Origin of the sequence: Rhodococcus sp. NBC_00297 (assembly GCF_036173065.1) — a bacterium.
Taxonomy (GTDB): Bacteria; Actinomycetota; Actinomycetes; order Mycobacteriales; family Mycobacteriaceae; genus Rhodococcoides.
Window position 1 is genome coordinate 2,915,097 of sequence record NZ_CP108041.1, and the last position, 57,671, is coordinate 2,972,767.

Genomic DNA, 57,671 nt, shown 5'->3' on the forward strand with positions numbered 1-57,671 from the left:
GGCCGTCGAGACGTCGCTGGTACGCGACCAGGTCACCGAGCGCTACCAGGAGTTGTCGGTCGCGCTGACCACCTTCCAGCGGGTCTGGATCGACGCCGTTCGTCGCCGGACCGCCCCCGACGCGACCGCACTGCCGCCGGGTGCCGACGACCTGCAGGCCGACGTCGACGCCGCCTATCAGGAACTGCTGCGCGTCTCGACGATCACCGTCGTCGTGGCCCGCCAGCGCGTCGCGCCGCTGCTCGAGATGCTCATGTCGCTCGATCTCCGGGTGCTGGTGCCCTACTCCACGACGGGCGCGATGCCGGGTCCGGCCGTCGAGCGGCTGAACCGTGAGCACGGGTTCCTGATCGAGATCCAGCGTCTGCTGCGCGACGCCATGCGCGCCGACCTCGGTCTGCTCGACGCCAACGACCTGGGCCTGTTGATCATGGACACCAAGCGCGTCGTCGACACCCTCTCGCCGGACCGCCGGTCGATCGGCTTCGGCGCCACCGAGCGCCGCATGGTGGAGTACCTGGCCGAGTTCGGGGTGCGGGTACTGGCGGGCGGCAACGAGCGCGACTACACGATGGAAGCGGACCGTTTCGCGTTCTACCAGGCCAAGGACCCGGCGCTCGCCGGCGCGGTCGAGGCCATCCTGGCGCTGTACGGAGCCGAACTGTCCCTCGCCGTCCACGCCGAACTCGACGAGCAGGCACGGCTCCCCGTGCTGCAACGCGTCGTGGCGTCTCTCGAGTGCGGCTTCCGCGATCGCGACGGGATACTTCTGCCGGACGGCACCACCGTGTACGCCTTCCGACCGGGACGCTGACCGGCTCCTGAGGCAGCCGGGCACTCTCAGGAGAACGGTGGCCGGTCGTCCACCTTCAGCGACGTCGATCCCGCGGCCCGCCAGGCGCGCGCGACCACGTCGCGATCCTCGTCGGTGATGAGATTGCCCATCACCCGCACGGCGACGGTCATGATCGCGCGCGACCGCATGCCGATCGGCCCCGTGGCGGGCAGGAACCGCGGCACCGTCAGCAGTCCCGCGAGGCGACGAGCGACCGAGAAGCTCTGCCCGTAGTGCTCGCGGAGCACCGCCGGCCACACCTGCGTCAGATCTGCGCCGTCCAGGTGTTCGGCGATCAGTCGACCACCCTCGAGTCCGTAGTCGATGCCCTCACCGTTGAGCGGATTCACGCAGGCCGCCGCATCGCCGACGAGCGCCCAGTTGGGGCCCGCCACGTCCGAGACCGCGCCGCCCATCGGCAGCAGGGCGGACTGCACGCGGCGCACGCCGCCGCTCAGGCCCCACTCGGACTCCCGTTGTGACGCATAGAGATTCAGGAGAGGTCGCAGCGCGCCGGCAGCCGGGCGCTTCGAGGTGGCGAGCGTCCCCACCCCCACGTTCACCTCGCCGGTGCCCTCGTCGTTCACGCCCAGCGGGAACACCCACCCGTAGCCGGCCTGCAGGGTGCCCTCCTCGTCGCGGAGCTCGAGGTGCGAGGTGATCCACTCGTCCTCACTGCGGTCACTCGTGACGTATGCCCGTGCCGCGACCCCGAAAGCGGTGTCGCGGTGCCACGTACGGCCGAGGATCTTGCCGAGCGGCGAGCGCACCCCGTCCGCCACGATCAGCGTGCGACAGGCCACGGCGACAGGGCCGTCGGCGGTGTCGAACATCACCTCGGTGACCCGCCCGCTCACCAGCACCGCATCGACGGCCTTGGCGTTCTCCATCATCACCGCGCCGTCGTCGACGGCCACCCGGCGGATCCGGTCGTCCAACTCGGTACGCGGTACCGCGGAACCGATGTCGGGGAGGGAGCCACCCGGCCACGGCAGCGTGAGTTCCTGACCGAATCCGGTGAGGCGTAGGCCACGATTGATCGCCCGCGAGCGCACCCAGTCACCGAGTCCCAGCTCGTCGAGCTCGGCCACGGCACGCGGCGTGAGTCCGTCACCGCAGGTCTTGTCGCGCGGGAACGTGGCGGCGTCCGCGAGAATCGTGTCGTGACCAGCTCGTACGGACCAGGCCGCGGCGGCGCTGCCCGCGGGTCCCGCTCCGACGACGAGAACGTCGGTCACGCGTCGAGTTCCCGGTGTCACACCCTGTGCGCGTCCATCCGTCATCGTTCCATCTTGCAGGCACGATAGGTTGGAGGCAGACGCGGCGCCGAGGCCCGGAGCCGCGCGAGGTGTTCGACGACGAGAAATGGGTGCGAGCGCGGTGACCGAGACGAGTGCGAGTGGGGCCACCGTGGTGGCGGGCGTGGATCTCGGGAACGCGGAGTTCGCGGAGATCGTGCGCGCGGCGATGGCCGAGGTCGAGAGCCTGCTCGTGACCGAGCTGTCCGACGGTGAGGACTTCCTCACCGAGGCGGCGCTGCACCTCGCCAAGGCCGGCGGCAAGCGGTTCCGCCCGCTGTTCACCATTCTCACCGGTCAGCTCGGCCCCAAGGCGTCCAGTCCGGACATCGTCACCGCGGCCACCGTGCTCGAGATGGTGCACCTCGCGACGCTGTATCACGACGACGTCATGGACGAGGCCGCCATGCGCCGCGGCGTGGAGTCCGCCAACGCGCGCTGGGGCAACAGCGTCGCCATCCTCGCGGGCGACTACCTCTTCGCACACGCGTCGCGCCTGGTCTCGACGCTGGGCCCCTCCGCCGTCCGTACGATCGCCGAGACGTTCGCCGCGCTGGTCACGGGCCAGATGCGCGAGACGATCGGCAGCAAGCCCGATCAGGATCCGGTCGATCACTACCTCACCACGGTGTGGGAGAAGACGGGTTCGCTGATCGCGACGAGCGGTCGCTTCGGCGGCACGTTCTCCGGGGGCGACGACGAGCACATCGAGCGGCTCGAGCGTCTCGGCGACGCGGTGGGCACCGCGTTCCAGATCTCCGACGACATCATCGACATCTCGTCCGCCGCGTCGGACTCCGGCAAGACGCCGGGCACCGACCTGCGCGAGGGCGTCCACACGCTGCCCGTACTGTTCGCGCTGCGCGACGAGGGTGCGGACGGCGACCGGCTCCGCCACCTGCTGCGCGGTCCCATCACCGACGACGCGGACGTGGCCGAGGCGTTGACTCTGCTGGGTCGTTCGCCGGGCATGGCCAAGGCACGCGAGACGCTCGACACCTACGCCCAGCGGGCGCGCACCGAGCTGGACGCTCTGCCACAGGGCCCGGCCAACGACGCGCTGCGCAAGCTGGTCGAGTACACGGTCGCCCGCATCAGCTGACGGGAACTACCCGCGTCACCTCGGTCGTTGTTCGTGCAGGAAGCACTGCGGCGAGAGGATCGGCGACACACGATGAAGTTCGCGAACGGCATGAAGACGTTCGGCCTGATGGTCGGGATGTCGGCTCTGATCGTCTTCATCGGCGCTCTGTTCCAGAACTCGACCATCCTGGTGGTCGCGGTCGTCCTGGCCGTCGGCATGAACGGGTACGCCTACTTCAACAGCGACAAGCTGGCGCTGAAGTCGATGCACGCCCAGCCGATCACCGAGGTCGAGTACCCGCGCATCTTCGCGATCGTCCGCGAGCTGGCCACCGCGGCGCATCAGCCCATGCCGCGGCTCTACATCAGCCCCACCAACGCCCCCAACGCGTTCGCCACGGGACGCAACCCGCGCAACGCGGCGGTGTGTTGCACCAGCGGCATCCTTGCGCTGCTGAACGAGCGTGAGCTGCGCGCGGTCCTCGGCCACGAGCTCTCGCACGTCTACAACCGCGACATCCTCATCTCGTCCGTGGCGGGCGCCATGGCGGCCGTGGTGTCCGGACTCGCGAACTTCGCGTTCTTCGCGAACGTCTTCGGCGGGCGCGGGAACGGGCAGGGCGCCAACCCGCTGGCCCTGCTGCTGGTGTCGATGCTCGGACCGATCGCGGCGTCCCTGGTGAAGCTGGCCGTGTCGCGCTCGCGGGAGTACCAGGCGGACCAGTCGGGTGCCGAGCTCACCGGCGACCCCCTGGCGCTGGCCTCCGCGCTCCGCAAGCTGCAGAGCGGCACCCAGGCCGCCCCGCTGCCCCCCGAGCCGCGCCTCACGGCCCAGTCGCACCTGATGATCGCCAACCCGTTCCGGGCGGGTGACCGCGCGAGCAAGCTGTTCTCCACGCACCCGCCGATGGAGGAGCGCATCGCCCGCCTCGAGCGCATGGCGGGGCCCTACCGCTGAGTCAGCGGTAGTTGACGAACTGCAGGGCGATGCCGAAGTCCTCGCCCTTGAGCAGCTGCTGAACGGCCTGGAGGTCGTCACGCTTCTTGCTGCTCACCCGCAGTTCCTCGCCCTGGATCTGCGCCTTGACGCCCTTGGGGCCCTCGTCGCGGATCTTCTTCGAGATCTTCTTGGCGTTCTCGGTGGTGATGCCCTGCACCAGCGTGCCGGTGATCTTGTAGGTCTTGCCCGACTGCACGGGATCGCCGGCGTCGAAGGCCTTGAGCGAGATGTCGCGTCGGATGAGCTTCTCCTTGAAGACGTCCAGGGCGGCCTTCGCGCGTTCCTCGGCCTCGGCGGTGATGACGATGGCCTCGTCTCCGGACCACTCGATGCTCGCGCCGGTGCCGCGGAAGTCGAAGCGGGTCGACAGCTCCTTGCCGGCCTGGTTCAGAGCGTTGTCGACCTCCTGGCGGTCCACCTTGCTCACGACGTCGAACGACGAATCAGCCACTGACAACACTCCTTCGTGCGTGATCGGTACGGTGCCGACGGTAGCGTGTCCAGCCGGTTTGCCATCGAGGGGTGCGGTCGTTGTATTCTGCGTATCGCACCTGGAGCGGTCACTCGACGAGTGTCCGGCGCCATGGAGCATCCCGGCAGATTGCCCGAGCGGCCAATGGGAGCGGACTGTAAATCCGTCGGCTTATGCCTACGTAGGTTCGAATCCTACATCTGCCACACCCGACGAGACCCCGGCGAGAATCCTCGCCGGGGTCTCGTCGTCGGGGTGGGGGCAGGCGGCACGCGAAACGCCGCGTGCAACTCGTTCACCAGGCAATTTGGCGAGCGGTCTGACCCCTGTGTAATGTCTTCGAAGGCTTCGACGTGCACCTCGTGTGCGCCGATCCTGCCCCCTTAGCTCAGTCGGTAGAGCGTTTCCATGGTAAGGAAAAGGTCAACGGTTCGATTCCGTTAGGGGGCTCGCGGGACCGAGCGCCGGCCGGCGTCCGGCACCGAGGCGGTGTAGCTCAGTCGGTAGAGCAAACGACTCATAATCGTTGTGTCGCCGGTTCAAGTCCGGCCATCGCTACTCGACAGAGGACTCCGCCGCTGCTGCGCGCAGTGGGGTCCGGTATTCATGACCGACGCAGCACCCGTATCGCGCTCTACCCGAAAGCAGGCATCGACGTGGCCTCCTCCACTGACGTTCGGCCCAAGATCACCTTGGCGTGCGAGGTGTGCAAGCACCGTAACTACATCACCAAGAAGAATCGCCGCAACGATCCCGATCGCCTCGAGATCAAGAAGTTCTGCCCGAACTGCGGAACTCATCGCGCGCACCGCGAATCTCGCTGATCATTCGCACAGCAGCGCTGCCCCGGCACAGTCGCCGTGGCAGCGCTGACGTGTGTCCAGGTGCCGGTGACCCAGTCGGCTCGGCGCCGTCCGTCTCGAACTCGCCCGACAGAGCCGTCCGGACTGTCTCTCGTCCCACGCTCGGGTGTCCCGTGGTGAGTTCCACATCATTCTCGGGGGAGTCGACGACGTGACAGTCACCGCAACCGCAACCGACCGGGGCGACACGCCTGCCGTGGACCCGGCGGTGCACACCGCCAGCATGGTCGGGCATCACTACCGCATGCCCGACTTCTACGAGATCGGGCGCGAGAAGGTGCGCGAGTACTCGCGGGCCGTGCAGAACGATCATCCCGCGCACTCCTCGGAGGACGCCGCGGCCGAGCTCGGGTACGAGCATCTCGTCGCACCGGCCACCTTCATCTCGGTCGTCGGCATCATCGCGCAGAAGGCCATGTTCGACGAGGTCATCACCGGGTACGACCTGTCGCAGATCATGCAGGCGGATCAGCGTCTCGAGTTCCACCGTCCGATCGTGGCGGGGGACCGCCTGACCGTCGACGTGAGCCTGGAGTCCTTCCGCCAGATGGGTGGAAGCGACATCATCATCACGAAGAACATGGTCACGGACGAGGCCGGCGAGGACGTCATGACGTCCTGGACGACACTCGTGGCGAAGACCGGCGGCGGTTCCGATCAGGACGCGCTGGAGATGGCGAAAGGTGTCATGAAACATGACTCGTAAGCAGTTCGACCAGGTCACCGTCGGCGACGACCTTCCCGAGCGCACCTACGAGCTCACCCGCGGTGACCTCGTGAACTACTCGGGCGTCTCCGGCGACCCGAACCCGATCCACTGGAGTGATCCGGTCGCGCGCACGCTCGCCGGACTCTCGGACGTCGTCGCCCACGGCATGCTCACCATGGGACTCGGCGCCGGTTTCGTCACCGACTGGTCGGGTGATCCGGGCGCCATCACCGAGTACAACGTGCGCTTCACCAGCCCCGTGCTGGTCAAGGAGACCGAGCCGGCCAAGGTCGACTTCACGGGTCGCATCAAGTCGGTCGACGCGGACACCCGCAAGGCCGTCGTCGCCATCACCGCGAAATACGAGGGCAAGAAGATCTTCGGTCGCGCCGTCGCGACCGTCCAGCTCGCGTGATCCGGCTCTCCGATCGCCGACTCGAGTCAGCGATTTCGGGGGCGTCCGTGAGTGCAGTACACTGAGATCTCCGGGGTCGTACAGCGCTGTGCGCTGTCCGTCGCCGGTACGACCGGATCTCGATCCGGCCGAAGGGGCGTAGCTCAATTGGTAGAGCAACGGTCTCCAAAACCGTAGGTTGCAGGTTCAAGTCCTGTCGCCCCTGCCACGTTCGAAAGCGGTGCTTCGGACAGTGGTCATGCAGAGCATTCGAGTGCAGACACCCTGCCGACGACCGAGAGGAACGACGTGAGCGATCAGCGCGGCGCGCGCGACAGCAGCTCCGACGGTTCCGAGGATCTCGGTGCGGACGATGCTGTCGTCGCCGACGATGCTGCTGCCGCCCACGATGCCGCCGGGTCGAGCCGGCCCTCCGGCAAGCGCGCAGCCCGCCGGACCCGGTCCGCTGACGATGCTCCGTCGCTGATCAAGGATGGTGCCAAGACCACCGCCGGCAAGTCTGTCGCCACCGCCTCTCGTGTCGAGGGCCGCACCCGCGCCGAAGCGACGCCGAAGATGAACATCTTCAAGCGGCTCCGCAAGTTTCTGCGCGAGGTCGTCGCCGAGCTGCGCAAGGTCATCTGGCCCAACCGCAAGCAGATGGTCACCTACACCGCTGTGGTGTTGGTGTTCGTGACGTTCATGGTGGCCTACATCAGTGGGCTGGACCTGGCGTTCATCAGGGGAGTGCAGTGGCTGTTCGGCTGACGCCGGACACACAGGTCCGCACGACCACCCCGAGTACGACCGGAACGATTACAGGAAGCGAGTGCCTTTCGTGAGCACGCCCCATAACGACGCCACCGAAGTGGCCGCCTACGACGCTCAGGTCGAGGCGACCAAGCAGGGCCTCGAAGCGGAGCAGGCCGCACAGGACCGCGAGACCGACGAGGCCATCGCGGCCGACGTCGCTGCCGCCACCGGTGACACCGACGAGTCGGAGACCGTCGACGCCGATGCGGACGCCGTCGTCGCCGACGACGCTCCCATCGACGCGGAGCCGGTCGACCCCGTCGCCGAGATGAAGGCTGCGCTGCGGCGCGCCCCCGGCGACTGGTACGTCATCCACTCGTACGCCGGATACGAGAACAAGGTGAAGACCAACCTCGAGACCCGCGTCCAGAACCTCGACGTCGGTGACTACATCTTCCAGGTGGAAGTTCCCACCGAGGAGGTCACCGAGATCAAGAACGGCCAGCGCAAGCAGGTCAACCGCAAGGTGCTGCCGGGCTACATCCTGGTGCGCATGGAACTGAACGACGAGTCCTGGGGTGCTGTCCGCAACACTCCCGGTGTCACCGGCTTCGTCGGCGCCACGTCGCGCCCGTCCCCGTTGACCATCAACGAGGTCGTCAAGTTCCTCATGCCGCAGGAGGACAAGAAGAAGGCCACCGCGGGCGCCACCACCGGTGCCGAGGGTGCGGGCGAGACGTCGTCGAAGCCGACCATCGAGGTCGACTTCGAGGTCGGCGAGTCCGTCACCGTCATGGACGGCCCCTTCGCCACGCTTCCCGCCAGCATCAGCGAGGTCAACGCCGAGCAGCAGAAGCTCAAGGTGCTGGTGTCCATCTTCGGCCGCGAGACTCCGGTCGAGCTGGGCTTCACTCAGGTCGCGAAGATCTAGGGCGCTCAGAACCCCCCACAACTTGCAGGCAGTACCGCAAGACATCCGAGAACCACGCAACAACCTAGGAATCACAGATGCCCCCCAAGAAGAAGAAGCTAGCCGGGATCATCAAGCTTCAGATCCAGGCCGGTCAGGCCAACCCGGCACCGCCCGTGGGCCCCGCCCTCGGTCAGCACGGCGTCAACATCATGGAGTTCTGCAAGGCGTACAACGCCGCGACCGAGTCGCAGCGTGGCAACGTCGTGCCGGTGGAGATCTCGGTCTACGAGGACCGGACCTTCGACTTCAAGCTGAAGACCCCGCCTGCCGCCAAGCTGCTGCTCAAGGCAGCCGGCGTCGCCAAGGGTTCGGGCGAGCCGCACAAGACCAAGGTCGCCACGGTGACCATGGACCAGGTGCGCGAGATCGCCAAGACCAAGGCCGAGGATCTGAACGCCAACGACATCGACCAGGCCGCGAAGATCATCGCCGGCACTGCTCGCTCGATGGGTATCACGGTCGAAGGCTGAGCCACCGGCTCACCAGCTCCACAGCATCACGTGGGAGAGCCGGCCAGGCTCGTCAACCACGCTCCGAACAACGAACGGACATCATCATGGCAAAGCGCAGCAAGGCCTACGAGGCCGCAGCAGCGAAGATCGATCAGGACCAGCTCTACTCGCCGCTCTCGGCGGCGAAGCTGGCCAAGGACACCGCGTCGAGCAAGTTCGATCCGACCGTCGAGGTCGCGATGCGCCTCGGCGTCGATCCCCGCAAGGCGGACCAGATGGTGCGCGGCACCGTCAACCTGCCCCACGGCACCGGTAAGACCGCCCGCGTCATCGTCTTCGCCGCAGGCGCGAAGGCCGACGAGGCCGTCGCCGCCGGTGCGGACGAGGTCGGCGCAGAGGACCTGATCGAGCGGATCCAGGGCGGATGGCTGGAGTTCGACGCAGCGATCGCCACCCCTGACCAGATGGCCAAGGTCGGCCGCATCGCCCGCGTTCTCGGACCGCGTGGCCTGATGCCGAACCCGAAGACGGGCACGGTCACCAACGACGTGACCAAGGCCGTCGGCGACATCAAGGGCGGCAAGATCAACTTCCGCGTCGACAAGCAGGCCAACCTGCACTTCGTCATCGGCAAGGCGTCGTTCGACGACGCCAAGCTGGTGGAGAACTACGGCGCAGCCCTGGACGAGATCCTGCGTGCGAAGCCGTCGTCGGCCAAGGGCCGTTACGTCAAGAAGATCACGGTCTCGACCACCACCGGACCGGGCATCCCGGTGGACCCGAACCGTACTCGGAACCTCCTCGAGGACGACGCGACCGCCTGAGTCACTCGCAGCACCGAAGAAGGCCGGCACCCCGTGAGGGTGCCGGCCTTCGTCGCGTTCTCAGGCCTTGGCGACGTTCGTGAGAATCGTGTCGACCACGCGGTCCACCAGGGCGTTCGGGATGTCGTGCGCCATGCCGTCGACGAGCACCAGCTCGGATCCGACCACGTGGCGCGCGATGGCCTTCCCGCCGGCGGGACGCACGAGGGGATCCGCCGTGCCGTGGATGACGACCGTCGGCGCCGTGATCCGCTTCGTGTACTTCGCGAGGCTCCCGGTTCCGGTGATCGCCGCGAGCTGGCGGACGATGCCGGCCGGGTAGTAGCCGCGGTCGTACGCCTCGGTCGCGTCGGCGACACGTTCGTCCCGCGTGGTGGGGAACTGCTTGCTGCCGATCGTCTGGAACGTCGTCGCCTGGTGTTCGATGATCTGCTCGCGCGTCGCGTTCTTGGGCGGCGGCTTGAGCAGCGGCGCGAGCGCGCGGACGTCCGGCGGCGGCAGGAACGCCTCGTTGGTGCTGGAGAAGAGGATGGAGACCGAGCGGATGCGCTCCGGGTGCGACCCCGCGACCACCTGCGTGATCATGCCGCCCATCGAGGCGCCGACGATGTGGGCCGACTCGATGCCCAGGTGGTCGAGCAGACCGACGGTGTCCTCGGCCATGTCCACCACCGTGTACGGAACCGAGCTCGACTGCCCGAGTTCGTGGCGGACCAGTCGCAGCAGGATGTTCCCCGTGACGCGCTGCCCGTCGAGCTTGCCCGAGAGTCCGATGTCTCGGTTGTCGAAGCGGATCACGCGATAGCCGGCGTTGATCAGCTTGCGGCAGAACGGCATCGACCACGTGAGCAGCTGGCAGCCCAGTCCCATGACGAGCAGGATCGGCGGGTTCTCGATGTCGCCCATGTCCTCGTAGGCGATGTCGACCGCGCCGACCGAGGCGGTGCCGGTACGGACCTCGACCTCGACCTCGACCTCGGTCTCGGAACGGCCGGTCTCGGGTGTGCCTGTCATACGTGGATCTCCTTACCAGCCGGGCTCACCGAGCAGCGGCAACGTGATGAAACTGGGGTCCGTCGGGTCGAGGTCGACGTCCTGCGCTCGCCATCGGGTGCGGAGGCGATCGGGCAGGATCGGCACGAATCGAGGCGCGTCGGCCGCGAAGATGTCGAGTCGCAGGCGGTGTCCGGGGTGCAGGACCGCCTCGGTCGAGAGTAGTTCGATGTCGAGGACGATCGGTTCGCCGGGGACCACGGGGAGCAGTGACTCGCGCGTGAGCGGGTGGTGGGCCACCAGGTAGTCACCCGACTCGGTGCGGATGCTCTCCTCGTCGTCGATCGCGCGGCGCGACGCCAGCAGCGCACCGTTGGTGAGCACGGTGGGAGTGCCGTCTGGAGCGACGTCGCACAGCATCACGGCCCACATCGACTCGCGGGCGCGCGCGACGGTGCGGACGTGGACGTTGGCGGGGCCCGAGTAGACGACGGTGGTCATGACGGGAGGCGTCGTGAACGTGAGCGCGTCACCCTCCGCGAAGCGGTTGTCGTAGGTGAAGCCGCCGCCGAGAACGGCCGGAACACCGGCCAGCACCTGCGTGGTGTCGCGGGAGACGACGGTGCGGAACCCGGGCTTCACCGTCAGACGGGCCGTGTCGGTCGGCGCCTCGAAGTGCAGGGACCCGTCGTGCCGACTGTGCGACGCGGTACCGGACGAGTCGGCGCTCAGGTAGAGGCGCCGAGCCACGGCGGCGGGCGCGGGGAACCGGCCGTGCGCTTCCCACCCGCCGCCCTGCTGACGCAGCGTGACCGGTCCGTAGCGGTCGATACCGTTGTCGATGCCGCGCAGCCACTTGTCGAACCAGGCGCGTTCGAGCACGTCGAGTCGCGGCGGGAACCCGGGTTCACCGAAGCCGATCCCGGGGTTGCCGTGGTACCCGTCGCCCACCAGAAGTTGCTTGCGCCCGCGTTCGACGGTGAGTCGGTTGTACATGTCGGGTGCCGCGCCGCCGAAGATGTCGTGCCAGCAGCCGTAGAGGAACGTGGGGACCGCGATGTCCTCGATGGTGGGATCGATGGTGTCGAAGGACGGGTCGTCGTAGATGCGTGGGTCCGAACCGGTGAGGAACCCGTTCACCAGATTGCTGATGTTCGTGGCGGGGGACCGTATGCGATCCGCGAGCCAGCCGACTCCGCCGCGTCGCAGGATCTGTACTGCCGGAACCCATTTGAGGGTGTTCACGGCGGTGAGCCACAGGGGGATGAAGAGCGACGGTGCGCCGCCGGTGGCGAAGATCTCGCGGACGATGTCCTCGGATCCCTCGACGGCGAACACGGCGTCCGGTCCCGCGCTGCCCGCGGCGGCGGCCTGCAGGGAGTTGATGGCGGAGTAGGAGATGCCGGCCATGCCGACGCGCCCGTCGCACCACGGCGACGCCCGGATCCACTCGAGGATCTCCAGGGTGTCGAGTTGTTCACGCGGGCCGAGGGTGTCCCACACGCCGGACGAGGAACCGGTGCCGCGCGCGTCGATGATGACCTGCACGTAGCCGCTACGGACGAGATGGCGGTTCACGGTGAGCAGATCCGCCGCACCGCCCGCGACGACGCGGGTGATCTCGGAGATGCCGTCGAACGGGGTTCCCGAGAGGTCGACGGAGCGGGACACGCGCCGCAGCGCCGGCCCCAGCACGGGTGCGGCGAGGAGTGCGTCGATCGAGTCGAGCAGGACCGAGTTGTACGGGGTGATGTTGAGGACGACGGGGAAGCGGGAGGAGACGGATCGTCCACTCGCGTCGGCGGGGGACACGACGATGGCGCGGAGGACGGCTCCGTCCGTCATCGTGACGGCGGCGCCGCGGTCGATGTGCACACGGGGGAACTCGGGAGTGGACTCCACGAGTTCTGCCCATGCTCGGCCGTCGGCGCCGCCGGTGGGATCACGGTGGAAGGGCGAGACGACATGCTCGGGTTGCACCAGTGCATGGGCCGATGTCGTCGTCATGAACGTCGAGTCAACCTCATTGCTGTGACACGCGGTACACAACACGCCATTCCCGGCCCTTCGACAACGACGAGGGCACGTCGTCGTTCGATGTCACCAGGTGAGTGCGCTGCTACTTGCCGCCCTCGGGGGTTCCCTCGCTGTCGCTGAAGAAGGCCCACTCGCCGTCGTGCTCCACTTCGAGACGCCAGCCGAGCTCGGCGTCGTCGGACTTGCTCTCCTTGAACCAGGTGTGGGCGTCGGTGGAGTTGGGGATCTCCTTGGTGGCGACGACGGATCCGGTGGGGTCGAGTACGCGATAATTGGCCATGAGCACCGTGTTCCCTCGGGAGAGCACCTCTCAAACCGAGGGGGCTCCGCCCCCGTGCGCCCTTTGCGTACGCGGGGATGCGCTTAAGGCGCACAGGGGCGTAGCCCTTTTGGTGTCTCCGGCGGCCCCGGGGTACTCTTCTCTTCGGACACCGTGCGGTCGCGTCTGCGATCGTGCGACGTTCACCTGATCTGTTCCACCCAAGACCGTTGGTCATCGTGATCTCCGAAGAGGTTCGCCTCGTCGGAGATGGCGATTGAAGGTCCGGCCGAGCCGGCGACCCACGCAGGAGGACGAGGACCAGGGATACGTGTTGCTGACTCTCTCCGAGTCGCGCCGCCCGCATTCCGACGCCCCGTGTGCCCTGCACCGGGGCGTTTCTGCTTGTTCGGGCCGGGCCGACTCGACGCAACGAGAGGAGGCGAAGTATGGCAAAGGCTGAGAAGGTATCCGCGGTCGCGGAGATCTCCGAGCAGTTCAAGGGCGCCACGGCGGCCGTCGTCACGGAATACCGTGGCTTGTCGGTCACCCGTCTGACGGAGCTCCGTCGGGCCCTCGGTACCGGAGCTACGTACTCCGTCGCCAAGAACACCCTGGTCAAGCGTGCCGCAGCTGATGCGGGCATCGAAGGCCTCGACGACTTGTTCGTCGGTCCGACCGCCATCGCATTCATCGATGGTGAGCCGGTCGACGCTGCCAAGGCGATCAAGCAGTTCGCCAAGGACAACAAGGCGCTCGTCATCAAGGGCGGCTACATGGACGGCCGCGCGCTGTCCGTGGACGAGGTCAACAGGATCGCGGATCTCGAATCCCGCGAGGTCCTGCTGGCCAAGCTCGCCGGCGCGATGAAGGGCAACCTGGCAAAGGCCGCAGGCCTGTTCAACGCTCCCGCCTCGCAGGTCGCGCGTCTCGCGGCTGCGCTGCAGGAGAAGAAGGCTGCAGAAGAGGGCGCTTCGGCGCCGGAAGCCGCAGCTGCCGACTAGCTGATCCGCAAGGACTGCACATCACCCCGCGCGGCCGGCCTCCGGCCTGCACGCAATCTCCTGTCCCCGGATCGGCGACAAGGACTTACAGAGAGGACCGCCACCATGGCGAAGCTCAGCACCGAAGAATTGCTCGACCAGTTCAAGGAGCTCACCCTCCTCGAGCTCTCCGAGTTCGTGAAGGCATTCGAGGAGACCTTCGAGGTCACCGCAGCTGCCCCCGTCGCCGTTGCTGCCGCAGGCGGAGCAGCTGCTCCCGCCGAGGCCGCTGAGGAGCAGGACGAGTTCGACGTCGTCCTCGAGGGCGCCGGCGACAAGAAGATCCAGGTCATCAAGGTCGTCCGTGAGGTCGTCTCCGGCCTGGGCCTGAAGGAAGCCAAGGACCTCGTCGAGAGCGCTCCGAAGGCCATCCTGGAGAAGGTGGACAAGGCTTCGGCCGACGCCGCCAAGGAGAAGCTCGAAGCTGCCGGCGCGAAGATCTCCATCAAGTGATCTAGCCCCACAGCGCAGAAGCGGCCGTACCCCTCGGGGTGCGGCCGCTTTTCTCGTGTCTGGCGACGGTGCGCGGAGTCAGCCCACGGTGGGCAGTGCGGCGCGGGCGAGAAGGTCTCCACCCACAGCCCGGATCTCGATCTCCGCGACGTCGGGACGAAGCACCGCGGCGTTCATGCGGCAGTCGATGGTCACGGAGCTACCGAGGAAACTGCCCGAGGAACGATCCGTGCCGGTGCGGTCCACCAGAACCACCTCGAACGCTTCGTCGACCGGGACTCCCTCCATGTCCAGGACCGTCTCGGTGCCCCACGTGTGAGCAACCAGGCCGCCGTCGACAGTGACGCCGGGACTCGACGCGGTGAAGTCGATCGCCTCGAACGCGCCCAGCTCGCCCGGTGGTCCCTCGACCTCGGGGGCCGCGATCGTGCTGTCGGCGGGCGTCTCGCCACCCTCGGTGCCGACCGTCTGCACACCGAGCACCGCGGCGACGCCCACGGCGATCCCGGCGACAGCTGCAGCGGCCGGGACGAGGCGACCGCGTGCGGACGGTCTGACGATGCGTCGTCGAAGCAGGTCACCGGGTTCCGCATCGACCCAGGTCAGTCCCGCTGCCGACCCCAGCGACGCGACCGTCTCGCGCATCTCACGGATCTCGTCGGCGACCGAGGTGTCCTCGGCCTCCAGAATGCGAAGCTCGCGCCGCTCGGCGTCGGTCAGGTCGCCGGCCACCGCAGCCGCGATCAACTCCTCTCGTCGCGGATGTCCCGGAGTCATCAGGTCTCCTGACCGTCGAAGTGAACGCGCAGGGCGCGCAGTGCGTAGTACGCGCGGGTGCGCAGGGTGCCGATCGCGACGCCGGTGCCGGCCGACAGCTCCGCGTAGGACAGGCCGGTCAGGTGGATGGCCACCACCACCTGTCGATGTTCGGGGGACAGGGTGGCCAGACCCTCCACCACCCGCATCCGGGTCAGGACGTGATCGCTTCGATCGGGTTCCACGGCGTCGCCTTCCGCGACGGGGGAGGACGCGACCAGCGGAGTACGGCCTCGCGACCGCAGAGCATCCGCGACGACGTTGCGTGCGATGGCGAAGAGCCAGGTCCGAGTTCCACCCCGGGACTCGTCGAACCTGTCCTGCGCTCGCCACGCACGTACGAAGGTCTCCTGCACGCAGTCCTCGGCGGCGACACGATCGTGCAACACGTTCACGGCGAAACCCAGCAGCGACGACGCGTAGGCGTCGTAGGCGGCCGTGAGATCGAACGTCCCGCTCTCGCGCGACCGGAAGATCGCCAGCGTCTGCCCCCTCGATGTCGGGGGAGGGGTGTACCCCGCCGGTGCCCGTGCAGGACGAACCCTACTCACCGTCGACGCCGCTCCGACCTCCATGGTGGGTGTACGTCGAGAAGTGCGACGACGTTCGACCGTGGTGAACGTTTCGGTCATTCCGGACGTATCCCCTCTCGAAGGACGTCCGCGCATCCCGATCGGAAGGTACGACCACCATGACGACACGCACTGCACGAGGAACGATCATCGTTGCGGGAGGCGCCGCGGCGTTCCTCGCGCTCACCGCTGCTCCCGCGGCAGCAGAGACGCCGGTCGGCGAACCGTCGTCGTTCACCAGTGCCTTCACGGCCATGGCGACTCCGGACCAGGTCCTGAACGCGGACGGCGTCGCGACGCCGGGTGAGCCCGGCGCGACCGGAACGTTCACGTTCCGCATCAACTCGGACGAGAACATCATCTGCTACGACATCACCCTCGAGGGCGTCACCGGCGACTACATGTCGCCGGCGAAGACGGCGACGCACATTCATCAGGCAGCAGTGGGTGCCGCGGGCCCGCCGCGCATCGCGTTCCCGAACCCGTCCCCGGTCGGCGACGGACCTCGCACCAGCAGCGGCTGCCTGCAGGGGCCGTTCACGACCGGCGTGATGGCGAACGGTGCCGACACCGGAACGAACTTCGACCTCGCGGCCATCGAGGCGAACGCCGCCGGGTTCGCCGCGGACAGTCACACCACCGCCTTCGCCGCCGGCGCGGTGCGCGGACAGCTGACCCCGATTCCCGTCGGCGGTGTGGAGACGGGCGCCGGTGGATCCGTCACCGACAGTTCGACCGCGACCGTCGCGGGTGCCGGTGCCGCCGTTCTGGGCGTGGCGGCCCTCGTCGGGCTGGGCGTCGCCCGTCGGCGGAACTCCTGATCGACCGACGCGGATGAGATGGTCGACGCGCGCGAGTGCGTTCCTCCTGGTGGGGCTGGTGGTCGCCTGCGCGCGACCACCGGCCGTACCGCCCACCGAGACAGCGGTGTCCGTCACGTCTCCTGCTGCCGCGACCGTGTCCGAGACGGGACCTCTCGTCCCGGCGCGGGTGTCGGCACCCGAGATGGGTCTGGACGAACCGTTGATCGAGCTGGGTCTGAACCCGGACAACACCATGGCGGTTCCCGAGGACCACGACGACGTCGGCTGGTTCACCGGCGGCGGGCGGCCCGGGCGTCCCGGTGCGGCCGATCAGGTCGGACCCACGGTGCTGGCCGGTCACGTCGACTCGACCACGGGTCCCTCCGTGTTCTTCCGACTCCGCGAGCTCGTGGTGGGAGACGACGTCACGGTCACCACGACAGAGGGCATCGAGGCCAGGTACCGGGTGACGGACATCGGCGACTACGCGAAATCCGAGTTCCCGACGGCGCGCGTGTTCGGCGCCGTCCCGCGCGACGAGATCCGACTGATCACGTGTGCCGGAGTCTTCGACGACGACGCGGGGTCCTACGAGAACAACCTCGTCGTCTTCGGCACCCGCGTGGGGTGATGCGACACTCAGGCCAGAGAGAAGTTCTCGCCGCGGTGGTAGGCCGCGAGGGACGACTCGGTCTCGCGGATCGACGGCGGGTGGAACGCGAACGCCGACACGACGGACTGCAGGTACGCGATGTCCGGGTCGGTGATGAACGCGATTCCGCCCAGTGCTGTCACGGCGGCATCGACCGCGCGCCGCAGTGCGCCTCGAAGCGCGATGCGGCAGAACAACAGTCGAGCCGAGATGTCGGCGCCGCGCTCACCCGAGTCCATCGCTGCGGCGACGGCCTCGAGGCCCGCGATCGCCGCTTCGAGTTCGGCGGCCGCCGAGGTGTAGACGCTGTCGCTGACCTTCGGGTGTCCCACGAGACGCTCCACGAGCGCGGTGGCCGCGCCGATGTACCCGGCGGAGGCGAGGATGCCGAACCACAGGAACCCGGTGAGCTCGTGCATGCCCTCCGGATCGTCCAGCGCGCCGACCATGGTCAGCGACACCGGCACGCGCACGTCCTCGAGGACGACCTCCTCGCTCTCCGCACCCGCGAGAACGGGCGTCGTCCAGAACGGACGCACCGAGACACCGGGCATCGACGCGGGGATGAGGGCGACCGCCTTGCGCGTCTTGCCGCCCTTCTTCTCGCGTGTCGCGACGCTGGCGGCGAGGAAGTCCATCGAGGCCGACAGACTGCACGGCTTCTTGCTGCCGTTGACGACGTAGTCGCCGTCGTCGTAGTAGGCGTCCACGGACGGCACCAGCGTGCTGCCCACGCCCTCCGCGAAGCCGGACGCGATGATCGACTTCTGTTCGATGAGGCCGGCGACCAGCGGCAGCTCCTCCTCGGGTCCCGCCATGGCGATCTCGATGATCGTGGCGATCGACAGGTGGTGCATCGTGACGGCGGCGGCGAGCGACGGGGATGCCGCGCCGATGGCCCGGTGGACACGCAGTGCCTCGACGGCGGTCGCGCCGAGTCCGCCGAGCGAGGTGGGTGCGATGAGTCCGCATCCGCCCGCGTCGCGGAACGTCGCGATGGCGTCGCTGCCGGGCGCCTCGAGCACGGACAGCGGCGTGGCCTCGAGGTAGGTGGCGAGGGCGGGCAGCAGGCGACGGAGCGTGGCGCGTTCGGTGGACATGAGCCGCGACGGCTGCGCGGTCCCGTCGGACGCGAGAGCTGCTCTGTCAGCGAGAACGGACACGTACCGGCCTTTCGTCGAAGAAGGGTGACCGTGGCTGGGACGGGTGTGGGACACGTGCCAGCACGTCACTCGATACCGCAGTATTCGGGGTCGGCGACGGCCTCGATGGCGCCCGTCTCAACTGCTGTTGCATGACACAAGTGCAGTCGTGTTCGTTGGCAACTACTCACAGGTCGCGGCACCCTCGGGCCGCCTGTGCTGACCGTAGGCTCGAATCACAGACGTCTCCCGTCGCACGGGTCTCCCGGACCGGCGAACGCACTCGCGTCACGTACCGATCCCCCAATCTTGGAGCGAATATGAGCTCGCAGAGAATGCTCGACCGAATCCGCCACGACAAGAGGATCTGGGCCCATCGTGTGCTGACGAAGCACGACCAGAACCCGTTCTTCCGCGTCATGAAATCGGTCAACGCGCCGGTCGTCGACGTGGAGGACCGCAGCGTCATCATGCTCGGTTCCAACAATTACCTCGGCCTCGCCGACCACCCGCTGGTGCGCGCGGGAGCCGCTGCGGCACTGGACAAATACGGCGCAACGGTCACGGGCAGCCGGTTGCTCAACGGCACCATCTCGCTGCACACGGAACTCGAGGAAGCGCTCGCCGACTGGCACGGGACCGAGCAGGCGCTGGTCTTCACGACCGGCTACCAGGCGAACCTGGGCGGTATCAGCGCGCTGTGCGGTGTGGGTGACACCATCATCGTCGACTCGGCCGCGCACGCGTCCATCTACGACGCCTGCCGCCTCTCACGCGCCACCATCCGCGCCTTCCGTCACAACCGGGTGGACCTGTTGGAGGAGAAGCTCTCCCGCTCCACCGGCGTCGTCATGGTGGTGGTGGACGGCCTCTACTCGATGCACGGCGACTTGGCCCCGCTCGACGAGATCGCCGCGGTCTGCGAGAAGTACGACGCGGCACTGTTCGTCGACGAGGCGCACAGCGTCGCGGTCATGGGCGCGAAGCGCACCGGTGCCGCCGAGCTGTTCGGTATCGAGGACGACATCGACGCCCGGATGGGCTGCCTCTCCAAGGGACTCGGGTCCTCGGGCGGTTTCGTGGCCGGCTCGAAGGACATCGTGGACGCCATGCGCGTGCATGCGCGCACGTTTCTGTTCACCACCGCGGGCGTGCCTGCTGCCCTCGGCGCGGCGCTCGCCTCCGTGCAGCTCATGCAGACCGAGGAGGGCGCCGAGCGCGCCACCCGCACACTCGCGAACGCGCGGTACCTGCACGACGGGCTCGTGGCGGCCGGTGTCGACGTGCACGCGCCGAGCCCTCTCCCGGACGGTACGGACATGGTCTCGCCCATCGTCCCCGTGAACGTCCGTGACGACCTGCGCACCGTCAACACGTGGCGGAAGCTGTGGGACGCGGGCATCTTCGCATCCGCCGCCATGTTCCCGGCGGTGGCCCGCGACGGTGCACTCCTGCGTCTGTGCGTCCAGCCCGATCACACCACCACCCAGCTCGACTACGTGGTGGAGCAGATGGGCCTGTTCCTCGGCGAGAACTCGTCCACGTCCGAGGCGGCGCCGGCCGAGGTGGGGGCAGCGCTCGCCGCGCCGGCGCCGGCATCGGTCTGACCCGGTGGTGACACAGGTAGACCAGCGCACGACGTACGACTGTGCCGCCGCGGTGCTGCACGCGACCCTCACCGACGAGAGATACTGGCAGGACCGGATCGCCGAGATCGGTGGCGGCAGTCGAGTGGTGGAGCATCGCGTCGAGGAGGGCCTGACCACCTCGGTGGTCGACCAGGACCTCGAGGCGGCGGCACTACCGAAGGCGTTGCAGCGCTTCGCCGGAACCTCGATGTCGGCACGGTGCACCGAGTCGTGGCAGTCGGTGCGCGAGGACGGGTCCGCGCAGGGCCACTACACCCTGCGGGTCGCCCGGATGCCCGTGGTGATCGACGGGGAACTCGAACTTCTCGCGACCGGAGCGCAGCAGTGCGTGCTCCACTTCGTCGGTACGGTCGACGCGTCGATCCCGGTGATGGGTCCGGTGGTCGAGAAGATCATGGTCGGCGAGATCGACAAGAGTTTCTCCGCCGAGCGCGAGTTCACCCAGTCGTGGCTCGCCCTCCGGACCTGAGCCCTCTCATCTGCGGCGCGGGAGTGCGCGCAGGATCGCCTCCAGCACCTGGCGCTGACCACGGCCGGACGTGACGGTGGTTCCGCGCGGCACCGACACGGTCCGGTAGGAACCCGAGACCGGCTGCGCTGCCTGATGTTCGACTCCTCGCAGACGTCGGGGCAGGCGCGGTCCGTTCCGTGCGGCGAGCAGACCGTCCGTGCCCGGTACCGCCGTCAGCGTGTCGTCTCCCCGGCGGAGGGCCGCGGCCGTCCGTCGGGTCCTGGTGCGCGGAACCCGCACGAGGAGAACGTCGGTCCCCGCGAACTCACCGGCCGCAGCGTCGATCGCCTCGGCTCGTGCCCGGCGTCCGGCGCGCCCGCGGATGCCGGTACCGAGACCGTGGCCGGGGGCGTCGAGCAGCACCACCCGCGGGCCGTGATCGGCCAGTGTCCGTGCCAGACCGGTGGCGTACCGCGCATGGGAGCCGCGGGGCAGCGCGAGAACGACCGTCGGGGCCGAGGTGTCGGTCCCCTCGTGGATCTCGGCGTGCACCGAACCCGTCGACGTGCGGATCTGGCGGTGCTCGCACGAGGTGACCGCGCGATCGAGCTCGGCGCTGAAGGGCTTCATGTCCGGGTCCACGTCGCCCCACGTCCGCACGCGGCGTGTGGCGCCGTCCAGGGCCGCCTCGCACACGTGATGACGGACCGGCGCGTGGCGGGTCGACAGGATGGGGCGCCCGTTGAGCAACACCATGACGGCCGCGGCCTCGGCGGACGACATCGTCGGGGTCCACCCGGTGGCGCGTTCGAAGGCCGTCGAGTCGACGGCCGCCTCGCCCGAGGAGATCCAGTGGCTGGAGAACGGCAGGATGCGGAGCGCGTACGCGAGATCGACCACGGTGCGCAGGACTCGACGCGGGATCGGCAGCACCAACTGGCCCTGCATCGCACCGAGTTCGCGCACCCCGAGCCAGTCGCGCGGACCCAGGTTGAAGGGGCCGTTCACGGGTGTCCGGACGGCCCGGTGGAAGGCGTCGGCCAGGTCGTCCTCGTGCAGGAACTGGTAGCGGGACTGCGCCGGATCGGGGAAGGCCACCACGGACTGCGTGAGGGTGTCGATGCCGTCGTTCGAGAAGTGGGTGCCCACGATGTAGGTGGGGCGCAGCATCGAGATGGTCATGCCGCCCTCGTGCCGGCGCAGCCACCACTCGACGAAGTGTTCGACCTCTGCCTTGTCGAAGAAGTAGTAGCGCAACGGATCCGACGTCGGGAACTCCTCCTCGGTGACGGGTACCGGGAGGTCCTCGCGTCCGTACGCGCTGACACTCGAGGCAATGACCATCGACCGCACACCGGCCCGGTGCGCGCACTCGACGGCGTTGCGCGAGCCCTCCAGATTGGTCTCGTGGATCGCGGCCTTGTCGCGCTGCTCCTCCACGACGAAGGCCAGGTGGATTACCACGTCACAGCCGGCGAAGGCCGTCTCGAGTTCGGGGGAGCGGATGTCCATCGCGATCGAGCGGAGTTTCGGGTGCCGCACGCGCGGTGCCCGGCGACCCAGCCCGATGACCCGGTCGATCTCCGGATCGTCCAGCAGCACAGGGAGAATGACGGCACCGAAATCGCTCGTCGCACCGGTGACGGCGACGGTAAGGCCGCTCACCGTTCGTCCGAGCTGAACTGTCGGGTGGTGTCCTGTGGGTCCGTCATGACGACTCCTGTGGTGCGGTGGTGGCGGGGAAGCAGGACCGCGACGACGACGGCGCAGGCGAAGACGGCCGCGGCGGCGAGGTAGGACGCCACCTCGGACCCGGCCATCGCGGCTTCCTTCATGGACAGGACGAGGTTGTCGCGCACCGCGGAGAACATCTCGGGGAGCGGGTACTGCTGGATCTGCTGCACGCTGAGGAAGCTGCCGTTCACGTACTCCCGGTCGCGGTCCGAGAGGATCTCCGACGGAATGGTCGCGACGAGTGGGCCGACGGTGGTGTTGTAGTACGACGCGGTCACGGATCCGAGCACCGCGACACCGAGAGTGCCGCCGAGTTCCCGCGTCGTGTCGTTCACGGCCGAGCCGGCGCCGGCCTCGTCGATGGGCACGGAGGACATGATGGACTCGGTCGCGGGACCCTGAATCACGGCGATGCCGACTGCGAGCACGATCATCGTGGGCAGCAACAGCCCGACGTACGAGCTGTCGATGCCGACCTGACCCGCCATGATCATGCCGATGCCCACCAACAGCAGGCCCGCGACGATCACCGGCATGGTGCCGATCCGCTGTGCCAGCGAGGTCGCGGTCGGTGCGCTCACCGCGAGGGCCACCGCGAACGGCAGTGTGGCGACACCGAACTCGAGCGGCGAGTAGCCGCGGACGCCCTGGAAGTACTGGGTGATGAGGAAGACGTACCCGAAGAGCGAGAAGTAGGCGACCGAGATCGCGAGCGCCGGCATCGCGAAGGGTCGCAACCGGAACAGGCGCACGTCGAGGATCGGGCTGGACACGCGCGACTGGCGTACGACGAAGGCGGACAACAGAACCAGGGACACCGCGATCCCGCCGAGCGTGGGCACGGTCACCCAACCGTGACCCGGCGCTTCGATGAGTGCGTACACCAGGAGCGAGACCCCCGAGAAGGACAGGGCGACACCCGGCAGATCGAGCGGACCGGTGGCCGCAGCGCGTGATTCGGGCACCACGGCGACGATGCCGATCACCGCGACGACGGCGACCGGCACGTTCAGCCAGAACACGGAGTGCCAGGTGAAGTGTTCGATGAGCCACCCGCCCGAGACCGGTCCGATCGCGATGGCGACACCGGCGATCGAGGCCCACACCCCGATGGCCACGGCGCGGTCCGCGGGAGTACGGAACAGGTCGATGATCACCGCCAGAGTCGCGGGCAGCGCGGCGGCGGCGAAGACCCCCATCAGTGCGCGCGAGGCGATCAGTTGCGGCAGGTCGTCGGCCACCGCGCCCACCACCGACATCGCGGCGAGACCCACGACGCCGATCAGCAGCATGCGGCGCCGCCCGATGCGGTCGGTGATGTTGCCGAACGCCAGCAGCAGACCGCAGAACGTGAGGATGTACGCGTCGACGATCCACTGCAGCCCCGTGAAGCCGGCGCGGAGGTCGGTGGAGATGTCGGGCAGAGCGACGTTGACGACGGTGTTGTCGAGCACGACCAGCAGCTCGACGAGACAGATGACGAGGAAGGCGATCATCCGCCGCGGTGACGAGAGGAGGTGGGACGACGACCGCGGCGGCGGCGCGGCGTGCCGGCCGGTCATGACGGCGAGTCCGGGCCGCTGCCCGGTGCGGAGCCGACGTCCTTCGTTGCGGCGAGACGGTCCACCGCGCGCTCGTCCGAAGTCTGCGGTGCCAGCATGCCCGTGGTGCGGTACGAGGCGGGGAAGAAGAAGAAGACCAGTGCGGCACAGACGAACACGGCTCCGGCCGCCACGTACGCGGCGATGGACGATCCGCGCAGAGCGGCTTCCTTCATCTCCAGGATCAACTGTGCGCGTTGCGGTTCGAACATCGCGGGCAGGTCTCGCTTCTGGATCTCGATGACACTGAGCACGCTGGACTGCGCGTAGCCCTTCTCGGTCTCGCTCATGATGGCGGTGGGGATCCGTTCGACGAGCGGCCGCACCGTCGACACGTAGTAGGAGGCGACGATCGACCCGAGCACCGCGACACCGAGAGTGCCGCCGATCTCGCGGGTGGTGTCGTTCACCGCGGCACCGGCTCCGGCCTCGTCGAGGGGGAGCGAAGACATGATGGATTCCGTCGCGGGGCCCTGGATGATCGCGATGCCCACCGCGAGCAACAGCATCGCGGGCAGGACGAGCGTCAGGTAGGAGCTGTCGATCTCGACGCGGCCCGCGACGAGCAGTCCCGCGCCGATGAGGACGAGCCCGGTCACGAGAACCGGCATCGTGCCGATCTTCTGCGCGACGATCGTCGACACCGGGGAGCTGACGGCCAGCGCGGCGGCGAAGGGCAGCGTCGCGATGCCGAATGCGAGAGGTGAGTACTCGCGCACTCCCTGGAAGTACTGCGTGATGAGGAACAGGAAGCCGAAGAGACTGAAGAATCCCACCGCGATCGACACGGCCGGCCACGCGAACGGACGGATGCGGAAGAGCGACACGTCGAGCACGGGGGACGAGATGCGTCGCTCCCGCTGGACGAACAGCACGAGGAACACCGCGGCGAGCACGAGACCGCCGATCGTCCGCCACGACGTCCAGCCGAAGTTCGGTGCCTCGATGACCACGAACACCAGCAGGGTGACGCCGGCGATCGACAGGATCACGCCGGGCACGTCGAGCGGGCCCACCGCCGAGGCCTTCGACTCGGGGACGATCAGCACCACCAGCACGACGGCGACGAGGGCGACGGGGACGTTCATCCAGAACACCGAGTGCCAGGAGAAGTGTTCGAGCAGCCAGCCGCCCGACACCGGCCCGATCGCGACGGCCACGCCGGCGATGGACGACCACACGCCGATGGCGAGGGCACGCTCCTGCGGCTTCGGGAACAGGTTGGTGATGACGGCCAGGGTCGCGGGCAGGACCATCGCGGCGAAGACGCCCATGACCGAGCGTGAGGTCAGGACGTGGGCGAGGGAGTCGCCGAGCGCACCGATCACCGACGCGGTGCCCAGGCCCGTGAGGCCGACGACGAGGAACAGCTTGCGCCCGTACCGGTCACCGAGGTTGCCGAACGCCAGGAGCAGGCCGGAGAAGGTGAGGGTGTACGCGTCGACGACCCACTGCAGGCCCGAGATGCCCGTCGCCAACTCGATGCCGATGGACGGCAGCGCCACGTTGATGATGGTCATGTCGAGCACGATGAGGAGTTCGGCGATGCAGATGACGCCGAAGGCCGCGAGTTGGCGACGCCGACCGATCTCGGTGCGGACCCCGAACGTCGAGTGCCCCCTCGACCCGGGCGTGCCCGTGTCGTCCCTCGAGCTGCTGCCCATGGCGTGATCCCCCGTATTCCCCCCGGACCCCGCCCGCGGATGCAGCGCGGCGAGTGTCGTGCGCGAGCGCAACGCTAGGTGTCACGACGGCACTGTCGACGCTAACGGCGGGAGCGCGGGAGAAGTCGGTGTGACGTCACAGAGTTGCGTCAACGAGCCGGTGACGCCGTACGACGCTGCAGGTGGGAGCGCCCGTCCCGCGCCACGCGGCGTGAGCCCGGGCCACCCGCGCGTGCACCGCCGCCACCAATTTCGGCCTTGTCGGCTCCGTTCCCTCGTGAATCGGGCGTTCATGGGTCACACTTCTATCCGGAGACTGCGGCCAGGTCGGGGGACGTGTTACTGGGCGGTAAGGTCCGTGGTCGTTGCGACCACTCGGCTGGGTTAGAGTGACGCGACGCACACAGGTGTCGACGCGTTCGCGTCGTGTGCGACGAGCAGTGGGAGGGATCCACATGGGTGTCGAGGTTTCGGTCGAGGGATTGACCAAGTCGTTCGGTGTGCAGAAGATCTGGCAGGACGTCACGTTGACGCTCCCGAAGGGTGAGGTCAGTGCTCTCCTGGGGCCGTCCGGTACCGGTAAGTCCGTCTTCCTCAAGTCGCTCATCGGCCTTCTCCGACCGGAGGAGGGTTCGATCATCGTCGACGGCACGGACATCATGGAGTGCTCGTCCAAGGAGCTCTACGAGATCCGCAAGTTGTTCGGCGTGCTCTTCCAGGACGGCGCCCTCTTCGGCTCCATGAACCTGTACGACAACACCGCCTTCCCGCTTCGTGAGCACACGAAGAAGAAGGAGGACGAGATCCGCAGCATCGTCATGGAGAAGCTCGAGCTGGTCGGTCTGACCGGTGCCGAGAACAAGCTCCCCGGCGAGATCTCGGGCGGTATGCGCAAGCGTGCCGGTCTGGCGCGTGCGCTCGTCCTCGACCCCGAGATCATCCTGGTGGACGAGCCCGACTCGGGCCTCGACCCGGTGCGCACCACCTACATCAGCCAGCTGCTGCTCAACATCAACGCCCAGATCGACGCGACGATGCTGATCGTCACGCACAACATCAATCTCGCGCGCACGGTGCCGGACAACATCGGCATGCTGTTCCGGAAGAACCTCGTCATGTTCGGTCCGCGCGAGGTGCTGCTCACCTCCGACGAGCCCGCCGTGAAGCAGTTCCTGAACGGCACGATGATCGGGCCGATCGGCATGAGCGAGGAGAAGGACGAGGCGCAGATGCGCCAGGAGCAGGCCCTCTCCGATGCCGGCCACAACCTCGGCGGTGTCGAGGACGTGGAGGGCATCATGCCGCAGATGGATCCCACGCCCGGCATGCCGCGTCGTCAGGCCGTGGATCGTCGTCGCGACCGGGTGCGCAGCATCATGCACACGCTGCCCGAGCACGCACAGCACGCCATCCAGCAGAGCCTCGACGAGGCGGACGGCCAGGACGGCCGTCAGGCGGAGCCGGCGTACGCGGGTGCTCAGCAGGGCTACCAGGAGTCGTACGGTCAGCAGTCGGGCCACGACCAGCAGCCGGCCTACGGCAACCAGAGCTACGACCAGGGCCAGAGCTACGACCAGGGTCAGACGTACGACCAGAATCAGGGCTACAGCAACCAGGGGTGGAGTGAGCCCGGCCAGGACCGGAACGACGGTTTTCCTTCCAGTGGCTCGCGGGGCTGACCGAAAACAATGGCTAAAACGAAGAACCCGATTCTCAAGTCGGGCACTGCAGCGCTGGCCCAGGCAGGAAACATCGTCGAACTTCTGGTCGATGTCGCGCGCAACACCTTCCGGCGCCCCTTCCAATTCCGCGAATTCATCGAACAGGCCTGGTTCATCGCCAGCGTCACCATTCTTCCGACCGCGCTGGTCGCCATTCCGTTCGGCGCGGTGGTCTCCCTGCAGACCGGGTCGCTGATCAAGCAGCTCGGCGCCGAGTCCTTCACCGGTGCCGCCAGCGTGCTGGCGGTGGTCCAGCAGGGCAGTCCCATCGTGGTGGCGTTGCTCATCGCGGGTGCGGCGGGATCGGCCGTGACGGCCGACCTCGGTTCACGCACCATCCGCGAGGAGATCGACGCCATGCGGGTGCTCGGCATCGATCCGGTGCAGCGCCTGGTCGTTCCCCGCGTGCTCGCGATGATTCTCGTCGCGCTGCTGCTCAACGGCCTGGTGTCCGTCATCGGCATCGCCGGCGGTTACTTCTTCAATGTGATCCTGCAGGACGGAACGCCCGGCGCGTACCTGGCGTCGTTCTCCACGTTGGCGCAGCTGCCCGACCTGTGGGTCGGTGAGCTCAAGGCCGTCGTGTTCGGTCTCATCGCCGGCGTCATCGCGTCCTACAAGGGGCTGCATCCCAATCCCGGTCCGAAGGGCGTGGGTGAAGCGGTGAACCAGACCGTCGTCATCACGTTCCTGATCCTGTTCTTCGCCAACCTGATCATGACGTTGGTCTACCTGCAGGTCGTCCCTGCGAAGGGAGGGTGAGCGATGACCATCGCTCGTGGTCGTGGAGACCGCACCCTGCTCCGGCTCCGTAGCGCGGCCTCGGCTCCGCTCGGTGTGCTGGACCGTGCCGGTGAACAGATGTCGTTCTACGGACGCGCGATCGGGTGGATCCCGAAGACGGCCGTGCACTACAAGAAGGAGACCCTCCGCCTGCTCGCGGAGGTGACGTTCGGTTCCGGCGCTCTCGCCGTCATCGGCGGCACCATCGGCGTCATCCTGATGATGTCCGGGTTCACCGGTGTCGTCGTCGGTCTGCAGGGCTTCGCGGCGCTCGAACAGCTCGGCAGCCAGGTGCTGACGGGCTTCCTGTCGGCGTACGTGAACACCCGTGAGATCGCGCCCATCGTGGCGTCCCTCGCGCTGTCCGCGACCGTCGGCTGCGGCTTCACCGCCCAGCTCGGCGCCATGCGCATCTCCGAGGAGATCGACGCACTCGAGGTCATGGCCGTTCCGTCCGTGCCGTTCCTGGTGTCGACGCGCATGATCGCCGGATTCATCGCCGTCATTCCGCTGTACATCGTCGGCCTGCTGTCCGCCTATCTCGCGTCCCGCTTGGTGAGCACCGTCTTCAACGGTCAGTCACCGGGCTCGTACGACCATTACTTCACGCTCTTCCTGCCCCCGGAGGACGTGCTCTACTCCTTCGCCAAGGTGCTGGTCTTCGCCTTCGTGCTCATCATGATCCACTGCTACTACGGCTACACCGCGTCGGGCGGACCCGCCGGCGTCGGCGTGGCCGTCGGTCGTGCCGTGCGCGCCGCACTGGTCACGGTCGCGGTGCTGAACTTCTTCCTGAGCCTCGCCATCTGGGGCACCACGACGACGGTGAGGGTCGCCGGATGAACCACGCTCCGTCGGCGACACGTCGTCGCCTCCTCGGAATCGGATTCCTGCTCGTCGTCGTTCTCTTCGTCGCCTGGAGCATCACGACCTTCAACAAGACGTTCAAGGACGTCGTCATGGTCGACCTGATCACCGACACCGTCGGCAACGCGCTGCCCGCCAACGCGGACGTGAAGGCGCGCGGGATGATCGTCGGCGAGGTGCGGTCCGCCACCACCGAGAACGGTGAGGTCACGTCCGAGCTGGCACTCGATCCCGGTCTCGTGGGCACCATCCCCTCCAACGTCACCGCCCGGTTGCTGCCGAAGACGCTCTTCGGCGAGCGCTACGTCGCGCTCCAGATCCCCGAGAACTCCGCCGGCGCCAGCCCTCTCGCCGAGGGCGCGGTGATCCGTCAGGACACCAGCGGCAACGCGGTCGAGGTCGGGCAGCTGCTCGACTCGCTGCTCCCGCTCCTCGACGCCATCCCGCCGCAGGATCTCGCCAACACGCTCGGTGCGCTGTCGCAGGCTCTCGAGGGCAACGGCGAGCGGCTCGGTCTGACTCTCGACCGGCTCGAGGAGATCTTCTCGGGTCTGAACGACGAGCTGCCGAACATCCAGCAGGATCTCGTCGGCATCGCCGACCTGTCGGAGACGTACTCGACCGCCGCTCCGGATCTGATCGACGCGCTCGACAACCTGCGCGTCACCGGGAACACGGTGGTGGAGAAGCAGAACGACGTCACCACGCTCCTGGCGAGCGCCACCGCGTCGTCGGGCTCGCTGGCCGACCTGGTGCAGACCAACGCCGAGTCCATCGTGTCCATCGCGGCGGACTCCCGCGAGGCGCTCGAACTGCTCGCCGAGTTCTCCCCGTCGTTCGGCTGCACGTTCACCGAGTTCGTCCGTGTCGCCGACGAGGCGAAGAAGATCCTCTCGGTCGACGACGCGTACCCCGGCGTCCGCGCGTCGATCAACTTCGTCAACCCCAAGGGGCGCTACATCCCCAACCAGGACGAGCCGCGACTGTTCGACACCCGTGGCCCGTCGTGCTTCGAGAACGTGACCACACCCGGCAAGTTCTTCCCGCAGTACCCGGGCAGCGGCGTCAACGACGGCTCCTACCAGGTGCCGTCGCGCAACCCCGGCCCCGCGGTCGACCCCGGCGCACTGCCCAACCCGCTGCAGTCGCCCGTCCCGGCGGCCTACGCCGGATCGGACATCGAACGGGACACGCTGGCCGTGGTCTACGGCGGAGGCTCCGGCATCTCCCCGGACCAGGTTCCCGCGTGGACCACCCTGGTGGGCGCTCCGGCGCTCCGCGGCACGGAAGTGAGTGTGCGATGAGAGGCCTAGCGGCACCGCTGATCAAGCTGATCGTCTTCGCGGTGGTGACCATTCTGGCGACGGCCGCCCTGGCGTTGACCATCGCCAACGGGGCCGGATCCGGCAAGACCAAGTTCTCGGCCATCTTCACCGACGTCTCCTCGCTCAACGAGGGCGACGAGGTGCGCATCGCCGGTGTGCGCGTCGGCCAGGTGGAGAAGATCGAGATCCACGAGCGCGACCTGGCTCAGGTGGACTTCGCGCTGACCGAGCGTGAATGGCTGCCGGCCTCCACCACCGCGACCATCCGCTACCGGAACCTGATCGGGCAGCGCTACATCGCGCTCGAGCAGGGCACGGGCGACCAGGGCGAGAAGATCACCAGCGGAGCCACCATCCCGCTCGATCGGACGTCCCCCGCGGTGAACCTGACGACACTGTTCAACGGCTTCCGTCCGCTGTTCCAGACGCTGACGGCCGACGACGTGAACAAGCTGTCCTACGAGATCATCCAGGTCTTCCAGGGTGAGTCGGGCACCATCGGCGATCTGGTGCGCGACACCGCGAGCCTGACCAACACGGTCGCGGACAAGGATCAGGTCATCGGGGCGGTCATCGACAACCTCAACGGGGTCCTCGACACGGTGAACCAGCACGACAAGGAACTCGACCAGTTGATCGTGAACACCCAGGCGCTGGTGTCGGGGCTGTCGGCGGATCGTGACACCGTCGGCTCGGCGGTCACCTCGCTGGCCGGTCTGACCGACGCGACAGCGGATCTGCTCGAGCCGACCCGTCCGTCCATCCAGTCGGCCATCTCGTCGATCGACGGACTGTCGACCAAGATCAACAATCGGCAGCAGGACTTCGACAACATCCTGTCGAACTTCCCGGTCAAGCTCGAGAAGCTGATCCGCGTCGCCAGCTACGGCTCGTGGTTCCAGTTCTACCTGTGCGGCATCGACATCGTCGCCGGGCCGGGCTACGCGCCGCAGCTCAACCTCCCGACAGGACTGCCCACCATCAATCAGCCGCTGTACACCAACTCCGCGAAGCGTTGCGCCGCAGGAGGTATCTCGTGACGAAACGCAAGCCCGCGGTGCTGGGTGCCCTCGGCATCTTCATCATCCTGATGGCGACGCTGTCCGCGTTCTTCCTCGACTCGCTGCCGATCATCGGTGCCGGATCGAAGTACACCGCGAACTTCTCCGAAGCGGCCGGTCTGCGCGCCAGCAACGAGGTGCGGATCGCCGGCGTGAAGGTCGGCAAGGTCACCGACGTCGCCCTCGACGGCGACAAGGTGAAGGTCGAGTTCACGGTCAGTGACGCGTGGGTCGGCGACAAGACGTCCGCGTCCATCCAGATCAAGACGCTGCTCGGCCAGAATTTCCTCTCACTCGAGCCCAAGGGCGAGGAGCGGCTGAACCCGCGCGACGCGATCCCGATCGACCGCACGACGGCCCCCTACGACGTCATCGACGCGTTCTCCGACGCCGCCCGCACCACCGGCGACATCGACACGACGCAGCTCGCGACGAGCATGGAGACGCTGTCGCAGGCGTTCTCCGAGACGCCGGAGAACATCCGCGCATCGCTCGACGGTGTCACGCGGTTGTCCGAGACCATCTCCTCCCGTGACGACGAGCTGAGCAAGCTCTTCGCTGCGACCGACAAGACGACGCAGGTCCTCGCCGACCGCAACCAGGAGTTCACCAAGCTGATCGGTGACGCCTCGGTCCTGTTGCAGGAGTTGAACAATCGGCAGCAGTCCATCTCGCAGCTGCTCATCGGCACGCAGCGGGTGTCCACTCAGCTGACCGGTCTGATCCGCGACAACGAGGCACAGATCGGTCCCGCACTCCAGTCGCTGGGTCAGGTCATCGACACCCTGAAGACCAACAACCAGAACATCGCCGAGGCGATCAAGCTGTACTCGCCGTTCGTCCGGCTGTACACCAACATCGTCGGTAACGGCCGCTGGTTCGATCAGGTCATCGTCAACACCTTCCCGCCCGGTCTCCCGGACATTCCGGGATACCGTGAGCCGATTCGCACCCTCGGTGTGGATCCCGTCCGTAGTCCGGGAGCAGGCCAGTGACCGCATCCACCGACCAGGAAGCCCCGTCGAACGGCGGCTTCTTCAGCAAGCGCAACCTGGGAATCATCGCTGCCGTCGTCGCTGTCGTGGTGCTGGTCGTGTTCGCGCTGTGGTGGGCCTTCACCCGCCTCGGCACCACCACCATCACGTCGTACTTCGACAAGACGGTCGGCGTGTACGAGGGCACCGAGGTTCGCGTCCTCGGCGTCAAGGTCGGCACCGTCACCAAGGTCGAGGGCCTGGGCGATCAGGTGCAGGTCGACATGCGCGTCGATCGCGGCGTCGACATCCCCGCCGATGCCCGCGCCGTCCAGCTCGCGCCGTCCGTCGTCGCCGACCGCTACGTCCAGCTCGCGCCGGCGTACACCGGCGGCGAGAAGATGGAGTCCGGTGCCGTGATCCCACGCGAGCGCACGGCCACTCCCGTCGAGGTCGACGAGCTGTACAAGAGCATCGACGAGCTGTCGGCCGCGCTCGGACCGAACGGCGCCAACCAGAACGGCGCCGTCTCCGACCTCGTGACCACCGGCGCGCAGAACCTGGCCGGAAACGGTGAGGCGCTGAACGATTCGCTGACCCAGCTCTCCGGTGCCGTCGAGACGCTCGACTCGTACCGCGGCGATCTGTTCGGCACGATCCAGAATCTGCAGACGTTCGTCAGTGCACTGTCGGCGAACGACCAGCAGGTGCGTGCCTTCAACAATCAGCTGTCCTCGCTGACGAGCTTCCTGGCGGGGGAGCGGGAGAACCTCGGCCTCGCGCTGAACCAGCTCTCGGTCACGCTCGGTGACGTCGCCACCTTCGTGCGGGACAACCGGGACCAGCTGTCCAACGATCTCGACGACCTCGCTCCGACCACGCAGTTGCTCGCCGACAACCGCCAGAACCTGGCGGACACGTTGACGCTGCTGCCGCTGGCCGTCGCGAACGTCGCGAACTCCTACAACGCCGAGTCCGGATCGTTGGACGCGCGCCTGATCTTCCAGGAGTTCCAGGATCCGAAGACGTTCTTCTGCAGTCTCATCGATCTGCAGAAGCTGCGCCCGGGCGATCCGCAGTTCGAGGCGCTCGGCCGTCAGATGCAGCCGATCGTCGACAACTGCGGCGCGATCATCGACCAGGCCGTCGCCGGTGTGAAGACGCCGACGCTGGTCCTGCCGTTCGGGTTGCTCAGCGCGGACAACATCCAGCGCAACGTCGAGCCCGGCACCGTGCCCGGTGTCGAATCGCCGCGGGTCGACGACCTGCAGCTTCCGGGCCTGAACATTCCTGCGGAAGGGGAGTGACGATGAGAGTGCGCTCGCGTGGCCTGATGGCCGCCTCCGGTGCCTGCGTCGTCGCCGTGACGCTCAGTGCCTGCGGATCCAGCGGTATCTACGGGATCCCGCTGCCCGGCGGTGCCGACGTCGGGTCGGATCCGATCCGGTTGACGTTGCAGTTCGACGACGTGCTGGACCTGGTTCCGCAGTCGACCGTCAAAGTCGACGGTGTCCAGGTCGGCCGAGTCACCTCGGTCTCCGTGCCGAACGACTCGTGGATCGCCGACGTCGAGGTCGAGGTCGACTCGTCCGTGGACCTGCCGGCCAACGCCATGGCGTCCGTCCAGCAGACCAACCTGCTCGGCGAGAAGTTCGTCCAGCTCAGCGTTCCGGCCGACGACGCTGCGTCCGCGCGCCTCGCCTCGGGCGACACCATCCCCGTCGAGCGGACCCGCCACGCCACCGACATCGAGCAGGTGCTCGGCGCGCTGTCGATGTTGCTCAACGGCGGAGGCGTCGCGCAGCTCGCTCCGATCGTCAAGGAGCTGAACACCGCGCTCGGCGGCCGCGAGGACCGGGTGCGGAACCTGCTCGAGGAGGCCAACTCGCTCATCGGCGGCCTCGAGGATCAGAAGGCCGACATCACGCGCGCGATCGACGGTCTCGACGTCCTCACCGGCACGCTCAACCAGCAGACCGAGAAGATCGACCGGATCCTCGTCGATCTGCCGGTCGCCACCGAGGTGCTCGAACAGCAGCGTCCGCAGCTGACACAGCTTCTCGGTCAGCTCGATCGCCTCGGGCAGGTGGGAACCGACGTCATCGAGCGGTCGAAGGACGATCTGATCGCCGACCTGCGCGCACTGCGCCCGACCCTGCAGGAGCTCTCGACCTACGGCGACGAGCTGATCACGGACCTCGCGTTCGTGCCCACGTTCCCGTTCCCCGACGGCGTCGAGAAGATCACCCAGGGCAACGCGGTGAATCTGTTCCTCAGTGTGGATCTGCAGATCGGCAACCAGCTCACCGCGCTGGGCGTCGGCCAGGGCAACCCGATCTACAGCGCGCCCCGCAACGGCGATCCCAAGCCGCGGGTCGATCCGTCGAACCCGTACTACAACGGCAACGGCCCGCGTAACTCCTTCCCGACCATCTCGCTGCTGCCTCTGCCGCCCATCATCCCGTCGCCGACCCCGGCGCCGGGTGTACCCGCCGCCGCACCGTCGGCGAACCCGTTGGACGGCATCCTGCAGCAGTTCGGGATCGTTCCTCAGAACGAAGGTGGACAGTGAGATCCAAGCTGGTCAGCACACAGCTGATCCTCTTCGTCGTCATCGCCGTGCTCGGCCTGGTGTACGTCGGTGCCAAGTACGTGCGCGTCGACCAGCTGTTCGGTTTCGGCCAGTACACGGTCACCGGTCAGTTCGCCGATTCCGGCGGCATCTTCAGCAACGCCGAGGTGACGTACCGCGGCATTCCCGTAGGGCGCGTCGGTGAGCTGAAGCTGACCGAGCAGGGCGTCGACGTCGAACTGAAGCTCGAGAAGAGCGCTCCCGACGTCCCGGCCGACACCATCGCCGTGGTGGCCAACCGCTCCGCCATCGGTGAGCAGTACGTCGATCTGCAGCCGCGCACCGATCAGGGCCCCTTCCTGCAGGACGGCGACGTCATCCTGCAGGACGACACGTCCATCCCGACGCCGGTGGAGAGCCTGCTCAAGAACGTCAAGACGCTCGCGGACTCCGTGCCGGTCGACGATCTGCACACCGTGGTGACCGAGCTCGGTACCGGCTTCGCCGGCACGGGTGACTCACTGCAGCAGCTCGTCACCTCGCTCGACAGCTTCTCCGAGGACGGTCTCGCCAACCTGCCGCAGACCCTCACGCTGATCCGCGACAGCCGCGTCGTGCTGGACACCCAGTCCGAGCAGTCGTCGTCCATTCAGCAGTTCAGCTCGGATCTGGATCTGGTCACCGCGCAGTTGCGGTCGAGCGATCCGGACATCCGACGACTGATCGACAACGGGCTTCCCGCCAGCGACCAGGTCGGCGCGCTCGTCGACCAGGCCGGCCCGGGTCTGACGACCAACCTGACGAACCTCGCGGGTGTGACCAGTGCACTGAGCCCCCGCACGTTCGCACTGCGTCCGCTGCTCCAGTTCCTCCCGGCCCTGGCGCAGGGAGCGAACTCGGCGAGTCCGGGTGACGGCACCATTCACTTCGGCATCGCGCTCGAGGTGAACAACCCGCCGTCGTGCACCCAGGGTTACGAGGGCACGCAGGCGATCCTCGACGCGGAGTACGCCAAGAATCCCGACTTCGATCCGACGCAGCAAGACTTCCCGTTGAACCTCGACGCGAACTGCACTGTGCCGCAGGGATCCCTGACGGGAGTGCGCGGCGCCAACAGCGTGCGCTTCGCCGATCCGCAGACGGTGCAGCCGTGGGACGACAAGCCCAAGGTCGCGCCGGACCCCCTCGATCTGAACCCGATCGCGACGCAGCTGGCCGCACTGCTCGGTGTGACGGTCCGCCCCTGACCGTCGAGTCGGGTGAGGAGAGGTGCGCGGTGATGGCAGCGAGAAGTTACCCTCAAGTAGGGTGTCTGCTGTGACGCCAACCACCTCTCCTTCCGACCCGGACCTCGACGGCGCCGACACCGGTGACGGGACGTCCGAGTCCACGCCCGCACCGGCGCCGCGCACGTCTCCGGTCGCCACGGCGGTGACTGCCGCGGCCGCCGCGATCACGTTGATCGCGGCCGTCGTGCTGAGCATCTTCTGGTTCCTCGCGTACCAGGAGTCCTCGGACGCCTCCCTGCGGGACGACGCCCTCGCCGGCGCCCGGCAGGCGGCGATCAATCTGAACTCCGTCGACTCGAACGATCTGGACAAGACGTTCGCCGACATCGAGTCCTCCATCACCGGTGACGAGCTCACCAACGGTCTGAACGACACCAAGGATCAGTTCCGCCAGCAGTTCGCGGAGACCGGTGTGGTCACCACCGCGGCGGTGCAGCACGCGTCGCTCGTCGGGTTCAGTTCCGACGACGGCACCGCGCAGTCGCTCGTGGTCCTCACCACCGACACCACCAAGCCGGACGGCAACGAGCGGTACCAGAGCACCCTGCGTCTCGAACTGCAGGACGTGGACGGCACGTGGAAGGCCACGCGAATCCAGCCCATCGGGCAGCGCATCCCCCTCGAGGTCCCGGGCGCACCCGTTGCGACGGGCGATCCCGCTGCACCCACCGATCCCGCCGCCACCGATCCCGCAGCCCCGGTCGACCCCGCAGCCCCGGTCGACCCCGCAGCTCCGGTCGATCCCGCCGCGCCCGTCGATCCCGCTCCCGCACCGACCGACGGCGGTCAGTGACACCTCGCTGTCACGCCGTCCGTCCCGCTCGCCTCGCACCAGCCAGGAGTTCTCTCTATGCCCCCCGCACGCCGTAGACCCCCCACAGGCGCTCCCCGTGTCCCCGCCGGCAGCGTTCGCCGACCCAAGGTCGCCGGACGCTCCACGGCGCCCCCCGCGGGCGGCGACGCGATCGAGAACGAGAACACGAGCACGTCCACCGGCGCGGCCTCGACCGTCGACCTGTCGAAGTCGTCGGCCGACACCGCTGCGGTCGACAGCGCGGCCACGGACTCGGTCGTGGACGAGACGACCGAGACGACCGAGGCGGACGACGGCGCCCCCGCCGGCCGCACGGCCTGGTGGACTCCCCGCACGATGCTGCTCGCCGCACTCGCCGTGGTGTTCGCCGTGATCGCGCTCCTCGCCGTGGTGCGCCCCGGTACGTCCGAGGTGAGCAACCAGGCATGGGTCGACACTCCGGCCACACTCGAGGTCACGTCGGCCGGGCGCGACGCCCTGCAGACGGTGTTCAGCTACAAGTTCGACACCATCGACCAGGATCAGGCGGCCGCTCGCGCGGTGCTGAACGACGAGCGCCGCGGGGAGTACGACTCCACCGCGGAGCAGACCAAGCAGGGCGTCATCCAGACGCAGACCACCACGACGGCCACGGTCACCGACATCGGGGTGTCACTGCTCGACGGTGACCGGGCCGAGCTGCTGGCCAGCATGGACATCGCCGCGACGCAGGACACGGTCGACCAGGGAACGGTGCAGACGCCGGTCTCGGTGACCATGGAACGTGTCGACGGAAAGTGGCTGCTCGCGACCATCGACAACCGCTGATCGCCCGCGTCGAGCGGATTCGGGGGACGAAACGCCGCTCTCGCTCTTGACGCGAGGGCTTCGGGAGTCCACTCTGATTACCGGATTCATCGAACGCGGGTGCGACCCCGCTGCCATGATCGAGATCGACGCCGGAGCAAATGGAGGCACCGGGCGTCAGGATCGACGGGCAGGGGCGCTCGGCAGTTCGTGGATCACGGCCCGTGCAGTCTCCGGGCCGAGCGCGCTCCCCGCGCGGACGCGGTTGCCATATCCGCCGCATTGGGGTACTTTTGGACGTTGCGCTGGGTGCCTCCTGTCCACTTCCAGACTTTGCCTGAATCGACACGTGTGTCGATCTCTGCTGAGCGAGGACTTCGTACGGGTAGTGACCAGCGAAGTTCCCACACAAAGAAGCAGATTAGCGACGGTCGCGCAGTGCACGAAGCGGCCCGCGTGAGGTGCTGGAAGGACGCATCTTGGCAGTCTCCACCCAGTCCAAGGAAAACGCCGGAACTCCCGGAGCCCCGAAGAGGGTGTCGTTCGCGAAGATTCGCGAACCCCTCGAAGTACCGGGGTTGCTCGATCTTCAGACCGATTCGTTCGAGTGGCTCGTCGGCACGCCGGAGTGGCGCGCACGTGCGGAAGCACGTGGCGACAGCAGTCGCAGCGGCGGTCTCGAGGACATCCTGACGGAGCTCTCTCCGATCGAGGACTTCTCCGGCTCGATGTCCCTCTCCTTCTCCGATCCGCGCTTCGACGAGGTCAAGGCCTCGATCGACGAGTGCAAGGACAAGGACATGACCTACGCGGCGCCGTTGTTCGTCACCGCGGAGTTCATCAACAACAACACCGGTGAGATCAAGAGCCAGACGGTCTTCATGGGTGACTTCCCGATGATGACCGACAAGGGCACGTTCATCATCAACGGCACCGAGCGCGTCGTCGTCTCGCAGCTCGTGCGTTCCCCGGGTGTCTACTTCGACCACGCCGTCGACAAGACCACCGAGAAGGATCTGCACAGCGTCAAGGTCATCCCCGGCCGCGGCGCCTGGCTCGAGTTCGACGTCGACAAGCGCGACACCGTCGGTGTCCGCATCGACCGCAAGCGTCGTCAGCCCGTCACCGTGCTCCTCAAGGCACTCGGCTGGACCACCGAGCAGATCACCGAGCGCTTCGGCTTCTCGGAGATCCTCATGGCCACGCTGGAGAAGGACAACACGGCCGGCACCGACGAGGCGCTGCTCGACATCTACCGCAAGCTCCGCCCGGGCGAGCCGCCCACGAAGGAGAGCGCGCAGACCCTGCTGGAGAACCTGTTCTTCAAGGAGAAGCGCTACGACCTCGCACGCGTGGGTCGCTACAAGATCAACAAGAAGCTGGGCCTGAACTCGGGTCTGCCCATCGAGGCGTCGACGCTGACCGAAGAGGACATCGTCGCCACCATCGAGTACCTCGTGCGTCTGCACGCGGGCGAGAAGTCGATGACGGCACCCGACGGCGTCGAGGTTCCCGTGGAGGTCGACGACATCGACCACTTCGGCAACCGTCGTCTCCGCACGGTCGGCGAGCTGATCCAGAACCAGATCCGCGTGGGCCTGTCCCGCATGGAGCGTGTGGTCCGCGAGCGGATGACCACCCAGGACGTCGAGGCCATCACGCCGCAGACCCTGATCAACATCCGTCCCGTGGTCGCTGCCATCAAGGAGTTCTTCGGAACCTCGCAGCTGTCGCAGTTCATGGACCAGAACAACCCGCTGTCGGGTCTGACGCACAAGCGTCGCCTGTCGGCGCTGGGCCCCGGCGGTCTGTCGCGTGAGCGCGCCGGCCTCGAGGTCCGCGACGTCCACCCGTCGCACTACGGCCGCATGTGCCCCATCGAGACCCCGGAAGGCCCGAACATCGGCCTGATCGGATCGCTCTCGGTGTACGCCCGTGTGAACCCGTTCGGTTTCATCGAGACGCCGTACCGCAAGGTCGTCGAGGGACAGGTCACCGACGACGTCGACTACCTGACCGCCGACGAGGAGGACCGCCACGTCGTGGCGCAGGCCAACTCGTCCATCGACACCTCGGGTCGCTTCGTCGACGAGAAGATCCTCGTCCGTCGTAAGGGTGGAGAGGTCGAATTCGTCTCGTCGATGGACGTCGACTACATGGACGTCTCGCCTCGGCAGATGGTCTCGGTCGCCACGGCGATGATCCCGTTCCTCGAGCACGACGACGCCAACCGCGCTCTGATGGGCGCGAACATGCAGCGTCAGGCCGTGCCGCTGGTGCGCAGCGAGGCTCCGCTCGTCGGAACCGGCATGGAGCTGCGTGCCGCTGTCGATGCCGGCGACGTCATCGTCAACGAGAAGTCCGGTGTCATCGAGGAGGTGTCCGCCGACTACGTCACCGTGATGGCGGACGACGGCACTCGCAACACCTACCGGATGCGCAAGTTCGCGCGCTCGAACCAGGGCACCTGTGCCAACCAGCGTCCGATCGTGGACGAGGGCGCACGGGTCGAGGCCGGCCAGGTCCTGGCCGACGGTCCCTGCACCGAGAACGGTGAGATGGCGCTGGGCAAGAACCTGCTCGTCGCGATCATGCCGTGGGAGGGCCACAACTACGAGGACGCGATCATCCTGTCGCAGCGCCTCGTGGAAGAGGACGTCCTGACCTCGATCCACATCGAGGAGCACGAGATCGATGCCCGCGACACCAAGCTCGGTGCCGAGGAGATCACCCGTGACATCCCGAACGTCTCGGACGAGGTCCTCGCCGATCTCGACGAGCGCGGCATCATCCGTATCGGTGCCGAGGTTCGTGACGGCGACGTCCTGGTCGGAAAGGTCACGCCGAAGGGCGAGACCGAGCTGACCCCGGAGGAGCGCCTGCTGCGCGCCATCTTCGGCGAGAAGGCCCGCGAGGTCCGCGACACGTCTCTGAAGGTTCCGCACGGCGAGAACGGAAAGGTCATCGGCATTCGCGTGTTCTCGCGCGAGGACGACGACGATCTGCCTCCCGGCGTGAACGAGCTGGTCCGCGTCTACGTGGCCCAGAAGCGCAAGATCCAGGACGGCGACAAGCTCGCCGGCCGCCACGGCAACAAGGGCGTCATCGGCAAGATCCTCCCCCAGGAGGACATGCCGTTCCTGTCCGACGGCACCCCGGTCGACATCATCCTGAACACGCACGGCGTCCCACGTCGTATGAACATCGGTCAGATCCTCGAGACTCACCTCGGCTGGATCGGCAAGACCGGATGGAACATTCAGGTGGCCGCGGACGGAGTCCGACCCGACTGGGCCGCGACGCTGCCCGAGGAGATGCTGGCCGCCGAGGCGGACACCAACATCGCCACCCCGGTGTTCGACGGTGCGAAGGAGGACGAGCTCACCGGCCTGCTGGCGAGCACGATCCCGAACCGCGACGGCGAGCGCATGGTCGGCGCGGACGGAAAGGCCACCCTGTTCGACGGCCGTTCCGGCGAGCCGTTCCCGTACCCGGTCTCCGTGGGCTACATGTACATCATCAAGCTGCACCACCTCGTCGACGACAAGATCCACGCTCGTTCGACCGGTCCGTACTCGATGATCACGCAGCAGCCCCTCGGTGGTAAGGCGCAGTTCGGTGGACAGCGCTTCGGCGAGATGGAGTGCTGGGCCATGCAGGCCTACGGCGCTGCGTACACGCTGCAGGAGCTCCTCACCATCAAGTCCGACGACGTGGTCGGCCGCGTGAAGGTCTACGAGGCCATCGTCAAGGGCGAGAACATCCCGGAGCCCGGTATCCCCGAGTCCTTCAAGGTGCTCCTCAAGGAGCTCCAGTCGCTGTGCCTCAACGTGGAGGTGCTGTCCTCGGACGGCGCGGCCATCACGATGGCGGACGGCGACGACGAGGATCTCGAGCGTGCCGCGGCCAACCTGGGAATCAATCTCTCCCGCAACGAGTCCGCGACCGTCGACGATCTCGCGCAGTAATCGGTGACAGGCCGGCGCGAGGGGACTCGCGCCGGCCCACCCCCGATCACTCGTAGCAGCAGAAAACTATCCCTGAGAAGGGGAAAGGAAGTACGACGTGCTGGACGTCAACTTCTTCGATGAACTCCGCATCGGTCTCGCGACCGCGGACGACATCCGCAATTGGTCCTACGGCGAGGTCAAGAAGCCGGAGACCATCAACTACCGCACTCTCAAGCCCGAGAAGGACGGCCTGTTCTGCGAGAAGATCTTCGGACCTACTCGCGACTGGGAGTGCTACTGCGGCAAGTACAAGCGCGTGCGCTTCAAGGGCATCATCTGTGAGCGCTGTGGCGTCGAGGTGACTCGCGCCAAGGTGCGTCGTGAGCGCATGGGACACATCGAGCTGGCCGCACCGGTCACGCACATCTGGTACTTCAAGGGTGTTCCGTCGCGCCTCGGCTACCTGCTGGACCTGGCGCCGAAGGATCTCGAGAAGATCATCTACTTCGCCGCCTACGTCATCACGTCGGTCGACGACGAGCTGCGCCACAACGAGCTCTCCACTCTCGAGGCCGAGATGGAGGTCGAGAAGAAGGCTGTCGCCGATCAGCGTGACGCCGACCTCGAGGCCCGTGCGCAGAAGCTCGAGGCCGACATCGCCGAGCTCGAGGCGGAGGGCGCCAAGTCCGACGTCCGTCGCAAGGTCAAGGACGGTGGCGAGCGCGAGATGCGTCAGCTCCGTGACCGCGCGCAGCGTGAGCTGGATCGTCTCGAGGAGATCTGGACCACCTTCACCAAGCTGGCCAAGAAGCAGCTCATCGTCGACGAGCTCATCTACCGCGAGCTGATCGACCGCTACGGCGAGTACTTCACGGGTGCGATGGGCGCGGAGTCCATCCAGAAGCTCATGGAGACCTTCGACATCGAGGCCGAGGCCGAGAGCCTGCGCGAGACCATCCGCAGTGGCAAGGGCCAGAAGAAGCTCCGTGCGCTGAAGCGTCTCAAGGTCGTCGCCGCGTTCCAGTCCACGGGCAACTCGCCCATGGGCATGGTGCTCGACGCCGTGCCGGTGATCCCGCCGGAGCTGCGTCCGATGGTGCAGCTCGACGGTGGACGTTTCGCGACGTCCGACCTCAACGATCTGTACCGCCGCGTCATCAACCGCAACAACCGCCTCAAGCGACTGATCGACCTCGGTGCTCCCGAGATCATCGTCAACAACGAGAAGCGGATGCTGCAGGAGTCGGTCGACGCCCTGTTCGACAACGGTCGTCGTGGCCGTCCGGTCACCGGACCGGGCAACCGCCCGCTCAAGTCGCTGTCCGATCTGCTCAAGGGCAAGCAGGGTCGTTTCCGTCAGAACCTGCTCGGCAAGCGCGTCGACTACTCGGGCCGTTCGGTCATCGTCGTCGGACCGCAGCTCAAGCTGCACCAGTGCGGTCTGCCGAAGCTCATGGCACTCGAGCTGTTCAAGCCGTTCGTGATGAAGCGTCTGGTGGATCTCAACCACGCGCAGAACATCAAGTCGGCCAAGCGCATGGTCGAGCGTCAGCGCGCACAGGTGTGGGACGTCCTCGAAGAGGTCATCGCCGAGCACCCCGTGCTGCTGAACCGCGCACCGACGCTGCACCGTCTGGGCATCCAGGCATTCGAGCCGCAGCTGGTCGAGGGCAAGGCCATCCAGCTGCACCCCCTCGTGTGCGAGGCGTTCAACGCCGACTTCGACGGTGACCAGATGGCAGTCCACCTGCCGCTGTCCGCCGAGGCGCAGGCCGAGGCGCGCATCCTGATGCTGTCGTCGAACAACATCCTGTCGCCGGCATCGGGCCGACCGCTCGCCATGCCGCGTCTGGACATGGTGACGGGTCTGTTCCACCTGACGCGTCTCGACGACAAGGCACTGGGCGAGTTCCAGGCCTCGACGTCCGACTCGGCGGAGCTGGGCATCTACGCCAGCCCGGCCGAGGCGCAGATGGCCGTCGATCGCGGCGTCCTGACCGTGCAGTCGCAGATCAAGGTGCGTCTGACGCAGCAGCGTCCGTCGCGCGAGATCGAGGCGGAGCTGTTCCCCGACGGCTGGACCCCGGGCGATGCCTGGACCGCCGAGACGACGCTGGGCCGCGTGCTCTTCAACGAGCTGCTCCCGACGAACTACCCGTTCGTCAACGAGCAGATGCCGAAGAAGCGCCAGGCGACGATCATCAACGATCTCGCCGAGCGGTACCCGATGATCGTGGTCGCGCAGACCGTCGACAAGCTCAAGGACGCCGGCTTCTACTGGGCCACGCGTTCGGGTGTCACGATCTCCATCTCCGACGTCCTCGTGCCGCCGGAGAAGCCGCAGATCCTCGAGGAGTTCGAGGCTCAGGCCGACCGCCTGGAGAAGCAGTACCAGCGTGGCGCTCTCGACCGGACCGAGCGCAACTCGGCCCTGGTCAAGATCTGGCAGGAAGCCACCGAGCAGGTCGGTAAGGCCATGGAGGCCCACTTCCCCGACGAGAACCCGATCCCGATGATCGTGAAGTCCGGCGCAGCCGGAAACATGACGCAGGTGCGGTCGCTCGCCGGCATGAAGGGTCTGGTGACCAACCCGAAGGGTGAGTTCATCCCGCGCCCGATCAAGTCCTCCTTCAAGGAGGGCCTGACGGTCCTGGAGTACTTCATCAACACGCACGGTGCTCGTAAGGGTCTGGCCGACACGGCGCTTCGTACCGCCGACTCGGGCTACCTGACGCGTCGTCTGGTCGACGTCTCGCAGGACGTCATCGTTCGGGAGACCGACTGTGGCACCGAGCGCGGCATCACCACGGTGATCGCGGAGAAGCTGGCCGACGGCTCGATGATCCGCGACGCGCACGTCGAGACCTCGACGTACGCCCGCACCCTGGCCGCCGACGCGGTCGACGCCGACGGCAACGTCATCGTCGAGCGTGGACACGACCTGGGCGACCCGGCCATCGACGCGCTGCTCGCAGCGGGCATCACGTCGGTCAAGGTCCGTTCGGTGCTCACCTGCACCACCGGAACCGGCGTCTGCGCCACCTGCTACGGCCGTTCCATGGCCACCGGCAAGCTCGTCGACATCGGCGAGGCCGTCGGTATCGTCGCGGCACAGTCGATCGGTGAGCCCGGCACGCAGCTCACGATGCGTACCTTCCACCAGGGTGGTGTGGCCGGCGACGACATCACCGGTGGTCTGCCCCGAGTGCAGGAGCTCTTCGAAGCTCGTGTGCCCAAGGGCAAGGCGCCCATCGCGGACGTCTCGGGTCGCATCCAGCTCGAGGACGGTGACCGTTTCTACAAGATCACCATCGTCCCGGACGACGGCGGCGAAGAGGTCGTCTACGACAAGCTCTCCAAGCGTCAGCGTCTGCGTGTCTTCAAGCACGACGACGGCACGGAGCGTCTGTTGTCGGACGGTGACCACGTCGAGGTCGGCCAGCAGCTCATGGAAGGTGCTGCCGATCCCCACGAGGTCCTGCGAGTCATGGGCCCGCGTCAGGTGCAGATCCACCTCGTCAACGAGGTCCAGGAGGTGTACCGCAGCCAGGGTGTGTCCATCCACGACAAGCACATCGAGACGATCGTTCGTCAGATGCTCCGCCGCGTGACCATCATCGATTCGGGCTCCACGGAGTTCTTGCCCGGATCGCTGACCGAGCGCAGTGAGTTCGAGTCGAGCAACCGTCGCGTCGTGTCCGAGGGTGGCGAGCCCGCCGCCGGACGTCCGGTGCTGATGGGTATCACCAAGGCATCGCTGGCGACCGACTCGTGGCTGTCCGCGGCGTCGTTCCAGGAGACCACCCGAGTGCTGACCGACGCGGCGATCAACTGCCGCTCGGACAAGCTCATCGGTCTCAAGGAGAACGTGATCATCGGAAAGCTGATCCCCGCCGGCACCGGCATCAACCGGTACCGGAACATCACGGTTCAGCCCACCGAGGAAGCACGTGCCGCGGCCTACGCGGTGCCGTCGTACGACGATCAGTACTACAGCGCGGACGGCTTCGGCCAGAACACTGGTGCTGCAGTGCCGCTCGACGACTACGGTTTCTCCGGCGACTACCGCTAGCCGGTAGCGCGACAGACAAGTCCAGCCCCGCACTCCACTTCGGTGGGGTGCGGGGCTGTTCTGTGTTCGGGGGTGCCGGGTGCCGGGTGCTGATCGTGCCGGGCGCACCGTGCCGGCCGGTTGGGGCTGCCGGGCGCACCGCGCCGGCCGGTTGGGGCTGCCGGGCGCACCGCGCGGGGTTCTGCGCAGGCTGTGGGGTGCGCGCAGCACCGGGCGCTGCGCGCGGAAGGTCCGGCGGGTTGCCGACGGTCCGGCGCCCCGGATCTCTGGTGCGCGTCGTGCCGGGCGCACCGCGCGGGGTTCTGCGCAGGCTGTGGGGTGCGCGCAGCACCGGGCGCTGCGCGCGGAAGGTCCGGCGGGTTGCCGACGGTCCGGCGCCCCGGATCTCTGGTGCGCGTCGTGCCGGGCGCACCGCGCGGGGTTCTGCGCAGGCTGTGGGGTGCGCGCAGCACCGGGCGCTGCGCGCGGCGCCGGGCCTGGCGCACCGCACCGCCAGGTCACCGCGATGAGTTCCGGGCCACCGCGGAGTCGGCATCTGTATGACCGAGACTCCCAGCACCATCACGAACATCGGCGTGGCCATGTTCACCGTTGCCGATCAGGACAAGGCCCTCGACTTCTACACCCGCGTGCTCGGGTTCGAGGTGCGCGGTGACACCCGCTTCGGGCCGAACGAGGAGTACCGCTGGCTCGAGGTGGCGCCGCCGGGGTCCACGGCGCGCCTCGCGCTGAACCCGCCGATGTACGACACGCCGGGCGGCTCGTCCATCGGGGTGGAGACGTCGGACGTCCGCGCGGAGCACGCTCGCCTGAGTGCCTTCGACGGGTTCGAGATGGAACCGCTCGGCGGCGACGACGATCCGAACGTGCCGCCGATGTTCATGCTGAAGGATCCCGACGGCAACGTCATCACCGTCGTGCAGGCGTGATCCGTTCCCTCCCGGCTCAGCGCAGAGCGAGGGTCGGGAGGGACAAGCTCACCAGCATCAGCGCGAACAGCAGCCAGGCGGCGCCCTGCCAGACGGGCCACGTCCCGCCGTGGCGGTAGGAGCGGTAGCCGATCCACAGTGCGCCGATCCCACCGAGCAGACAGACACCGGGTACGAGCGCAGCGATCGCGACGCTGGACGCGCCCGCTGCGAGAAACACGGCCACCGCGACGGCAGCGATGCCGATCACTGCCCCGTCGTACGTGGCCGCGTGCCGGATCGCGCGCGGATCGCGCCACCGCTTCTCGACGTCGCGTCTGCCCATCTCTCGCTTGTCGTCCATGTCGACTGCGTACCCGATTCGGGTGGCTTCAGCGCGAGTCCTCGCGCGCGTCGTCTCCGATCCACACGGAGTTTCCTTTCGAGGGGCACCGTTCGGTCCATGAGCCGTCGTGATCTCGTCATCGGTGCCGATCGTTCTCTGCGTGCCGGCACCACGCGTCGTTCGTTCCTCACGTGGACCGCACTGGTCGGTGCGCTCGCGATGACACCGGAACTGTCGAGCGCGACGGCGCACGCGCAGCCGCAACGCGGCACCCCGGCCGACTACCCGTTCCGCCTCGGCGTCGCGTCGGGCGATCCGCTTCCGGACTCGGTGGTGCTGTGGACTCGTCTCGCGGTCGACCCACTCGCTCCGGTCGGCGGTATGCGGCCGGGTGTGGTGCCGGTGCGGTGGGAGATCGCCGAGGACGAACGGTTCGGGCGGACGGTGAGCCAGGGCATCGAACTGGCATCCGATGCGGACGGCTGGTCGGTGCACGTGGACGTGCGGGGTCTGGCTCCGGCGCGAGAGTACTTCTACCGCTTCATGGTCGGTCCGCACGTGAGCACCGTCGGACGGACGAGGACGGCGCCCGCACCGGGATCACCCCTTGCGTCACTGTCGTTCGCGTGGGCGTCGTGCCAGAAGTGGGAGGACGGGTTCTACGGCGCCTATGCCGATCTCGCGGCGAGTGACCCGGACGTCGTGTTCTTCCTCGGCGACTACATCTACGAGTACGCGATCGAAGGTACAGGCGCCCGCGCGTCGCAGCCACGGCCCGAGTCCGCGGGACGAGAGACGCTGGCACTGAACGACTATCGCGATCGGTACGCGTTGTACAAGTCGGATCCCGACCTGGCGTCGGCGCACGCAGCGGCGCCGTGGATCACCACCTTCGACGATCACGAGGTGGACAACAACTGGGCCGGGGCGATCAGCCAGGATGCCGGCACCGCCGCTCCCGGCGATCCTGCGGGTGATCCGCGGTTGTTCCTCCTGCGCCGCGCCGATGCGTTCAAGGCGTGGTGGGAGAACACTCCCGTGCGGATGGCCCAGCGACCGACGGGACCGGATCTGACGGCGTACCGCCGCTTCAGTTTCGGTGACCTGGTGGACTTCTCGGTGCTCGACACCCGGCAGTACCGCAGCGATCAGGCCAACGGCGACGGCGAACACGCGCAGAACGCGGAGACCGCGGACCCGAGTCGCACCATCACCGGAGCGGCGCAGGAGAAGTGGATCCTCGACGGTTTCGGGTCCGGTGTCACGTGGAAGTTCCTCGCACACCAGACGGTGATCTCCGACCTGGCCCGCATCAGCGACGGCGAGCGGAAGGTCGGGATGGACCCGTGGAGTGGGTACGAGGCGTCACGGCACCGCATCCTCGACGGCGCCCGCGACCGCGGTATCAACCTGGCGTCCATCGTGGGTGACATCCACCGCACCATCGTGTCGGAGCTGCGCCGCGACTATCAGGACGACTCCGCCCCGGTGGTGGGCGTGGAGATCGCGTCGACATCCATCGCGTCGGGCAAGGACGGTGCGGACGTCGACACGGCCGGTGCGGACATCGCGGCGGCGTCTCCGCACGTCAAGTTCGGCAATGCCCGACGCGGTTACCTGCGTGCGACGCTGACGCCGACGGAGTGGCGCTCCGAGGTCCGGGTCCTGGACGCGATCTCGGTTCCCGGCGCGCCGGTCCGCACGGCAGCGACCGTGACGGTGCCGGAGGGTCGGCCGGAGATCGGCCTGGCCTAGCCTCCGGCGGCGATGACGGCTGCGATGTTGCGCTCGGCGAGCGCGGTGATGGTGAGAGACGGGTTGGCCGCACCTGTGCTGCCGGGAACGAGAGCTCCGTCCATGACGTACAGGCCGGGGTGCCCCTTCACTCGTCCGTACGCATCGGTGACGTCGCCCAGGACCGCACCGCCGAGAGGGTGCGCGGTGAACGTGTCGTCGACGTCGCGAGTGAACGGCTCGGCGGAGACGACGGTGCGGCCGGCCTGTGCCATCCGGTTCTGCACCGCGCGCAGTGCCTCGACGGTGTCGCGGCTGCCGCCCTTGGGCCAGGTCAAGCTCATCCCGTCCGTTGCACGGTCGTAGCGGAAATCGGCCCGCAGTGGGTCGATGGTCATACCGAGCGATCCGAGGAACCCCATCTCGGTGGGAACACCGGGGACATACCAGTTCTCGACGCTGAGAGGCAGGCCCGTGTCGTCGACGATGCGCGAGGCGCACGGCGCCCCCTGCGGGCCGCCGCCGATGGGGCCGAGCGAGCGGGTCATGAAGGCGTCGCCGTTGGTGCCCCATCCGCGTCCGACGAACTCGTTGAGCTCGGGAAGCGCGCCGGTGGCCTGTGCGCGGACCAGCAGTTCGGTGGTGCCGATGGAGCCGGCGCCGAGGATCAGCGAGTCGCAGGTCAGCGTGCGCGTCTCGAGTGCGTTGCCCTCGGGATCGAGGCGCCGCACCTCCACGCGGTAGCGGCCACCGCTCTCGGTGCCGATGGCGACGACCTCGTGGCTGTGACACACCACGGCGTTGCCCGTGGCCTCGGCCTGCGGGATGTAGTTCTGCGTCAGGTCGTGCTTCGCGCCGTTGGAGTTGCCGAACGTGCTGCAGCCGACGGTGGCGGACGGCCGGGACCGACCCGACATCTCGTCACGCAGCACGTTCCAGTTCCAGCCTCCGTCGACGCGCTGCGGGTCGAAACCCGCGCGGCGGGCGTGGTCGTCCCACGTCCTGGAGTGGGCGAACCCGGGGGAGGCGTAGATGTCGTCGGGCATGGTCGACGGCCGGAGCACCGAGCGAGCCTTGGGGTACCACTGCGACGCCATCTCGTCGTAGTCCACGCGGCCACCGAACGAGAGATCGAAGAAGCGCTTGTCCGGGGCGATGCTGACGCCGGTGTAGACGACGGAGCCGCCGCCCACCGCGGCTGCACGCCACACCGACAGGTTCTCGTATCGCGTGGTGTCGAGGACGCCGTTGAACCAGTCGACGGGCCCGACAGGCATGCCGGTGAGGTTGGTGAACGAGCGCTGATGCCACAGGCCGCGCCCGTCGGCCGTCATGTCGGCGGTGAAGATGTCGCGGAACGGATCGCGCGGCCAGCGGAGTCCTCGTTCGAGCACGGTGACCGACGTACCGGCCTGCGCGAGCCGCAACGCCGCGGCGCTGGCTCCGAAGCCCGATCCGATGACGAGGGCGGGTGAGTGGTCCGGTGGACGCGGAGGATCGGCGAACAGTTCGGGCAGGAGGTTCCGGATCGAGGGGACGCCGAGCGGGAGTGCGGACGCCGTCGACCGGGTGATCGCGGGCGGGACCGCGAGGCCCACCATTCCTGCTGCGGCCAGTTGCAGCAGTTGCCTGCGCTTCACGTGCACACCCACCATCGATCGAGAACAGTCGAATGGTCAGTCTCCCGTGAATGGTGCATGTGATGGAACCACTCGACCGGATTGTATGACTGTTACCAATCTTCGTGCTGGTTTCTCGGGCGGGTCGGGGCGGAACAGGGCGGCTCCCGCGAGGGTTGTGCAGAGTATGCGTCTGTCCCTTCTCGATCGCTCCCGTACCCGCACCGATCGGTCTGCCGCCGCCGCGGTGTCGGACACGATCGAGCGTGCGCGGTGGGCCGAGGCGGCGGGTTACGAGCGGTTCTGGGTGGCCGAGCATCACGCCGTCCCCGGCATCGCGAGCGGCTCACCCGCGGTGCTGCTCGCCGCGATCGGCGCGGCGACGTCGCGGATTCGGCTGGGGTCGGGCGGCGTCATGCTGCCGAACCACTCGCCCATCGTCGTCGCCGAGCAGTTCGCGATGCTCGACGCGCTGTGTCCCGGCCGGGTCGACCTCGGTGTCGGCCGGTCGCTGGGGTTCACGCCGCCGGTGCGCAAGGTGCTGCGGGCGGACACCGAGGACGCCGAGCGCTTCGCCGACGACCTCGCGGATCTGCAGGACTTCCTGCTCGGAACCGGTCCGGTGACCGTGCAGCCCGCGCCCGAGCGACTGATCCCGATCCACGTTCTCGCCACGGGTCAGGGGCTGGCGATCGCCGCCCAGCGCGGGCTTCCCGTCGTGGTGGGCGGTCCGATGCTCACGGGTGACCTCGCTCCATTGGCGGCGTATCGACGCGAGTTCGTTCCGTCGGCCTTCGCGGCGCAACCCTCCGTGACGGTGTCGCTCGACGTCCTGGTCGCCGACACCGACGCCGAGGCTCGCCGACTCGCCATGGCGGAGGCGGTGGCCATGGCGGAGTCCCGCCGTACCAGGGAGTTCCCACCGCTGCGGGCGGTCACCGAGATGCCCGACGGTCTCACTCCGCGAGCTCGGGAGTCGGCCCAGCGCTCCCTCGACGGCAGCGTGCACGGCAGTCCGGCGACGGTGCGCCGCCGGCTCGAGGACCTCGTCGACCGCACCGGTGCCGACGAGATCCTGTCCTCGGCATCGACGTTCGACCGTGACGCTCTGCGTGCGTCCGACGAGGCGTTGGCCGCACTGCTGCGCTGACGGGTCAGACCTGTAGGTCCACCCACACCAGTCTGTGATCGCTCGCCGACAGCAACTCGGCGCCCGGCTCGCCGGGCGCGGGCCAGAAGACCCCCGACCCGGTGACCGTCAGATCGGTGCTCGGCAGGACGTAGTCCACCCGCAGATCACCCGGCACGGGATCGGCGAAGTCCGCCGTGTCGGTGCCGGCGGTCGGCGAGGTGGGCGCCGGGTCCTGCAGCGCCGGGCTGTCGAGCAGTTGCGCGATGGCGCCCGGATAGGAGTCCCCGTCGACCGGATCGCTGTTCTGGTCCCCCAACACCACGAACGAGGAGCCGTTCGGCAGGCCGCCGGCGAGTCCGGTGTCGTCGACGAGGTAGTCGGCGCCGGCGATGTAGTCCGCGGTGAGCCGGATCTCGTCGTGATTGCGTCGGCCGTTGCGGTCCTCGGGCCCGTCGAAGGAGGGCGGCGTGGGGTGCGAGACGAGCAGGTGGATCACCCGCCCGTCGATGTCCACGGGCACGTCCCAGTGCGATTTGCTCGACAGGCGCAGGGCGTCCGAGTTCGCGCCGTAGTACTCGCGCGGCAGCAGGTTGTCGGGCATGTCGGCCCAGCGGAAGGTCTGGAACGTGCGGACCGCGGCGGCGTCGAGTGGGAACTTCGAGAGGACGACCATGCCGTACTGGCCGGGGAACTGCCCGAAGCCCCAGGCATCGTTCGGTCCGTCGGACCGCCCGTCCCCGTCGAGGTCGAGCCCGGACGGCTCGCCGGTGTTGACGGGCGCCGTGTACGCGAACGGGTAGTCGATCGGTGCGTCGCCGACGGCGAGGTAGTTGTCGCGGAAGAGGTCGACGGCGCCGTCGGAGTAGTCGAACTCGTTGAGCAGCAGCATGTCCGGGGCGTTGCGCTGGACCACGTCGGCCACCGACCGGATCTGTGGATCCGTTCCGGACCGCAGAGCGGCGACCAGCTCACCGGCGGCGGGGCGGTTCATGCTGGCGTTGTACGTCGCGACGCGGACGGTGCGCGGGTCACCGGGCGGCTCGTCGGCGGCAGGCGCGCTGCAGGCGGTCAGGGTGTGGACGGACGCGGCGAGGACGGACGCGGCGAGAAGCACGCGGGTGAGTCGCATGGTGCGGGACGCTATCGCGCCGCCCTGACAGACGGGCGAACACGAGAGGGCAGGCAGGGGGCGTCAGGCCACGCCGTCCAGCACCCGCTGCGCGTCCGGCGACACGTACGGGTAGGCGCAGAGGGCGAGCACGCCCCCGATCAGCAGCAGGGGCAGCAGCGGAACCATGCCGGTGGTGAGGGAGCCGTACGCGTCGGACACCGCGCCGACGAGGAGCGGTCCGACGGCGCCGCCCACGGTCGCGGCGATCTGCAGCAGTCCGTAACCCAGTCCGCGGTCGCGCGGGGCGAGCACGTCGGCGACGCACGAGGTGAGCGTGGGGATCGCCCAGGCGGTGAAGAAGCCGAACACGGTGAGCAGCACGGTGAAGGGCAGCCAGCTCTCGGAGGCCAACGCCCCGGCCATGGCCGCGGTGCCCAGCAGGATGCCGGTGCCGCCCACCAGGACGCGCCATTGCGACGGCGTCGAGAACAGGGGTCGCCGGGTGAGCAGGGATCCGACGAGCGTGCCGCCGACGATGCCGATCAGTGTCAGACCACCGCCCGCGGACGCGGCGGCCGCTTCGCCGAGGCCGAATCGGCGTTGCAACAGGCTGGGCACCCAGAACGTCAGGCCACCGACCGCGAGGCTCATGACGGTGAGTGCGCCGCCGGTGAACCACAGCGTCCGGATCGGTGCGACGCGGCGAAGTTGGACCGGCATCGGATCGGTGGTGGCCTCCGGCGCGGGCGTGTCCGCGCTGCCCGCGGCCAATCTGTCGGCGTACCCCCGTTCGGGTTCCCGCACCCGCGACATCAGCACGGCGACCACCACACCGGGAATCGCCATGACGAGGAAGGCGCCGCGCCACCCCAGCCACTCGGCGAGCACTCCGCCCAGCACGATGCCGGCGCCGCCGAGGTAGGCCGCGGTGCGCCACCAGCCGAAGGCCGTCGGGCGGGTCGCGGGTGGGTGGAAGTCGGCGAGCATGCTGGCGCTGGCGGGATTGTCGATCGCCTCGGCGGCGGCGAGGCCCATGCGCACCAGGTAGAAGACGGCGAAGGTGGGAGCGAGCGCGGAACCGACCGTCGCCAGGGCCCACAGGAACACGACGACGGTGATGATGCGGCCGCGGTCGTGTCGGTCCGCGAGGTAGGCGGCGGGCATCGCGAGGAGGCCCGCGGCGACAGCGGCCGCGGTGGGGATCGAGCCGGCCGCCGTGTCGCCGAACCCGAACTCCGCCTGCAGCTGCGGCAGCACGGCGGCGACCAGGCTGAACTCGATGCGGTCGACGAGGGAGACCAGCACCAGCACGATCGCGGGTCCCCACCCGTACGGGAGGGTGAGGGAGTCGCGCCGCGCCCCGATCGTGCGCCACCGCGGTGCCCGCGTCGCCGCCGCACCCCGCTCGGTCCGATTCTCGGTCTCCGTCACTGCCGCCCCCGTCCGACCGGCGCGCCGGCCGATTCGGGCGCAGCCTATTCCGGCGAAACGCCCGGGTGCCGTCGTCGGGAGAAGCTTGGGCGGACCCACCATCGGGCCCGCCCGGACCCTTGCTCCGTCACCCCCGTGCGCCTTTTGCGTATCCCTGGATGCGCGAAAGGCGCACGGGGGCGTCAGCCCACAGGCAGCTGCTGCACCGCCCACCTGTTGCCGTCCGGGTCGGCGAAGTAGGTGAACAACCCCCAGCCCTCGTCCTTCACCGGGGTGGCCTCGACGCCGGCGGACAGCAGCATCTCGTACGCGGCCTGCGCGTCCTGCACGACGACGAGCATGCCCTCGACGGATCCGGGTGCGGCGGAGGTGATGTTCTTCCCGATCGCGATCGAGCACGCGGAACCGGGTGGGGTGAGCTGGACGTAGCGCACGTCCGGGAAGGGAGTGGCGTCGTGGTCGGCGTGGAAGCCGATGCGCGTGTAGAACTCCTTCGCGCGGTCCACGTCGGTGACGGGCAGCATGACGAGCTGGATCTCCATGGTGAGCGGGTGCGTGGCGGTCATGGTCGGCCTCTCCTCGTATCGGATGATGACCGAGATTCTGCTCCCGATCGAGGACGATCACGGTCCGCAATGCGCCGCCGATTCCTAGGAACAGTAGGTGTCATCTCCGGTCACAGGTACGGTGACCGGACATTCGTCGTCAGGAGGACTCACATGGTCAGCGTGCGCAACAAGGTCGTGCTCATCACCGGCGCGGGCCGCGGTATCGGCGAGGCGACGGCGCGGGCTCTCGCGGCCAAGGGCGCGAAGCTGGTGCTGACCGACGTGGACGAGGCGCCGCTGACGGCACTCGTGGCCGATCTGGGCGACGTCGCCGTGGGGGTGCGCGCCGACGTACGGGATCTCGTAGACATGCAGGCCGCTGTGGACGCGGGAATCGCGCGATTCGGAGGCATCGACGTGGTCCTCGCGAACGCCGGCATCTCGAGCTACGGGTCGGTGCTCAACGTCGATCCGGAGACGTTCAAGCGCGTGATCGACATCAACACCACGGGCGTCTTCCACACCGTCCGCGCGGCGCTGCCCTCGCTCATCGAGCGCAAGGGCTACGTGCTCGTCGTGTCCTCGCTCGCCGCCTTCACCGCCTGCCCCGGACTCGCGTCGTACAACGCGAGCAAGGCGGGAGCCGAACACTTCGCCAACGCCCTGCGCCTCGAGGTGAAGTACCAGGGTGTGGACGTCGGCTCCGCCCACATGGCGTGGATCGACACTCCACTGGTGCAGGACGCCAAGTCCGACCTCACCGCGTTCCAGGATCTGCTGTCCGTGCTGCCCTGGCCGCTCGGCCGCACCCTGCCGGTCGAGGCGTGTGTCGACGCCTTCGTCCGCGCGGTGGAGCGGCGGTCACGCCGGGTCTACGTTCCCGGGATCGTGGGCGGCATCGGGTGGGTGCGCTCCGTGCTCACCACTCGGCTCGGTGAGGCCACGACGCTGCGCCACGTGCCGCGCATCCTGCCGAAGATGGACGCCGAGGTGAAGGCGCTGGGTCGCTCGGAGAGCGCGCGCAATCGTGCTGTGATGGAGGGTCAGTCGACGCGGAGCGCGTGAGTCAGGCGGGCGCGCCCCGGCCCGAGATCCGACCAGTCGCCGGTGAACTCCAGCACCGCCAGCGCGGAGGTGGGGTAGCCCCGTCGGATCCACACCGCCGCGTCCGACTCCTGATCGTCGGCGAGTTCCAGTGCCGTGAAGGGGATTCCGGGTGCGTGGCCCACCACCAACACGCTGGCCGCCGAGTCGTCTGTCGCGCTGATCTCGCGGACGATGTCGTCGGGGGAGCCCCCGTAGACGGTGCCCTCGAAGCGCACCGGCGCGTCGACGGCCGTGCGCTCGAGAGTCTGGCGAGTACGCGTCGCCGTCGAGCAGATCACCGCGTCCACGGCGCCGACGTTCGCCCGGATCCAGTCGCCGGCCGCGGCGGCCTGGCGACGGCCCCGTTCGTCGAGAGGCCGGTCGTGGTCGTCCACCCCGTCTGGGTACGAGGACTTGCCGTGGCGCATCAGGATCAGGGTGCGGGTGTCGGACATCGCTCGATGCTAGTGCCCGACCGGGCGGCGAGCGATGCTGCTGCCCTCGGGTGTCCAGTCGATGTCGCCGCGCTCGCGAAAAGCGTTCAGCCACCCGATCATCGGCCAGTGTCCCCATCGACCGTGGAAGATGGCGGCGTTGGTCACGATGTCGTCGAGATGCTCGATCGGCGGCGAGGACACGGGGTGCCACTGATGGTGCGCGTGCGCTCCGCCGACCCACAGCAGATCCAGCCCCGATCGTTCCGCGACGCGGCCGACGTCGGTGTCCTCGCCGCCGTAGCCCGTGTAGTCCTCGCAGAACCCCCCGAGCGTGTGCCACGTCGCCGACGTGACCGCGAACGACAGCGACCAGAACAGATCCCAGTTCGTTCCGATCTCGACGTGCCCCGGCGCCGGATTCGGGCGTGCCGCATGGGGATTCGTCCATCCGTCCAGGTCGTCCGGGTACCCACCGGAGACCTCGGGCAGGTAGGTGACCGGCCCGCACAGCACGGCTCCGTCGCGCGCACGACGGACGTACCGGTCGATCATCTCGCGGCTCGGGATGCAGTCGACGTCCAGGAAGATCAGCAGATCGGCACCGGCCTCGAGGGCGAGGCGGGCACCCTCGTTGCGCGCCCGCGCCAGGGGGAGCGCGTCGCCGACGCGGGGAACGACGGCGGTGGCGTCCACGACCGTCGGGTCACCCATCGACACCACGACGTGCAGATCGGCTCGCCGTGTCGAGCGAGCGAGACCGCGGCGTTGCGCAGCGAGGTGCCCCGCGCGACCCGACACGATGGTCACCACGGCCACCGAAGTCATGTAAGCACCGACGTCACGCCCACACGTCCTCGATCGCCGCTGCCGCACGACGCGCTGCGCCGTCCACCTCGGTCCGTGCCCGGATGTCGCCGGTCAGCGCACCGGCACGGTTCAGGATCTCGGGCCACCGGTCCGGATCGGGCCACGACTCGAGCGAGATCGCCAGCCCCGCGGCCCCCAGCGCGCGAGTGGTCGCGAGTTGCTCACCGTGCGGGCGACTCTCGGCCACGATCACCGCGGGCGCACCCGATGCGGCCACGTCGGCCACCGCGTTCTGCCCGCCGTGCGTGACCACCACGCCGGCACCGGTCAGCAGCGGCCACACGTCGTCCACCCAGGGGGTGCCGGGCACGCCGACACCGCGCCAGGTGCGGGTCGGCGTGGCAGCACCCGCTCGGGCGAGGTGGTCCGGGGTGAGAGCTGAGCCCCCTGCGCCCGCGAGCACGACGACGGACGTCGGGTCGCGGTCGGTTCCGGCGCGGGCACGATCGGCGTGGGCACTGATCGAGCCGACGTACACGGTCCTGTCCTCGAACTCGCGCAACCACTCCGGCCGGTACACCGAGGCCGACCACGGAGCGACGATGCGGTCGGCGACGCGATAGGCCAGCTGATGGGGCGCATCGGTGCGCTCGCCCGGCATCGCGAACACGACCACCCGAACACCCATGAGTCGCACGAACAGGGCGACCTCGACGGACACGTCGACGACGACGCATCGGGGGCGATCCTCGTCCACGAACCGCGCGAGGGCG

Annotated in this window: 52 protein-coding genes and 4 tRNA genes (2 of these 56 cut by a window edge); 37 read left to right on the plus strand and 19 right to left on the minus strand. The window is 68.0% G+C overall.

Annotated features, from left to right (window positions below; all coding sequences use genetic code 11):
- Positions 1-814: the 3' portion of a hypothetical protein gene (locus OG947_RS14025; protein ID WP_328812100.1), read on the plus strand. It extends 170 nt beyond the left edge of the window; only the last 814 of its 984 coding nucleotides appear in the window; its start codon lies off the left edge, out of view; the stop codon is at positions 812-814.
- A 26-nt stretch (positions 815-840) separates the two neighbouring features.
- Here the strand turns inward: OG947_RS14025 and OG947_RS14030 are convergent, their stop codons facing one another.
- Entirely contained in the window at positions 841-2,118 is a 1,278-nt protein-coding gene (locus tag OG947_RS14030; RefSeq protein WP_051613089.1) for a geranylgeranyl reductase family protein, read from the minus strand.
- An 82-nt stretch (positions 2,119-2,200) separates the two neighbouring features.
- Here OG947_RS14030 and OG947_RS14035 point away from each other — a divergent pair, with 82 nt between their 5' ends.
- Complete coding sequence (locus OG947_RS14035; RefSeq protein ID WP_051613090.1) at positions 2,201-3,235, plus strand: polyprenyl synthetase family protein; 1,035 nt, start codon at positions 2,201-2,203, stop codon at positions 3,233-3,235.
- 72 nt (positions 3,236-3,307) lie between these two features.
- A complete protein-coding gene (gene htpX, locus OG947_RS14040; protein WP_027504550.1) occupies positions 3,308-4,174 on the plus strand; it encodes a zinc metalloprotease HtpX in 867 nt (288 codons plus the stop codon).
- A 1-nt stretch (position 4,175) separates the two neighbouring features.
- Here htpX and OG947_RS14045 read toward each other — a convergent pair whose 3' ends face one another.
- Positions 4,176-4,667: a YajQ family cyclic di-GMP-binding protein gene (locus OG947_RS14045; protein ID WP_056441678.1), complete on the minus strand. Its 492-nt coding sequence runs from the start codon at positions 4,665-4,667 to the stop codon at positions 4,176-4,178.
- A 144-nt stretch (positions 4,668-4,811) separates the two neighbouring features.
- Between OG947_RS14045 and OG947_RS14050 the strand changes: the two genes are divergently transcribed.
- From OG947_RS14050 to rplA, 11 genes are all read left to right on the plus strand, one after another.
- A tRNA-Tyr gene (locus OG947_RS14050) sits at positions 4,812-4,894 on the plus strand.
- Between the two features lie 171 nt (positions 4,895-5,065).
- Positions 5,066-5,138, plus strand: a tRNA-Thr gene (locus tag OG947_RS14055).
- A 35-nt stretch (positions 5,139-5,173) separates the two neighbouring features.
- A tRNA-Met gene (locus OG947_RS14060) sits at positions 5,174-5,246 on the plus strand.
- A gap of 98 nt (positions 5,247-5,344) precedes the next feature.
- On the plus strand, positions 5,345-5,512 hold the full coding sequence (gene rpmG, locus OG947_RS14065; protein ID WP_027504552.1) for a 50S ribosomal protein L33: 168 nt from the start codon (positions 5,345-5,347) through the stop codon (positions 5,510-5,512).
- 190 nt (positions 5,513-5,702) lie between these two features.
- Entirely contained in the window at positions 5,703-6,257 is a 555-nt protein-coding gene (gene hadA / locus OG947_RS14070) for a (3R)-hydroxyacyl-ACP dehydratase subunit HadA (protein ID WP_051613161.1), read from the plus strand.
- Positions 6,247-6,675 carry a (3R)-hydroxyacyl-ACP dehydratase subunit HadB gene (gene hadB, locus OG947_RS14075; RefSeq protein ID WP_027504553.1) on the plus strand — a complete coding sequence of 143 codons (429 nt, stop codon included), beginning with the start codon at positions 6,247-6,249 and terminating at the stop codon, positions 6,673-6,675. The genes hadA and hadB overlap by 11 nt, the downstream gene beginning before the upstream one ends.
- A gap of 132 nt (positions 6,676-6,807) precedes the next feature.
- Positions 6,808-6,883: transfer RNA gene (locus tag OG947_RS14080), tRNA-Trp, on the plus strand.
- A gap of 80 nt (positions 6,884-6,963) precedes the next feature.
- Positions 6,964-7,422, plus strand: a complete 459-nt coding sequence (gene secE, locus OG947_RS14085) for a preprotein translocase subunit SecE (RefSeq protein ID WP_027504554.1) — start codon at positions 6,964-6,966, stop codon at positions 7,420-7,422.
- 70 nt (positions 7,423-7,492) lie between these two features.
- Positions 7,493-8,338: a transcription termination/antitermination protein NusG gene (gene nusG / locus OG947_RS14090; protein ID WP_056442340.1), complete on the plus strand. Its 846-nt coding sequence runs from the start codon at positions 7,493-7,495 to the stop codon at positions 8,336-8,338.
- A 77-nt stretch (positions 8,339-8,415) separates the two neighbouring features.
- Positions 8,416-8,850: a 50S ribosomal protein L11 gene (gene rplK / locus OG947_RS14095; RefSeq protein WP_027504556.1), complete on the plus strand. Its 435-nt coding sequence runs from the start codon at positions 8,416-8,418 to the stop codon at positions 8,848-8,850.
- Between the two features lie 86 nt (positions 8,851-8,936).
- Positions 8,937-9,656, plus strand: coding sequence for a 50S ribosomal protein L1 (rplA, locus tag OG947_RS14100; RefSeq protein ID WP_027504557.1), 720 nt, complete (start codon positions 8,937-8,939; stop codon positions 9,654-9,656).
- A gap of 60 nt (positions 9,657-9,716) precedes the next feature.
- On the opposite strand, the gene OG947_RS14105 is transcribed toward rplA, so the two are convergent.
- The 3 genes from OG947_RS14105 to OG947_RS14115 form a co-directional block, all read right to left on the minus strand.
- Entirely contained in the window at positions 9,717-10,562 is an 846-nt protein-coding gene (locus tag OG947_RS14105) for an alpha/beta fold hydrolase (protein ID WP_051613162.1), read from the minus strand.
- 120 nt (positions 10,563-10,682) lie between these two features.
- Positions 10,683-12,656, minus strand: a complete 1,974-nt coding sequence (locus OG947_RS14110) for a CocE/NonD family hydrolase (protein WP_328812102.1) — start codon at positions 12,654-12,656, stop codon at positions 10,683-10,685.
- Between the two features lie 112 nt (positions 12,657-12,768).
- Entirely contained in the window at positions 12,769-12,966 is a 198-nt protein-coding gene (locus tag OG947_RS14115) for a hypothetical protein (protein WP_027504559.1), read from the minus strand.
- Between the two features lie 428 nt (positions 12,967-13,394).
- Between OG947_RS14115 and rplJ the strand changes: the two genes are divergently transcribed.
- A complete protein-coding gene (rplJ, locus tag OG947_RS14120; protein WP_027504560.1) occupies positions 13,395-13,949 on the plus strand; it encodes a 50S ribosomal protein L10 in 555 nt (184 codons plus the stop codon).
- Positions 13,950-14,054: 105 nt separating this feature from the next.
- Positions 14,055-14,441 (plus strand): 50S ribosomal protein L7/L12, encoded by a 387-nt coding sequence (rplL, locus tag OG947_RS14125; RefSeq protein ID WP_027504561.1) that lies wholly within the window; start codon positions 14,055-14,057, stop codon positions 14,439-14,441.
- A 78-nt stretch (positions 14,442-14,519) separates the two neighbouring features.
- On the opposite strand, the gene OG947_RS14130 is transcribed toward rplL, so the two are convergent.
- A complete protein-coding gene (locus OG947_RS14130) occupies positions 14,520-15,218 on the minus strand; it encodes a hypothetical protein (RefSeq protein ID WP_328812103.1) in 699 nt (232 codons plus the stop codon).
- Positions 15,218-15,889 carry a sigma-70 family RNA polymerase sigma factor gene (locus tag OG947_RS14135; protein ID WP_328812104.1) on the minus strand — a complete coding sequence of 224 codons (672 nt, stop codon included), beginning with the start codon at positions 15,887-15,889 and terminating at the stop codon, positions 15,218-15,220. The genes OG947_RS14130 and OG947_RS14135 overlap by 1 nt, the downstream gene beginning before the upstream one ends.
- A 59-nt stretch (positions 15,890-15,948) precedes the next feature.
- Here OG947_RS14135 and OG947_RS14140 point away from each other — a divergent pair, with 59 nt between their 5' ends.
- Both OG947_RS14140 and OG947_RS14145 read left to right on the plus strand, forming a co-directional pair.
- Complete coding sequence (locus OG947_RS14140) at positions 15,949-16,650, plus strand: CHRD domain-containing protein (protein ID WP_027504563.1); 702 nt, start codon at positions 15,949-15,951, stop codon at positions 16,648-16,650.
- 13 nt (positions 16,651-16,663) lie between these two features.
- On the plus strand, positions 16,664-17,263 hold the full coding sequence (locus OG947_RS14145) for a class F sortase (protein WP_328812105.1): 600 nt from the start codon (positions 16,664-16,666) through the stop codon (positions 17,261-17,263).
- A gap of 8 nt (positions 17,264-17,271) precedes the next feature.
- Here OG947_RS14145 and OG947_RS14150 read toward each other — a convergent pair whose 3' ends face one another.
- On the minus strand, positions 17,272-18,447 hold the full coding sequence (locus tag OG947_RS14150) for an acyl-CoA dehydrogenase family protein (protein WP_231476216.1): 1,176 nt from the start codon (positions 18,445-18,447) through the stop codon (positions 17,272-17,274).
- A 299-nt stretch (positions 18,448-18,746) separates the two neighbouring features.
- Between OG947_RS14150 and OG947_RS14155 the strand changes: the two genes are divergently transcribed.
- Positions 18,747-20,033, plus strand: a complete 1,287-nt coding sequence (locus OG947_RS14155; protein WP_328812107.1) for an aminotransferase class I/II-fold pyridoxal phosphate-dependent enzyme — start codon at positions 18,747-18,749, stop codon at positions 20,031-20,033.
- Between the two features lie 4 nt (positions 20,034-20,037).
- A complete protein-coding gene (locus OG947_RS14160; RefSeq protein WP_328812108.1) occupies positions 20,038-20,544 on the plus strand; it encodes a DUF2505 domain-containing protein in 507 nt (168 codons plus the stop codon).
- A gap of 6 nt (positions 20,545-20,550) precedes the next feature.
- Here the strand turns inward: OG947_RS14160 and OG947_RS14165 are convergent, their stop codons facing one another.
- Genes OG947_RS14165 through OG947_RS14175 form a run of 3 tightly spaced genes read right to left on the minus strand, consistent with a single transcriptional unit; the run spans position 20,551 to position 25,525 of the window.
- Positions 20,551-22,191, minus strand: a complete 1,641-nt coding sequence (locus OG947_RS14165) for an NAD-dependent epimerase/dehydratase family protein (protein WP_328812109.1) — start codon at positions 22,189-22,191, stop codon at positions 20,551-20,553.
- Entirely contained in the window at positions 22,188-23,822 is a 1,635-nt protein-coding gene (locus OG947_RS14170; RefSeq protein ID WP_056441696.1) for an MFS transporter, read from the minus strand. The genes OG947_RS14165 and OG947_RS14170 overlap by 4 nt, the downstream gene beginning before the upstream one ends.
- The gene (locus OG947_RS14175) at positions 23,819-25,525 is read right to left on the minus strand and encodes an MFS transporter (protein ID WP_222631831.1); all 1,707 of its coding nucleotides are present in this window, start codon (positions 25,523-25,525) and stop codon (positions 23,819-23,821) included. The genes OG947_RS14170 and OG947_RS14175 overlap by 4 nt, the downstream gene beginning before the upstream one ends.
- A gap of 455 nt (positions 25,526-25,980) precedes the next feature.
- Here OG947_RS14175 and OG947_RS14180 point away from each other — a divergent pair, with 455 nt between their 5' ends.
- The 14 genes from OG947_RS14180 to OG947_RS14245 all read left to right on the plus strand — a co-directional run bounded on the left by OG947_RS14180 (position 25,981) and on the right by OG947_RS14245 (position 46,668).
- Complete coding sequence (locus OG947_RS14180) at positions 25,981-27,204, plus strand: ABC transporter ATP-binding protein (protein WP_328812110.1); 1,224 nt, start codon at positions 25,981-25,983, stop codon at positions 27,202-27,204.
- A 9-nt stretch (positions 27,205-27,213) separates the two neighbouring features.
- Positions 27,214-28,008 carry an MlaE family ABC transporter permease gene (locus OG947_RS14185; RefSeq protein WP_027504566.1) on the plus strand — a complete coding sequence of 265 codons (795 nt, stop codon included), beginning with the start codon at positions 27,214-27,216 and terminating at the stop codon, positions 28,006-28,008.
- A 3-nt stretch (positions 28,009-28,011) separates the two neighbouring features.
- The gene (locus OG947_RS14190) at positions 28,012-28,872 is read left to right on the plus strand and encodes an MlaE family ABC transporter permease (protein ID WP_027504567.1); all 861 of its coding nucleotides are present in this window, start codon (positions 28,012-28,014) and stop codon (positions 28,870-28,872) included.
- Complete coding sequence (locus OG947_RS14195) at positions 28,869-30,200, plus strand: MCE family protein (protein WP_027504568.1); 1,332 nt, start codon at positions 28,869-28,871, stop codon at positions 30,198-30,200. The genes OG947_RS14190 and OG947_RS14195 overlap by 4 nt, the downstream gene beginning before the upstream one ends.
- Positions 30,197-31,261, plus strand: a complete 1,065-nt coding sequence (locus OG947_RS14200) for an MCE family protein (protein ID WP_027504569.1) — start codon at positions 30,197-30,199, stop codon at positions 31,259-31,261. The genes OG947_RS14195 and OG947_RS14200 overlap by 4 nt, the downstream gene beginning before the upstream one ends.
- A complete protein-coding gene (locus tag OG947_RS14205; RefSeq protein WP_328812112.1) occupies positions 31,258-32,277 on the plus strand; it encodes an MCE family protein in 1,020 nt (339 codons plus the stop codon). The genes OG947_RS14200 and OG947_RS14205 overlap by 4 nt, the downstream gene beginning before the upstream one ends.
- A 56-nt stretch (positions 32,278-32,333) precedes the next feature.
- Positions 32,334-33,563, plus strand: a complete 1,230-nt coding sequence (locus OG947_RS14210; RefSeq protein ID WP_027504571.1) for an MCE family protein — start codon at positions 32,334-32,336, stop codon at positions 33,561-33,563.
- 2 nt (positions 33,564-33,565) lie between these two features.
- Entirely contained in the window at positions 33,566-34,828 is a 1,263-nt protein-coding gene (locus tag OG947_RS14215) for an MCE family protein (RefSeq protein WP_027504572.1), read from the plus strand.
- A complete protein-coding gene (locus OG947_RS14220) occupies positions 34,825-36,075 on the plus strand; it encodes an MCE family protein (RefSeq protein WP_027504573.1) in 1,251 nt (416 codons plus the stop codon). The genes OG947_RS14215 and OG947_RS14220 overlap by 4 nt, the downstream gene beginning before the upstream one ends.
- A gap of 70 nt (positions 36,076-36,145) precedes the next feature.
- The gene (locus OG947_RS14225) at positions 36,146-36,910 is read left to right on the plus strand and encodes a hypothetical protein (RefSeq protein ID WP_328812113.1); all 765 of its coding nucleotides are present in this window, start codon (positions 36,146-36,148) and stop codon (positions 36,908-36,910) included.
- A gap of 57 nt (positions 36,911-36,967) precedes the next feature.
- Positions 36,968-37,738 (plus strand): hypothetical protein, encoded by a 771-nt coding sequence (locus OG947_RS14230; RefSeq protein WP_222649763.1) that lies wholly within the window; start codon positions 36,968-36,970, stop codon positions 37,736-37,738.
- 440 nt (positions 37,739-38,178) lie between these two features.
- Positions 38,179-41,685, plus strand: a complete 3,507-nt coding sequence (gene rpoB / locus OG947_RS14235; RefSeq protein WP_027504574.1) for a DNA-directed RNA polymerase subunit beta — start codon at positions 38,179-38,181, stop codon at positions 41,683-41,685.
- A 97-nt stretch (positions 41,686-41,782) separates the two neighbouring features.
- Positions 41,783-45,739 carry a DNA-directed RNA polymerase subunit beta' gene (locus OG947_RS14240; RefSeq protein WP_027504575.1) on the plus strand — a complete coding sequence of 1,319 codons (3,957 nt, stop codon included), beginning with the start codon at positions 41,783-41,785 and terminating at the stop codon, positions 45,737-45,739.
- A gap of 539 nt (positions 45,740-46,278) precedes the next feature.
- Positions 46,279-46,668 carry a VOC family protein gene (locus tag OG947_RS14245; RefSeq protein WP_027504576.1) on the plus strand — a complete coding sequence of 130 codons (390 nt, stop codon included), beginning with the start codon at positions 46,279-46,281 and terminating at the stop codon, positions 46,666-46,668.
- Between the two features lie 16 nt (positions 46,669-46,684).
- Here OG947_RS14245 and OG947_RS14250 read toward each other — a convergent pair whose 3' ends face one another.
- Entirely contained in the window at positions 46,685-47,011 is a 327-nt protein-coding gene (locus OG947_RS14250; RefSeq protein ID WP_027504577.1) for a hypothetical protein, read from the minus strand.
- A 99-nt stretch (positions 47,012-47,110) separates the two neighbouring features.
- Between OG947_RS14250 and OG947_RS14255 the strand changes: the two genes are divergently transcribed.
- A complete protein-coding gene (locus tag OG947_RS14255) occupies positions 47,111-48,748 on the plus strand; it encodes an alkaline phosphatase D family protein (RefSeq protein ID WP_328812114.1) in 1,638 nt (545 codons plus the stop codon).
- On the opposite strand, the gene OG947_RS14260 is transcribed toward OG947_RS14255, so the two are convergent.
- Positions 48,745-50,328, minus strand: coding sequence for a GMC oxidoreductase (locus OG947_RS14260; protein ID WP_328814029.1), 1,584 nt, complete (start codon positions 50,326-50,328; stop codon positions 48,745-48,747). The two genes, OG947_RS14255 and OG947_RS14260, sit on opposite strands and share 4 nt — an antisense overlap.
- A 205-nt stretch (positions 50,329-50,533) precedes the next feature.
- On the opposite strand from OG947_RS14260, the gene OG947_RS14265 reads away from it, so the two are divergent.
- A complete protein-coding gene (locus tag OG947_RS14265; RefSeq protein WP_328812115.1) occupies positions 50,534-51,496 on the plus strand; it encodes an MsnO8 family LLM class oxidoreductase in 963 nt (320 codons plus the stop codon).
- A gap of 4 nt (positions 51,497-51,500) precedes the next feature.
- Here the strand turns inward: OG947_RS14265 and OG947_RS14270 are convergent, their stop codons facing one another.
- The 3 genes from OG947_RS14270 to OG947_RS14280 all read right to left on the minus strand — a co-directional run bounded on the left by OG947_RS14270 (position 51,501) and on the right by OG947_RS14280 (position 54,586).
- A complete protein-coding gene (locus tag OG947_RS14270; RefSeq protein ID WP_328812116.1) occupies positions 51,501-52,607 on the minus strand; it encodes an endonuclease/exonuclease/phosphatase family protein in 1,107 nt (368 codons plus the stop codon).
- A 63-nt stretch (positions 52,608-52,670) separates the two neighbouring features.
- On the minus strand, positions 52,671-54,020 hold the full coding sequence (locus OG947_RS14275; protein WP_328812117.1) for an MFS transporter: 1,350 nt from the start codon (positions 54,018-54,020) through the stop codon (positions 52,671-52,673).
- A 182-nt stretch (positions 54,021-54,202) separates the two neighbouring features.
- Positions 54,203-54,586, minus strand: a complete 384-nt coding sequence (locus tag OG947_RS14280) for a VOC family protein (RefSeq protein ID WP_222639283.1) — start codon at positions 54,584-54,586, stop codon at positions 54,203-54,205.
- Between the two features lie 153 nt (positions 54,587-54,739).
- Here OG947_RS14280 and OG947_RS14285 point away from each other — a divergent pair, with 153 nt between their 5' ends.
- Positions 54,740-55,633, plus strand: coding sequence for an SDR family oxidoreductase (locus OG947_RS14285; protein WP_328812118.1), 894 nt, complete (start codon positions 54,740-54,742; stop codon positions 55,631-55,633).
- Here OG947_RS14285 and OG947_RS14290 read toward each other — a convergent pair.
- The 3 genes in view from OG947_RS14290 to OG947_RS14300 are tightly spaced (at most 13 nt apart) and all read right to left on the minus strand, a layout consistent with a single transcriptional unit that may run on beyond the window.
- Positions 55,612-56,109 (minus strand): SixA phosphatase family protein, encoded by a 498-nt coding sequence (locus OG947_RS14290; protein ID WP_328812119.1) that lies wholly within the window; start codon positions 56,107-56,109, stop codon positions 55,612-55,614. The genes OG947_RS14285 and OG947_RS14290 overlap by 22 nt on opposite strands.
- 9 nt (positions 56,110-56,118) lie before the next feature.
- A complete protein-coding gene (locus tag OG947_RS14295) occupies positions 56,119-56,916 on the minus strand; it encodes a glycosyltransferase family 2 protein (RefSeq protein WP_027504586.1) in 798 nt (265 codons plus the stop codon).
- Positions 56,917-56,929: 13 nt separating this feature from the next.
- Positions 56,930-57,671 carry the 3' portion of a hypothetical protein gene (locus tag OG947_RS14300; RefSeq protein WP_328812120.1) on the minus strand. The gene runs 251 nt beyond the window's last position, so the window shows 742 of its 993 coding nt (coding positions 252-993); its start codon lies off the right edge, out of view; the stop codon is at positions 56,930-56,932.

Bases quoted from the DNA above. Each gene is read 5' to 3' on its own strand.
- OG947_RS14190 (WP_027504567.1), top strand. From the start codon at position 28,012: ATGACCATCGCTCGTGGTCGTGGAGACCGCACCCTGCTCCGGCTCCGT.
- OG947_RS14195 (WP_027504568.1), top strand. From the start codon at position 28,869: ATGAACCACGCTCCGTCGGCGACACGTCGTCGCCTCCTCGGAATCGGA.
- rplK (WP_027504556.1), top strand. From the start codon at position 8,416: ATGCCCCCCAAGAAGAAGAAGCTAGCCGGGATCATCAAGCTTCAGATC.
- hadB (WP_027504553.1), top strand. From the start codon at position 6,247: ATGACTCGTAAGCAGTTCGACCAGGTCACCGTCGGCGACGACCTTCCC.
- OG947_RS14105 (WP_051613162.1), bottom strand. From the start codon at position 10,562: ATGGGCGACATCGAGAACCCGCCGATCCTGCTCGTCATGGGACTGGGC.
- OG947_RS14270 (WP_328812116.1), bottom strand. From the start codon at position 52,607: ATGCGACTCACCCGCGTGCTTCTCGCCGCGTCCGTCCTCGCCGCGTCC.
- OG947_RS14115 (WP_027504559.1), bottom strand. From the start codon at position 12,966: ATGGCCAATTATCGCGTACTCGACCCCACCGGATCCGTCGTCGCCACC.
- htpX (WP_027504550.1), top strand. From the start codon at position 3,308: ATGAAGTTCGCGAACGGCATGAAGACGTTCGGCCTGATGGTCGGGATG.
- OG947_RS14130 (WP_328812103.1), bottom strand. From the start codon at position 15,218: ATGACTCCGGGACATCCGCGACGAGAGGAGTTGATCGCGGCTGCGGTG.
- OG947_RS14180 (WP_328812110.1), top strand. From the start codon at position 25,981: ATGGGTGTCGAGGTTTCGGTCGAGGGATTGACCAAGTCGTTCGGTGTG.
- rplL (WP_027504561.1), top strand. From the start codon at position 14,055: ATGGCGAAGCTCAGCACCGAAGAATTGCTCGACCAGTTCAAGGAGCTC.
- OG947_RS14280 (WP_222639283.1), bottom strand. From the start codon at position 54,586: ATGACCGCCACGCACCCGCTCACCATGGAGATCCAGCTCGTCATGCTG.
- OG947_RS14230 (WP_222649763.1), top strand. From the start codon at position 36,968: ATGCCCCCCGCACGCCGTAGACCCCCCACAGGCGCTCCCCGTGTCCCC.
- rplA (WP_027504557.1), top strand. From the start codon at position 8,937: ATGGCAAAGCGCAGCAAGGCCTACGAGGCCGCAGCAGCGAAGATCGAT.
- OG947_RS14295 (WP_027504586.1), bottom strand. From the start codon at position 56,916: ATGACTTCGGTGGCCGTGGTGACCATCGTGTCGGGTCGCGCGGGGCAC.
- OG947_RS14140 (WP_027504563.1), top strand. From the start codon at position 15,949: ATGACGACACGCACTGCACGAGGAACGATCATCGTTGCGGGAGGCGCC.
- OG947_RS14215 (WP_027504572.1), top strand. From the start codon at position 33,566: ATGAGAGTGCGCTCGCGTGGCCTGATGGCCGCCTCCGGTGCCTGCGTC.
- OG947_RS14110 (WP_328812102.1), bottom strand. From the start codon at position 12,656: ATGACGACGACATCGGCCCATGCACTGGTGCAACCCGAGCATGTCGTC.
- OG947_RS14290 (WP_328812119.1), bottom strand. From the start codon at position 56,109: ATGTCCGACACCCGCACCCTGATCCTGATGCGCCACGGCAAGTCCTCG.
- OG947_RS14245 (WP_027504576.1), top strand. From the start codon at position 46,279: ATGACCGAGACTCCCAGCACCATCACGAACATCGGCGTGGCCATGTTC.
- OG947_RS14285 (WP_328812118.1), top strand. From the start codon at position 54,740: ATGGTCAGCGTGCGCAACAAGGTCGTGCTCATCACCGGCGCGGGCCGC.
- OG947_RS14155 (WP_328812107.1), top strand. From the start codon at position 18,747: ATGAGCTCGCAGAGAATGCTCGACCGAATCCGCCACGACAAGAGGATC.
- OG947_RS14175 (WP_222631831.1), bottom strand. From the start codon at position 25,525: ATGGGCAGCAGCTCGAGGGACGACACGGGCACGCCCGGGTCGAGGGGG.
- rplJ (WP_027504560.1), top strand. From the start codon at position 13,395: ATGGCAAAGGCTGAGAAGGTATCCGCGGTCGCGGAGATCTCCGAGCAG.
- OG947_RS14250 (WP_027504577.1), bottom strand. From the start codon at position 47,011: ATGGACGACAAGCGAGAGATGGGCAGACGCGACGTCGAGAAGCGGTGG.
- OG947_RS14200 (WP_027504569.1), top strand. From the start codon at position 30,197: ATGAGAGGCCTAGCGGCACCGCTGATCAAGCTGATCGTCTTCGCGGTG.
- OG947_RS14185 (WP_027504566.1), top strand. From the start codon at position 27,214: ATGGCTAAAACGAAGAACCCGATTCTCAAGTCGGGCACTGCAGCGCTG.
- OG947_RS14255 (WP_328812114.1), top strand. From the start codon at position 47,111: ATGAGCCGTCGTGATCTCGTCATCGGTGCCGATCGTTCTCTGCGTGCC.
- OG947_RS14035 (WP_051613090.1), top strand. From the start codon at position 2,201: ATGGGTGCGAGCGCGGTGACCGAGACGAGTGCGAGTGGGGCCACCGTG.
- OG947_RS14135 (WP_328812104.1), bottom strand. From the start codon at position 15,889: ATGACCGAAACGTTCACCACGGTCGAACGTCGTCGCACTTCTCGACGT.
- OG947_RS14265 (WP_328812115.1), top strand. From the start codon at position 50,534: ATGCGTCTGTCCCTTCTCGATCGCTCCCGTACCCGCACCGATCGGTCT.
- OG947_RS14030 (WP_051613089.1), bottom strand. From the start codon at position 2,118: ATGACGGATGGACGCGCACAGGGTGTGACACCGGGAACTCGACGCGTG.
- OG947_RS14145 (WP_328812105.1), top strand. From the start codon at position 16,664: ATGAGATGGTCGACGCGCGCGAGTGCGTTCCTCCTGGTGGGGCTGGTG.
- OG947_RS14170 (WP_056441696.1), bottom strand. From the start codon at position 23,822: ATGACCGGCCGGCACGCCGCGCCGCCGCCGCGGTCGTCGTCCCACCTC.
- OG947_RS14260 (WP_328814029.1), bottom strand. From the start codon at position 50,328: ATGGTGGGCCTCGCGGTCCCGCCCGCGATCACCCGGTCGACGGCGTCC.